This is a genomic window from Streptomyces sp. NPDC001443 (genome assembly GCF_053597355.1).
This window is the reverse complement of sequence record NZ_JBSFIA010000025.1, coordinates 1-56,680: the sequence shown is the minus strand read 5'-3', so window position 1 is coordinate 56,680 and position 56,680 is coordinate 1. Positions and strand designations below refer to the sequence as shown.

55 protein-coding genes, 1 tRNA gene and 2 pseudogenes (1 of these 58 cut by a window edge) are annotated in these 56,680 nt (G+C 68.2%); 4 read left to right on the top strand and 54 right to left on the bottom strand.

Features of this window, described 5'->3' with window-relative positions; genetic code table 11:
- The 3 genes in view from ACWC24_RS24740 to ACWC24_RS24730 are tightly spaced (at most 50 nt apart) and all read right to left on the bottom strand, a layout consistent with a single transcriptional unit that may run on beyond the window.
- Window positions 1–123 carry the beginning of a hypothetical protein gene (locus ACWC24_RS24740; RefSeq protein ID WP_450665042.1) on the bottom strand. The gene continues 291 nt to the left of window position 1, outside the view, so 123 of the gene's 414 nt are visible here — the first part of the coding sequence; it begins with the start codon at window positions 121–123; the stop codon falls past the left edge of the window.
- A gap of 50 nt (window positions 124–173) precedes the next feature.
- Entirely contained in the window at window positions 174–1,637 is a 1,464-nt protein-coding gene (locus ACWC24_RS24735; RefSeq protein ID WP_450665041.1) for an ATP-binding protein, read from the bottom strand.
- The gene (locus ACWC24_RS24730) at window positions 1,634–2,329 is read right to left on the bottom strand and encodes a response regulator transcription factor (RefSeq protein ID WP_450665040.1); all 696 of its coding nucleotides are present in this window, start codon (window positions 2,327–2,329) and stop codon (window positions 1,634–1,636) included. The genes ACWC24_RS24735 and ACWC24_RS24730 overlap by 4 nt, the downstream gene beginning before the upstream one ends.
- Before the next feature lie 239 nt (window positions 2,330–2,568).
- Between ACWC24_RS24730 and ACWC24_RS24725 the strand changes: the two genes are divergently transcribed.
- Window positions 2,569–4,395, top strand: coding sequence for a glycosyl hydrolase family 18 protein (locus ACWC24_RS24725; protein WP_450665039.1), 1,827 nt, complete (start codon window positions 2,569–2,571; stop codon window positions 4,393–4,395).
- Window positions 4,396–4,544: 149 nt separating this feature from the next.
- Here ACWC24_RS24725 and ACWC24_RS24720 read toward each other — a convergent pair whose 3' ends face one another.
- From ACWC24_RS24720 to ACWC24_RS24600, 25 genes are all read right to left on the bottom strand, one after another.
- Entirely contained in the window at window positions 4,545–4,991 is a 447-nt protein-coding gene (locus ACWC24_RS24720) for a DUF2550 domain-containing protein (protein WP_450665038.1), read from the bottom strand.
- A gap of 142 nt (window positions 4,992–5,133) precedes the next feature.
- Window positions 5,134–5,508, bottom strand: a complete 375-nt coding sequence (locus tag ACWC24_RS24715; protein ID WP_351602836.1) for a F0F1 ATP synthase subunit epsilon — start codon at window positions 5,506–5,508, stop codon at window positions 5,134–5,136.
- 111 nt (window positions 5,509–5,619) lie between these two features.
- Window positions 5,620–7,056: a F0F1 ATP synthase subunit beta gene (gene atpD, locus ACWC24_RS24710; RefSeq protein WP_450665037.1), complete on the bottom strand. Its 1,437-nt coding sequence runs from the start codon at window positions 7,054–7,056 to the stop codon at window positions 5,620–5,622.
- Complete coding sequence (locus tag ACWC24_RS24705) at window positions 7,056–7,973, bottom strand: F0F1 ATP synthase subunit gamma (RefSeq protein ID WP_450665036.1); 918 nt, start codon at window positions 7,971–7,973, stop codon at window positions 7,056–7,058. The genes atpD and ACWC24_RS24705 overlap by 1 nt, the downstream gene beginning before the upstream one ends.
- Before the next feature lie 21 nt (window positions 7,974–7,994).
- The gene (gene atpA, locus ACWC24_RS24700) at window positions 7,995–9,587 is read right to left on the bottom strand and encodes a F0F1 ATP synthase subunit alpha (protein ID WP_450665035.1); all 1,593 of its coding nucleotides are present in this window, start codon (window positions 9,585–9,587) and stop codon (window positions 7,995–7,997) included.
- A 142-nt stretch (window positions 9,588–9,729) separates the two neighbouring features.
- Window positions 9,730–10,551 carry a F0F1 ATP synthase subunit delta gene (locus ACWC24_RS24695; protein ID WP_450665034.1) on the bottom strand — a complete coding sequence of 274 codons (822 nt, stop codon included), beginning with the start codon at window positions 10,549–10,551 and terminating at the stop codon, window positions 9,730–9,732.
- Window positions 10,548–11,096, bottom strand: coding sequence for a F0F1 ATP synthase subunit B (locus ACWC24_RS24690; protein WP_351602828.1), 549 nt, complete (start codon window positions 11,094–11,096; stop codon window positions 10,548–10,550). Before ACWC24_RS24690 ends, ACWC24_RS24695 begins: the two co-directional genes overlap by 4 nt.
- 42 nt (window positions 11,097–11,138) lie before the next feature.
- Window positions 11,139–11,369: an ATP synthase F0 subunit C gene (gene atpE / locus ACWC24_RS24685; protein WP_103780068.1), complete on the bottom strand. Its 231-nt coding sequence runs from the start codon at window positions 11,367–11,369 to the stop codon at window positions 11,139–11,141.
- A 71-nt stretch (window positions 11,370–11,440) separates the two neighbouring features.
- Window positions 11,441–12,274, bottom strand: coding sequence for a F0F1 ATP synthase subunit A (gene atpB / locus ACWC24_RS24680; protein WP_450665033.1), 834 nt, complete (start codon window positions 12,272–12,274; stop codon window positions 11,441–11,443).
- 210 nt (window positions 12,275–12,484) lie between these two features.
- Window positions 12,485–12,931 (bottom strand): hypothetical protein, encoded by a 447-nt coding sequence (locus tag ACWC24_RS24675; RefSeq protein ID WP_450665032.1) that lies wholly within the window; start codon window positions 12,929–12,931, stop codon window positions 12,485–12,487.
- Window positions 12,932–13,233: 302 nt separating this feature from the next.
- Complete coding sequence (locus ACWC24_RS24670; RefSeq protein WP_450665031.1) at window positions 13,234–14,637, bottom strand: MraY family glycosyltransferase; 1,404 nt, start codon at window positions 14,635–14,637, stop codon at window positions 13,234–13,236.
- A gap of 129 nt (window positions 14,638–14,766) precedes the next feature.
- On the bottom strand, window positions 14,767–16,005 hold the full coding sequence (locus ACWC24_RS24665) for a serine hydroxymethyltransferase (RefSeq protein WP_450665030.1): 1,239 nt from the start codon (window positions 16,003–16,005) through the stop codon (window positions 14,767–14,769).
- A gap of 84 nt (window positions 16,006–16,089) precedes the next feature.
- A complete protein-coding gene (locus ACWC24_RS24660) occupies window positions 16,090–16,740 on the bottom strand; it encodes an arsenate reductase/protein-tyrosine-phosphatase family protein (RefSeq protein WP_450665029.1) in 651 nt (216 codons plus the stop codon).
- Between the two features lie 52 nt (window positions 16,741–16,792).
- Entirely contained in the window at window positions 16,793–17,440 is a 648-nt protein-coding gene (locus ACWC24_RS24655) for an L-threonylcarbamoyladenylate synthase (RefSeq protein WP_152892833.1), read from the bottom strand.
- Window positions 17,441–17,493: 53 nt separating this feature from the next.
- Window positions 17,494–18,339 (bottom strand): peptide chain release factor N(5)-glutamine methyltransferase, encoded by an 846-nt coding sequence (prmC, locus tag ACWC24_RS24650; RefSeq protein WP_450665028.1) that lies wholly within the window; start codon window positions 18,337–18,339, stop codon window positions 17,494–17,496.
- Between the two features lie 48 nt (window positions 18,340–18,387).
- A complete protein-coding gene (gene prfA, locus ACWC24_RS24645) occupies window positions 18,388–19,464 on the bottom strand; it encodes a peptide chain release factor 1 (RefSeq protein WP_450665027.1) in 1,077 nt (358 codons plus the stop codon).
- Window positions 19,465–19,573: 109 nt separating this feature from the next.
- Complete coding sequence (gene rpmE / locus ACWC24_RS24640; protein ID WP_003997877.1) at window positions 19,574–19,798, bottom strand: 50S ribosomal protein L31; 225 nt, start codon at window positions 19,796–19,798, stop codon at window positions 19,574–19,576.
- Window positions 19,799–19,946: 148 nt separating this feature from the next.
- Entirely contained in the window at window positions 19,947–21,053 is a 1,107-nt protein-coding gene (locus ACWC24_RS24635; RefSeq protein WP_450665026.1) for an LCP family protein, read from the bottom strand.
- Window positions 21,054–21,557: 504 nt separating this feature from the next.
- Window positions 21,558–23,570: a transcription termination factor Rho gene (rho, locus tag ACWC24_RS24630; RefSeq protein WP_450665025.1), complete on the bottom strand. Its 2,013-nt coding sequence runs from the start codon at window positions 23,568–23,570 to the stop codon at window positions 21,558–21,560.
- 417 nt (window positions 23,571–23,987) lie between these two features.
- Window positions 23,988–24,905: a homoserine kinase gene (thrB, locus tag ACWC24_RS24625; RefSeq protein ID WP_152889172.1), complete on the bottom strand. Its 918-nt coding sequence runs from the start codon at window positions 24,903–24,905 to the stop codon at window positions 23,988–23,990.
- 349 nt (window positions 24,906–25,254) lie between these two features.
- The gene (gene thrC / locus ACWC24_RS24620; protein ID WP_450665024.1) at window positions 25,255–26,313 is read right to left on the bottom strand and encodes a threonine synthase; all 1,059 of its coding nucleotides are present in this window, start codon (window positions 26,311–26,313) and stop codon (window positions 25,255–25,257) included.
- Window positions 26,314–26,319: 6 nt separating this feature from the next.
- A complete protein-coding gene (locus ACWC24_RS24615) occupies window positions 26,320–27,609 on the bottom strand; it encodes a homoserine dehydrogenase (protein ID WP_152889228.1) in 1,290 nt (429 codons plus the stop codon).
- Window positions 27,610–27,912: 303 nt separating this feature from the next.
- Window positions 27,913–29,304 carry a diaminopimelate decarboxylase gene (gene lysA / locus ACWC24_RS24610; protein WP_450665023.1) on the bottom strand — a complete coding sequence of 464 codons (1,392 nt, stop codon included), beginning with the start codon at window positions 29,302–29,304 and terminating at the stop codon, window positions 27,913–27,915.
- A gap of 52 nt (window positions 29,305–29,356) precedes the next feature.
- Window positions 29,357–30,355 (bottom strand): ArgS-related anticodon-binding protein NrtL, encoded by a 999-nt coding sequence (gene nrtL, locus ACWC24_RS24605; protein WP_450665022.1) that lies wholly within the window; start codon window positions 30,353–30,355, stop codon window positions 29,357–29,359.
- Window positions 30,356–30,532: 177 nt separating this feature from the next.
- Entirely contained in the window at window positions 30,533–31,045 is a 513-nt protein-coding gene (locus ACWC24_RS24600; protein ID WP_450665105.1) for a response regulator, read from the bottom strand.
- A gap of 132 nt (window positions 31,046–31,177) precedes the next feature.
- Here ACWC24_RS24600 and ACWC24_RS24595 point away from each other — a divergent pair.
- Window positions 31,178–31,249, top strand: a tRNA-Arg gene (locus ACWC24_RS24595).
- A gap of 176 nt (window positions 31,250–31,425) precedes the next feature.
- On the opposite strand, the gene ACWC24_RS24590 is transcribed toward ACWC24_RS24595, so the two are convergent.
- The 16 genes and pseudogenes from ACWC24_RS24590 to ACWC24_RS24515 all read right to left on the bottom strand — a co-directional run bounded on the left by ACWC24_RS24590 (window position 31,426) and on the right by ACWC24_RS24515 (window position 42,091).
- Complete coding sequence (locus ACWC24_RS24590) at window positions 31,426–32,115, bottom strand: SUKH-4 family immunity protein (RefSeq protein ID WP_450665021.1); 690 nt, start codon at window positions 32,113–32,115, stop codon at window positions 31,426–31,428.
- 91 nt (window positions 32,116–32,206) lie between these two features.
- On the bottom strand, window positions 32,207–33,061 hold the full coding sequence (locus ACWC24_RS24585; RefSeq protein ID WP_450665020.1) for a nuclease-related domain-containing protein: 855 nt from the start codon (window positions 33,059–33,061) through the stop codon (window positions 32,207–32,209).
- A gap of 107 nt (window positions 33,062–33,168) precedes the next feature.
- Window positions 33,169–34,542, bottom strand: a complete 1,374-nt coding sequence (locus tag ACWC24_RS24580; protein ID WP_450665019.1) for a tyrosine-type recombinase/integrase — start codon at window positions 34,540–34,542, stop codon at window positions 33,169–33,171.
- Complete coding sequence (locus ACWC24_RS24575) at window positions 34,539–34,709, bottom strand: helix-turn-helix transcriptional regulator (RefSeq protein WP_355803087.1); 171 nt, start codon at window positions 34,707–34,709, stop codon at window positions 34,539–34,541. The genes ACWC24_RS24580 and ACWC24_RS24575 overlap by 4 nt, the downstream gene beginning before the upstream one ends.
- A 20-nt stretch (window positions 34,710–34,729) precedes the next feature.
- A pseudogene (locus ACWC24_RS24570) lies at window positions 34,730–36,046 on the bottom strand (replication initiator).
- A 116-nt stretch (window positions 36,047–36,162) separates the two neighbouring features.
- Window positions 36,163–36,414 carry a SpdD protein gene (locus ACWC24_RS24565; RefSeq protein WP_450665018.1) on the bottom strand — a complete coding sequence of 84 codons (252 nt, stop codon included), beginning with the start codon at window positions 36,412–36,414 and terminating at the stop codon, window positions 36,163–36,165.
- A 13-nt stretch (window positions 36,415–36,427) separates the two neighbouring features.
- Complete coding sequence (locus tag ACWC24_RS24560) at window positions 36,428–36,622, bottom strand: hypothetical protein (RefSeq protein ID WP_390646296.1); 195 nt, start codon at window positions 36,620–36,622, stop codon at window positions 36,428–36,430.
- A gap of 10 nt (window positions 36,623–36,632) precedes the next feature.
- Complete coding sequence (locus tag ACWC24_RS24555; protein WP_450665017.1) at window positions 36,633–36,824, bottom strand: mobile element transfer protein; 192 nt, start codon at window positions 36,822–36,824, stop codon at window positions 36,633–36,635.
- Window positions 36,824–37,030, bottom strand: coding sequence for a hypothetical protein (locus ACWC24_RS24550; RefSeq protein WP_450665016.1), 207 nt, complete (start codon window positions 37,028–37,030; stop codon window positions 36,824–36,826). The genes ACWC24_RS24555 and ACWC24_RS24550 overlap by 1 nt, the downstream gene beginning before the upstream one ends.
- An 18-nt stretch (window positions 37,031–37,048) precedes the next feature.
- The gene (locus ACWC24_RS24545; protein ID WP_450665015.1) at window positions 37,049–37,666 is read right to left on the bottom strand and encodes a DUF2637 domain-containing protein; all 618 of its coding nucleotides are present in this window, start codon (window positions 37,664–37,666) and stop codon (window positions 37,049–37,051) included.
- A complete protein-coding gene (locus ACWC24_RS24540) occupies window positions 37,666–37,872 on the bottom strand; it encodes a hypothetical protein (RefSeq protein WP_450665014.1) in 207 nt (68 codons plus the stop codon). The genes ACWC24_RS24545 and ACWC24_RS24540 overlap by 1 nt, the downstream gene beginning before the upstream one ends.
- A 79-nt stretch (window positions 37,873–37,951) precedes the next feature.
- Window positions 37,952–39,334: an FtsK/SpoIIIE domain-containing protein gene (locus ACWC24_RS24535; protein ID WP_450665013.1), complete on the bottom strand. Its 1,383-nt coding sequence runs from the start codon at window positions 39,332–39,334 to the stop codon at window positions 37,952–37,954.
- Between the two features lie 4 nt (window positions 39,335–39,338).
- On the bottom strand, window positions 39,339–39,689 hold the full coding sequence (locus ACWC24_RS24530; protein WP_351602771.1) for an SCO3933 family regulatory protein: 351 nt from the start codon (window positions 39,687–39,689) through the stop codon (window positions 39,339–39,341).
- A 124-nt stretch (window positions 39,690–39,813) separates the two neighbouring features.
- A complete protein-coding gene (locus tag ACWC24_RS24525; RefSeq protein ID WP_450665012.1) occupies window positions 39,814–40,542 on the bottom strand; it encodes a GntR family transcriptional regulator in 729 nt (242 codons plus the stop codon).
- Window positions 40,543–40,631: 89 nt separating this feature from the next.
- Window positions 40,632–41,069, bottom strand: coding sequence for an ATP-binding protein (locus ACWC24_RS24520; RefSeq protein ID WP_152889193.1), 438 nt, complete (start codon window positions 41,067–41,069; stop codon window positions 40,632–40,634).
- 281 nt (window positions 41,070–41,350) lie between these two features.
- Complete coding sequence (locus ACWC24_RS24515; protein WP_450665011.1) at window positions 41,351–42,091, bottom strand: GntR family transcriptional regulator; 741 nt, start codon at window positions 42,089–42,091, stop codon at window positions 41,351–41,353.
- Window positions 42,092–42,172: 81 nt separating this feature from the next.
- Between ACWC24_RS24515 and ACWC24_RS24510 the strand changes: the two genes are divergently transcribed.
- The gene (locus ACWC24_RS24510; protein WP_450665010.1) at window positions 42,173–43,270 is read left to right on the top strand and encodes a DUF1152 domain-containing protein; all 1,098 of its coding nucleotides are present in this window, start codon (window positions 42,173–42,175) and stop codon (window positions 43,268–43,270) included.
- Between the two features lie 18 nt (window positions 43,271–43,288).
- On the opposite strand, the gene ACWC24_RS24505 is transcribed toward ACWC24_RS24510, so the two are convergent.
- Window positions 43,289–43,978, bottom strand: a complete 690-nt coding sequence (locus ACWC24_RS24505) for a hypothetical protein (RefSeq protein ID WP_450665009.1) — start codon at window positions 43,976–43,978, stop codon at window positions 43,289–43,291.
- A gap of 678 nt (window positions 43,979–44,656) precedes the next feature.
- Between ACWC24_RS24505 and ACWC24_RS24500 the strand changes: the two genes are divergently transcribed.
- Window positions 44,657–44,902: a hypothetical protein gene (locus tag ACWC24_RS24500; RefSeq protein WP_450665008.1), complete on the top strand. Its 246-nt coding sequence runs from the start codon at window positions 44,657–44,659 to the stop codon at window positions 44,900–44,902.
- Window positions 44,903–45,149: 247 nt separating this feature from the next.
- Here the strand turns inward: ACWC24_RS24500 and ACWC24_RS24495 are convergent, their stop codons facing one another.
- The 9 genes and pseudogenes from ACWC24_RS24495 to ACWC24_RS24455 form a co-directional block, all read right to left on the bottom strand.
- The gene (locus ACWC24_RS24495; protein WP_450665007.1) at window positions 45,150–47,438 is read right to left on the bottom strand and encodes a S8 family peptidase; all 2,289 of its coding nucleotides are present in this window, start codon (window positions 47,436–47,438) and stop codon (window positions 45,150–45,152) included.
- A 68-nt stretch (window positions 47,439–47,506) separates the two neighbouring features.
- Complete coding sequence (locus ACWC24_RS24490; protein WP_450665006.1) at window positions 47,507–48,709, bottom strand: AAA family ATPase; 1,203 nt, start codon at window positions 48,707–48,709, stop codon at window positions 47,507–47,509.
- 119 nt (window positions 48,710–48,828) lie between these two features.
- Window positions 48,829–49,167 (bottom strand): CU044_2847 family protein, encoded by a 339-nt coding sequence (locus ACWC24_RS24485; RefSeq protein ID WP_450665005.1) that lies wholly within the window; start codon window positions 49,165–49,167, stop codon window positions 48,829–48,831.
- Window positions 49,168–49,895: 728 nt separating this feature from the next.
- Window positions 49,896–50,697: pseudogene (locus tag ACWC24_RS24480) on the bottom strand (IS5 family transposase).
- A gap of 124 nt (window positions 50,698–50,821) precedes the next feature.
- Window positions 50,822–51,835 (bottom strand): HNH endonuclease, encoded by a 1,014-nt coding sequence (locus tag ACWC24_RS24475; protein ID WP_450665004.1) that lies wholly within the window; start codon window positions 51,833–51,835, stop codon window positions 50,822–50,824.
- On the bottom strand, window positions 51,832–52,488 hold the full coding sequence (locus tag ACWC24_RS24470; RefSeq protein ID WP_450665003.1) for a class I SAM-dependent methyltransferase: 657 nt from the start codon (window positions 52,486–52,488) through the stop codon (window positions 51,832–51,834). Before ACWC24_RS24470 ends, ACWC24_RS24475 begins: the two co-directional genes overlap by 4 nt.
- 255 nt (window positions 52,489–52,743) lie before the next feature.
- Window positions 52,744–53,949, bottom strand: a complete 1,206-nt coding sequence (locus ACWC24_RS24465; protein ID WP_450665002.1) for a DNA sulfur modification protein DndB — start codon at window positions 53,947–53,949, stop codon at window positions 52,744–52,746.
- A 977-nt stretch (window positions 53,950–54,926) separates the two neighbouring features.
- Complete coding sequence (locus ACWC24_RS24460) at window positions 54,927–55,340, bottom strand: hypothetical protein (protein WP_450665104.1); 414 nt, start codon at window positions 55,338–55,340, stop codon at window positions 54,927–54,929.
- Between the two features lie 147 nt (window positions 55,341–55,487).
- On the bottom strand, window positions 55,488–56,132 hold the full coding sequence (locus ACWC24_RS24455; RefSeq protein WP_450665001.1) for a hypothetical protein: 645 nt from the start codon (window positions 56,130–56,132) through the stop codon (window positions 55,488–55,490).
- Window positions 56,133–56,680: the final 548 nt, after the last annotated feature.

The window sequence follows — 56,680 nt, the reverse complement described above, 5'->3', positions numbered from 1 at the left end:
CCGTGCGCCGTCGTCCGTCGGGGCCGCCGCGGGCGTGCTGTCGGCGGTGGCCGCCGTCGTACCGCCCGCCAGCAGGGCGGCCGTGGCGAGCCCCACGAACAGGCGCCTTCGCCGTGCGTACATGTCCTCCTCCGTTCCCGGACGGCCGCCGCGGCCGTCCGACGCGTCGGAGGTTAGGAAGTCTCTTTGGGGAAACTCTGTGACCGGTTTGCCCCGGCTGTGCCGATCAGCCAGTCGCGGCGGCCCGGCAGGTCCCCGCCGGTCGACGGCAGCCGTACCTCGAAGCGCGCGCCCGCCCCGGTCGGGCCCCCGGTCACGCTCACGGTTCCCCGGTGCAGCGCGGTCTGCTGGGCCACCAGCGTCAGACCGAGTCCGGATCCGGAGCTGCCGGGACCGCGCCGGAAGCGCTCGAAGACCCGGGCGCGGTCCTGCGGCGGCACCCCCGGCCCGCGGTCGTCGACCGTGACCACGACCTGCTCCCCGGCGCGCCGCACCCCGACCGCCACCGTCGCCCGGCCCTGCGCGTCGCGTCCGTGGGCCAGCGCGTTGGCCAGCAGGTTGTCCAGGAGCAGTCGCAGTCCCGGCTCCCAGCCGTGGACCGTCAGCCCGGGCGCCGCGTCGAGGGTGATCCGCGCGTCGGGAGCCCGCCGCCGGACCTGGGCCACCGAGGCGTCCGCCGCCTCCGTCACGTCCACGTCGCGCAGCGCCTCCGCCTCCACCAGGTCCCCGCGGCCCAGCTCCCGCAGCATCACCAACAGGCTCAGCAGCCGGGCGTGTTCGCCGCGCAGGTCGGCGAGCACCTCCGTGCGGTCCGGCTCCGGGAGATCGGGGTGGCCGGTGAGGATGTCGAGGTTGGTGCCCATGCTCATGAGCGGGGTGCGCAGTTCGTGGGAGGCGGCCGCGGAGAAGGAGCGGGCGGTGTCGAGCGCCTCGGCGGCGCGGGCGGCCTGTTCGTCGTAGCGGGCGAGGACCGTGCGCAGGGTGGCCGCGAGTTCGTCGACCTCGGTGACCCCGGTCGGCTCGTCCGGCAGCCGGGCGGTGCTGGTCCGCGGGTCGAGTCCGGCCGTACGGCGGCCAAGGCGCCTGAGCGGACCGGCCGCGCCGGAGGCGATGCCCCAGGCCAGCAGTCCGGACAGGGGTGCGGCGAGCAGCGACGTCACGGCCACCCGGCGCCTGACCAGGCGGAGCTGGGCGCGGTCGGCGGCATCGGGCGAGAAGACCCACAGGGTGCCCGAGCCGCGCACGGTGGTGAGCGGCACGGCCAGCGCGCGCCAACTGGTGCCGCCCGCCCGCACGGTGACCGGTCCCGGGGTCCGGCGCGGCAGCGCGACCGCGGCGTCCGGCTGCGGCCCGCCGCTGAAGGTGCCGCCCGGCCCCACGACCCGTACGCCGACGTCGAGGACCGCGCTGTACAGCCGCCGCTCCCGGGTGTCGGCCGCCTTGGGCCGGTCGGCGGCGGAGACCCGCAGCAGGGCGCGGGCGTCCGGCACCACGGCGGCGGCGCGGGTCCGCAGATGGTCGTCCTCGGCCCGGTGCAGATCGCGGGCGACCAGTTGGAGCAGCAGCCAGCCGGAGGCCAGCACCAGCAGCGGCACGGTCACCCCGACCGCGAGCCCGATCCGGGTCGACAGCCTCACGACGGCTCGCCCCGCAGCACGAACCCCACCCCGCGCACGGTGTGCACCAGCCGCCGCTGTCCGTCGGTCTCCAGTTTGCGCCGCAGATAGCTGACGAAGGTGTCGACGGCGTCGGTGCGGACGTCGACGTCGTAGCCCCAGACCCGCTCCAGGAGCTGGTCGCGGGTGAGGACCAGACCGGCGTTGCGGGCGAGCACCTCAAGCAGCTCGAACTCGCGCCGGGTCAGTTCCAGGCTCCGCCCGTCCCGCTGCGCCGTACGGGCCGCCGGGTCGATGACCAGGCCCGCCACCCGCAGCACCTCCCCCGCCGGCGGTCTGCGCCGCAGCAGCGCCCGCAGCCGCAGCACCAGCTCCTGGAGGGCGAACGGCTTCACCAGGTAGTCGTCCCCGCCCGCCTGGAGCCCGGCTATCCGGTCGGCGGTCTCGTCCAGCGCCGACAGCATCAGCACGGGGAGGTCCTGGCCGTCGGCGCGCAGCCGCGCGCACACCTCGATGCCGCTCGTGCCGGGCATCGACACATCGAGGACGAGCACGTCCGGCGGCGCCTCACGGACGGCGTCCAGGGCGGCCCGCCCGCTGTCCGCCGTCCGCACGGAGAAGCCGCTCAGCCGCAGTCCGCGCTCCAGCGAGCGCCGGATGGCCGGGTCGTCGTCCACCACCAGTACCGTCCCGGGGCAGGCCCTGTCACTCATGCGGTCAGCGTACGGCTCCTGCTCGTACGGGGACGCGGCGCAGCGCGCAACGCAGGGTGCGCCTGGGGCTGTTGGGACAACGGGCTATCCTCGCACCGGAGTTGAGGACTCCACTTCTCAACTGCCATAGTGGTCCAGACCTATTGACCTATGGTCCAGACCTTTCTATTCTCACGGGCACTGTGGGCGTGAAGGCTCAGTTACGCCCCCTCCCCCAACTCCCCTTGAGGAGGCGCGGAATGCGCTTCAGACAACGCGCGACGGCGGGGCTCGCCACCCTGCTGCTCCCCCTGGCCGGCCTGGTCGGCCTGGCGAGTCCCGCCCAGGCCGCGAGCACCGCCACCGCCACCTACGCCAAGACCCAGGACTGGGGCACCGGCTTCGAGGGCAAGTGGACGGTCACGAACACCGGCACCGCGGCCATCAGCTCCTGGACGATCGAGTGGGACTTCCCCTCCGGCACGTCCGTCACCTCCGCCTGGGACGCCGACGTCACGTCCTCCGGCACCCACTGGACGGCGAAGAACAAGTCCTACAACGGCGCCCTCGCCGCCGGCGCCTCCGTCTCCTTCGGCTTCAACGGCGCCGGCACCGGCTCGCCCTCCAACTGCAAGCTCAACGGCGGCAGTTGTGACGGCGGCACCACGGTCCCCGGCGACAGCGCACCCAGCGCGCCGGGCACCCCGACCGCCTCCGGCATCACCGACACCTCGGTGCAGCTCTCCTGGAGCGCCGCCACCGACGACAAGGGCGTCAAGAACTACGACGTCCTGCGCGGCGGCACCAAGGTCGCGACGGTGACCACGACGTCGTACACCGACACCGGTCTCACCGCCGGCACCGACTACTCCTACACCGTCCAGGCCCGCGACACCGCCGACCAGACCGGTCCGGTCAGCGGCGCCGTCTCGGTGCACACCACCGGTGGCACCACCACTCCCCCGCCCACCGGCGACAAGGTCCGCCTCGGCTACTTCACCGAGTGGGGCATCTACGGCCGCAACTACAACGTCAAGAACCTGGTGACGTCGGGCTCGGCCGCCAAGATCACGCACATCAACTACGCCTTCGGCAACGTCACCAACGGCCAGTGCGCGATCGGCGACTCCTACGCCGACTACGACAAGGCCTTCACCGCCGACCAGTCGGTCAGCGGCGTCGCCGACACCTGGGACCAGCCGCTGCGCGGCAACTTCAACCAGCTCCGTGAGCTGAAGGCCAAGTACCCGAACATCAAGGTGCTGTGGTCCTTCGGCGGCTGGACCTGGTCCGGCGGCTTCGCGCAGGCGGCGGCCAACCCGGCCGCGTTCGCGCAGTCCTGCTACAACCTGGTCGAGGACCCGCGCTGGGCCGACGTCTTCGACGGCATCGACATCGACTGGGAGTACCCGAACGCCTGCGGTCTGTCCTGTGACAGCAGCGGTGCCGCGGCCTACAAGAACCTGATGCAGGCCCTGCGCGCCAAGTTCGGCTCCAACAACCTGGTCACCGCGGCCACCACGGCGGACGGCACCTCCGGCGGCAAGATCGACGCCGCCGACTACGCGGGCGCCTCGGCGTACGTCGACTGGTACAACGTGATGTCGTACGACTTCTTCGGCGCGTTCAACGCCCAGGGCCCGACCGCCCCGCACTCCCCGCTCACCTCGTACAGCGGCATCCCGACGCCCGGCTTCACCACCGCCGACGCGATCGCCAAGTTCAAGGCGAAGGGCGTGCCCGCGAGCAAGCTGCTCATCGGCATCGGCTTCTACGGCCGCGGCTGGACCGGCGTCACCCAGGCGGCGCCCGGCGGCACGGCGACCGGCCCGGCCGCCGGTACGTACGAGCAGGGCATCGAGGACTACAAGGTCCTCAAGACGTCCTGCCCCTCCACCGGCCTCGTCGCCGGCACGGCGTACGCCTTCTGCGGCAACAACTGGTGGTCCTACGACACCCCGGCCACCATCGGCACCAAGATGGCCTGGGCCAAGTCGCAGGGCCTCGGCGGCGCCTTCTTCTGGGAGTTCAGCGGCGACACCAGCAACGGTGAGCTGGTGAGCGCCCTCAACAGCGGACTGTCGTAGAACAGTTCGGAGGCTGAAAGACCGACGCTCCCCTGGACCTGGTCCAGGGGAGCGTCGTCGTATGGGGGGGAGCGTCAGGCGACGTTCACCCTCCCCCAACCGCTCCGCGGCCGGGGGGACCCCCACCCAGCGGGGCCCTGAACGCCGCTCTACGCGACGTTCACCCGCTGTCCGGGCGGGGCCGCCTCCAGCCAGGCGAGGAAACCGGTCAGCGCGTCCTCGCTCATCGCCAGTTCCAGACGGGTGCCGCGGTGCAGACACGCGAGGATCACCGAGTCGGACAGCAGCGCCAGCTCCTCCTCCCCCTCGGGCAGCCGGCGGCCGGCCACCTCGATCGACGCGCGCTCCAGGACGCGACGCGGGCGGGGGGCGTAGGAGAAGACCCGGTACCACTCGATGCGGTCGCCGTTGTAACGGGCGACGCCGTAGCTCCAGCCCTTGCCGCTGGTGTCGGACTTCTCGGGGACGTCCCAGCGCAGGCTGCAGTCGAAGGTGCCGCCCGAGCGCTGGATGAGTCTGCGCCGCAGTCCGAAGACGAACAGCCCCACCACCACCAGGGCGACGGCGATTGCGCACACAGTCAGAGCGAGGACCATCGGCACCGACCTCCTCGTCTCCTAGAGAACCGTAAATAGATAACGGAACGGAAAAAACATCCAGATCTGCCTCAGCCGCGACCGGCACCGGATCGCTCCGGTCCCAGCCGCGGCTGAGGTACGTCATCGCACAGCGCGCCTGCTAGCGCGCTGCCGCCGCGCGCAGTCGTACGTCCGCACGACGCTCGGCGTGGGCGTCGCCCTCCGCCTTCGCGCGCTCCAGCTCACGCTCCACGCGCTGGACGTCGATCTCGTCCGAAAGCTCGGCGATCTCGGCCAGCAGCGACAGCTTGTTGTCCGCGAACGAGATGAAACCGCCGTGCACCGCGGCGACGACCGTTCCCCCCTCACGCGTACGGATGGTCACCGGGCCCGACTCCAGCACACCGAGCAGCGGCTGGTGACCGGGCATGACGCCGATGTCGCCGGACGTGGTGCGCGCGACGACCAGGGTCGCCTCGCCGGTCCAGACCTCTCGGTCGGCCGCGACCAACGCGACGTGCAGCTCAGCAGCCAAGGTTGGCTCCTCGGGTCACCACCCGGCGGGTCTGCCGGGTGTTGGTTACAAGTCTAGTGGGCGTGACGAAGGGGGCGGGACGCGCCCGCCCCCTCGTCAAGAGCGCGAGGCTCAGGAGACGCCCAGCTCCTTGGCGTTGGCCTTGAGGTCCTCAATGCCACCGCAGAGGAAGAACGCCTGCTCCGGGAAGTGGTCGTAGTCGCCGTCGATGATCGCGTTGAACGCGGTGATCGACTCGTCCAGCGGCACGTCCGACCCGTCGACGCCGGTGAACTGCTTGGCGACGTGGGTGTTCTGGGACAGGAAGCGCTCCACGCGACGGGCACGGTGGACGACGAGCTTGTCCTCCTCGCCGAGCTCGTCGATACCGAGGATCGCGATGATGTCCTGGAGGTCCTTGTACTTCTGGAGGACCGTCTTCACGCGCATGGCGGTGTTGTAGTGGTCCGCCGCGATGTAGCGCGGGTCCAGGATGCGGGACGTGGAGTCCAGCGGGTCCACGGCCGGGTAGATGCCCTTCTCGGAGATCGGACGGGAGAGAACCGTCGTCGCGTCGAGGTGGGCGAACGTGGTGGCCGGGGCCGGGTCGGTCAGGTCGTCCGCGGGGACGTAGATCGCCTGCATCGAGGTGATCGAGTGACCACGGGTCGAGGTGATGCGCTCCTGGAGGAGACCCATCTCGTCGGCCAGGTTCGGCTGGTAACCCACCGCGGAGGGCATGCGGCCGAGCAGGGTCGAGACCTCGGAACCGGCCTGCGTGAAGCGGAAGATGTTGTCGATGAAGAACAGCACGTCCTGCTTCTGCACATCGCGGAAGTACTCCGCCATGGTCAGACCGGCCAGGGCCACGCGCAGACGGGTGCCCGGGGGCTCGTCCATCTGGCCGAAGACAAGGGCGGTCTTGTCGATGACGCCCGAGTCCGCCATCTCCTCGATGAGGTCGTTGCCCTCACGGGTGCGCTCACCGACACCGGCGAACACGGAGACACCGTCGTGGTTGTTGGCGACGCGGTAGATCATCTCCTGGATGAGCACCGTCTTGCCGACGCCGGCACCACCGAACAGACCGATCTTTCCACCCTTGACGTACGGGGTGAGAAGGTCGATGACCTTGACGCCGGTCTCGAACATCTCGGTCTTCGACTCGAGCTCGTCGAAGTTCGGGGCCTTGCGGTGGATGGACCAGCGCTCGCCCTCGTACTTCTCGTCGACGTTCAGCACCTCACCGAGGGTGTTGAACACCTTGCCCTTGGTGAAGTCGCCGACCGGGACGGTGATGCCCGTGCCGGTGTCGGTCACCGGGGCCTGGCGGACCAGACCGTCGGTGGGCTGCATCGAGATGGTGCGGACCAGGCCGTCACCCAGGTGCTGGGCGACCTCCAGGGTCAGCGTCTTCTTCTCGCCCTCGTTCGCCGGGTCTGCGACCTCGACGTGCAGGGCGTTGTAGATCTCCGGCATCGCGTCGACGGGGAACTCCACGTCGACGACCGGGCCGATGACCCGGGCGACGCGGCCCGTGGCAACGGCCGTCTCAGAAGTCGTCGTCATTACTTGTCACTCCCCGCGGTCGCGTCGGCAAGGGCGCTGGCGCCACCGACGATCTCGCTGATTTCCTGGGTGATTTCGGCCTGGCGGGCCGCGTTGGCAAGACGGGAGAGCGTGTTGATCAGCTCGCCCGCGTTGTCGGTCGCCGACTTCATCGCGCGGCGCGTGGCGGCGTGCTTGGAAGCAGCCGACTGGAGCAGCGCGTTGTAGATGCGGCTCTCGACGTAGCGCGGCAGCAGGGCGTCGAGGACGTCCTCCGCCGAGGGCTCGAAGTCGTAGAGCGGGAGGATCTCGCCCTGCGGCGCCGCCTCCTGCGCGACCTCTTCGAGGCTGAGCGGGAGCAGACGGTCGTCGAGCGCCGTCTGCGTCATCATCGACACGAACTCGGTGAAGACGATGTGGAGTTCATCCACGCCGCCGTCGGCCGTGTCCTTCTCGATGGCCTCGATCAGCGGAGCCGCGACCTTCTTGGCGTCCGCGTACGAGGGCTCGTCGGTGAAGCCCGACCACGACTCCGCGACCTTGCGCTCGCGGAAGTTGTAGTGGGCCAGACCGCGTCGGCCGACGATGTACGTGTCGACCTGCTTGCCCTCGGCCTCCAGGCGCGCGGTCAGCTTCTCCGCGGCCTTGATGGCGTTGGAGTTGAACGCGCCTGCGAGACCGCGGTCGCTCGTCAGGAGCAGCACCGCGGACCGCACGACCGTCTCGGCCTGCGTGGTCAGCGGGTGCTTCGTGTTCGAGCCGGTACCGACCGCCGTGACCGCGCGGGTGAGCTCGGTCGCGTACGGCGTGGAGGCCGCCACCTTGCGCTGTGCCTTGACGACACGCGAGGCGGCGATCATCTCCATCGCCTTCGTGATCTTCTTGGTCGCGGTGACGGATCGGATGCGACGCTTGTAGACCCGGAGCTGGGCTCCCATGAGTCAGGTCCCTTCCTTACGTCACTTGGCGGCAGCGGCCGGAGCGTCCTCGCCGAGCAGCTTGCCGTCGGAGGTCTCGAACTGCTTCTTGAAGGCGGCGATCGCGTCCGCGACGGCGGTGAGCGTGTCGTCCGACATCTTGCCGCCCTCCTTGATGGAGGTCATGAGGCCCTGCTCCTTGCGGTGCAGGTACTCCAGCAGCTCCTTCTCGAAGCGGCGGATGTCGGCGACCGGGACGTCGTCCATCTTGCCGGTGGTGCCGGCCCACACGGAGACGACCTGGTCCTCGGTCGGCATCGGCTGGTACTGAGCCTGCTTGAGCAGCTCGACCAGACGCTGACCGCGCTCCAGCTGCGACTTCGACGCGGCGTCCAGGTCGGAACCGAAGGCGGCGAACGCCTCCAGCTCGCGGTACTGGGCCAGGTCGAGGCGCAGACGGCCGGAGACCTGCTTCATCGCCTTGTGCTGCGCGGAACCACCGACTCGGGAGACGGAGATACCGACGTTCAGCGCGGGGCGCTGACCGGCGTTGAACAGGTCCGACTCCAGGAAGCACTGGCCGTCGGTGATGGAGATGACGTTGGTCGGGATGAACGCCGAGACGTCGTTGGCCTTCGTCTCGACGATCGGCAGACCCGTCATCGAACCGGCGCCCAGCTCGTCGGAGAGCTTCGCGCAGCGCTCCAGCAGGCGGGAGTGCAGGTAGAAGACGTCACCGGGGTAGGCCTCGCGGCCCGGCGGGCGACGCAGCAGCAGGGACACGGCGCGGTAGGCGTCGGCCTGCTTCGAGAGGTCGTCGAAGATGATGAGGACGTGCTTGCCCTCGTACATCCACTGCTGACCGATGGCCGAACCGGTGTACGGCGCCAGGTACTTGAAGCCGGCCGGGTCGGACGCCGGGGCGGCGACGATGGTCGTGTACTCCAGCGCGCCGGCCTCTTCGAGGGCGCCACGCACGGAGGCGATGGTCGAGCCCTTCTGGCCGATGGCGACGTAGACGCAGCGGACCTGCTTCTTCGGGTCGCCCGAGCGCCAGTTGTCGCGCTGGTTGATGATCGTGTCGACGGCCAGGGCGGTCTTGCCGGTCTGGCGGTCACCGATGATCAGCTGACGCTGGCCGCGGCCGACCGGGGTCATCGCGTCGACGGCCTTGTAGCCGGTCTCCATCGGCTCGTGCACCGACTTACGGGCCATGACGCCGGGAGCCTGAAGCTCCAGGGCACGGCGGCCGGACGTCTCGATCTCGCCGAGGCCGTCGATCGGGTTGCCGAGCGGGTCGACGACGCGGCCGAGGTATCCCTCGCCCACCGCGACGGAGAGGACCTCACCGGTGCGGTGCACCGGCTGACCCTCCTCGATGCCGCTGAACTCACCGAGGACGATGGCGCCGATCTCGCGCTCTTCCAGGTTCAGCGCGAGGCCGAGGGTGCCGTCCTCGAACTTCAGCAGTTCGTTGGCCATGGCCGAGGGAAGACCCTCGACCTTCGCGATGCCGTCGCCGGCAAGGGTGACCGTACCGACCTCCTCGCGCGAGGCCGCGTCCGGCTTGTACGACTGGACGAAGTTCTCCAGCGCGTCCCGGATCTCCTCCGGCCGGATCGTGAGCTCCGCCATCTGGGTTCCCTGCTCTCCTTGTTGGGCCCGAAGTTTCACTTTGGGGGGATGGGGACTCCCCCCTGAAAGAGGTGAATCCTCTGCACGGCCCAACCAGGGCCGTAATTGCTTACGTACTGCTTATTGAATTGCCGCGGGGGTGCTAGCTCGCCAGTCGGCGGCCGGCGTCCTCGATACGGTCCGCGACGGAGCCGTTGATGACCTCGTCACCGACCTGCACCCGCATCCCGCCGACGACCGTGGGGTCCACGTCGAGGTTGAGGTGCATCCTGCGGCCGTAGAGCTTCGCGAGGGCGGCGCCCAGGCGCTGCTTCTGCGTGTCGCTGAGCGGCACCGCCGAGGTCACGACGGCGACGGCGCGGTCCCGGCGCTCGGCGGCGAGCGTGGACAGGGACTCGAGTCCCGTCTCCAGGCTACGTCCGCGCGCGGCGGTCACCAGACGCGTCACCAGACGCTCGGTGGTGGCCTTCGCCCGGCCGCCGAGCAGCCGGTTCAGCAGCTCGGTCTTGGCCGCGACGGTGGCCTTGCGGTCGGTCAGCGCGGCGCGCAGCTCGGTGTTCGAGGAGACGATCCGGCCGAACCGGAACAGCTCGTCCTCGACGTCGTCGAGCGTGCCCGCCTTCTCCGCGGCGGTGAGGTCGGCGATGCTCGCCAGCTCCTCCAGCGCGTCGACCAGGTCGCGAGGCTGCGACCAGCGAGAACGCACCGTGCCTGCCACCAGGTCGGCGGTCGTGCCGCTGACCTGGCCGGCGAGCAGACGCTGGACCAGCTCGGCCTTGGCCTCACCGGCCTGCGCCGGGTCGGTGAGGACCCGACGCAGCGACACCTCGCGGTCGAGCAGCGCGGTGACGGCGGCCAGCTCGTCGGCGAGCCGGGCCGCGTCCACGGACGTGGAGTCCGTCAGCGCGTCGAGACGCTCACGGGCAGCTGCGAACGCCTCGCGGCTCGCTCCGTGTGCTGTCATCGAGCCGCCTCGGCCTTCTCCTCGAGCTCGTCGAGGAAGCGGTCGATCACACGGCTCTGGCGGGCGTGGTCCTCGAGGGACTCACCGACCAGCTTGCCGGCCAGGTCGGTGGCGAGCTTGCCGACGTCCTGCCGGAGCGCGGACGCGGCGGCCTTGCGGTCGGCCTCGATCTGCGAGTGACCGGCTGCGACGATCTCCTCGCGCTGCCGCTGGCCTTCCGCGCGCATCTCGGCGATGAGCGTGGCGCCCTGCTCCTGCGCCTCCTGGCGCAGCCGCGCGGCCTCGTGGCGGGCCTCGGCGAGCTGGGCCTTGTACTGCTCAAGGACGCTCTGGGCCTCGGTCTGTGCGGCCTCGGCCTTCTCGATACCGCCCTCGATGGCCTCGCGACGCTCTTCCAGGACCTTGTTGATGGTCGGAAGAAGCTTCTTGGCGAGGAAGCCGAAGACGATGACGAAGGCGATCAGGCCGATGACGAGCTCCGGCCACGGCGGAATGAGGGGGTTCTCCTTCTCCGCCTCGGCCGCCAGCTGAACCAGGGGGTTCACATCAGTGCCTTTCGTCGAATGGGGCTGTCGCTGTCGTTCGTCTTAGTAGACGAACGGCATGACGAGGCCGATGAGGGCCAGCGCCTCACAGAAAGCGAAGCCGAGGATCTGGTTGGCGCGGATCAGACCGGCCGCCTCGGGCTGGCGGGCGAGGGCCTGGGTGCCGTTACCGAAGATGATGCCGACGCCGACGCCCGGGCCGATCGCGGCGAGGCCGTAACCGATGGAGCCGAGGTTGCCGTCAACCGCAGCGAGGGTCTGGAGAGCGGACATGCCGGTTCTTCCTTCTCTTTCAGTGACCGGTGGGGGTTGGCCACCGGATGTCTCTTGGGTGAGGGAGCGACTCAGTGGTGCTCTGCGAGCGCGCCCTGGATGAAGGTGCAGGTCAGGAGGACGAAGACGTACGCCTGGACAGCCTGGATGAAGAGCTCGAAGGCGGTCATCACGATGACCATCACGAACGAGACGGCCGAGTACGCGATGCCGATGCCGTTCAGCATGTACCAGCTGGCGATCGTGAAGAGCAGCAGCAGGGTGTGGCCGGCGAACATGTTCGCGAACAGTCGGACGGCGTGCGTGAACGGGCGGACCAGCAGGTTCGAGAAGAACTCGATGGTCATCGACAGCGGCAGCACCGCGCCGAGCGACTTGTCGTAGCCGGTGACGTTCTTGAAGAAGCCGACGAAACCGTGGCGCTTGAACGTCAGCGAGACCCAGGTGACGTAGACGATCAGGGCGAGCACCGCCGGGTAGGCGATGATCGAGGTCACCGGGAAGGAGGCGACCGGGATGATCGACCAGAGGTTCATCATCCAGATGAAGAAGAACAGCGATACGGCGAGGGGGACGTACTTCTCGCCCTCACGCTTGCCGATCGTCTGGTAGACGATGCCGGTCCGGACGAAGTCGTAGCCGGCCTCGGCGATCATCTGGAGCTTGCCCGGGACGAGCTTCGGCTTGGCGAAGGCCGCCCAGAAGAAGCCCACCACGATGATGGAACCGAGCAGTGCCAGCAGCATCGGCTTGTTGAAGTACAGGCCGTCGGTGTCGCCCCAGAGCGGCTCGAACATGAACGAGTGCAGGCCCGGAGCCGGGAAGCCACACCCGTCGAACAGGTGACAGCTCGTGTCGAAAGCGAGCGTCTGCGTCGGGTCAGCACTCACCGCGGGCTCCTTCATCGTGGCGCATAGGTACGGCAACCTCGTTGTGTCGGCGCGGCACGGGGCCGCGGTTCGGCACGGGACTGGTGTAACGGATGTGGGGGCGGCTGAGGGGCATCTCGCCTCGCGATCGAACAGGCGTCAGCTCGGATGCCCGCGCCCGCGATGCCGCAGTTGGCACCGGACGATAGCAGGATCTCTCGTGCGGCTTTATCCCGGCCCTACCCCTCACGACTGGCGACCCGGCTTTTCGGGCCCGTCACCCTTCGAAGAGGTGGTCGAATCGGGTTCGACGTAGAGGATCTTGGACTTCATGTGAGCACGCGTCTGCGCGGCGATCCACGTGAGGGTGCCGGCGACGAGCGTGAGCGCGAAGGCCCGGGGGTTGAACAGCGTCGTGTGCTTGAAGGCCGCGACGAAGATGAACAGCAGCAGGATCTGCGCCGCGTAGAGCATCAGACCCATCGCCTGGAACAGGTGCGGAAGCGATCTGGCGGTGCGCTGCAGGACGTAGAGCCCGATTCCCATGAAGAGGATCACGATCAGCGTCGCGACGATCGCCCCGACCGCACCCTTGCCGCCCGCGACCACACCGCTGACGACGGCAGCGATCGCGCCGACGGCAGCCGTGGGCACAGCGGCCTGGGCCAGGATCCGGACGTCGTTGGACGGCATGGCGGCAACTCCGCTTTCAAGGGGGGCAGGGGTGTCGTCATGGACGAGCGTAGCCCCGGGTCGAGTGTTGGTGACCTCGCGCCAAGGGGCCGTCGCATTACGGTCCTTCGGCTCCACCCCGGGTTCTCGTGAACCGTATCACAAACTATTTGATGAGGTCTTTACCTGGTAGGTGTGCTCGCTGTCACACATGAGACTGACGCTGCGCGTCTGTGCAAAAACACGGCCAACATGTCTGGTATTGGGGTACTTTGCTCCCCCACGACTTGGCAATGCTCTAGTCAGATTCTTACCTTGTGATGTCAACGCACGCGTGCGCGAGCGCCGATGGCGGTCGCCCCGTTGACCCCTGACGCCCCGTGCATCCCGGCCGCGACCGGGGCCAACTCCTCGTCCCCGGGCACGTCCTCGGCAGGCACGTCCTCGGCCGACGCGGCCTCGGCGGACACCTTCCCGGCCGGGGCGGCCTCGGCGTCCGCCGCCCGCTCCTCCTGCGCCGCCCCGGCCGTCCCCTGCCCGTCGGCCGCGGCACGGGCCTTGCGGCGCCGGTAGCGCGGCGGCACGAACGCCTCGGCCCAGCGCGGGGCGCGCGGCGCGAACCGCGGCAGCAGGAGCAGCACCAGGCCCAGCGCGCAGAAGAAGACCACGCCGAGCACGATCCACATGGACGCCGCGTTCACGGAGTAGGCGAGCGCTCCGAAGGAGATCAGCGCGGACCAGAAGTACATGATCAGCACCGCGCGGCTGTGCGAGTGCCCGATCTCCAGCAGCCGGTGGTGCAGATGCCCGCGGTCCGCGGCGAACGGCGACTGACCGCGCCAGGTGCGCCGCACGATCGCCAGCACCAGGTCCGCGGCCGGGATCGCGATGATGGTCAGCGGCATCAGCAACGGGATGTAGACCGGCACCATCTGGTGCACGGCGCTGCGCTCGGAGCCGGAGAACAGCTTCATCACGTCCGGGTCTACCTGCCCGGTGACGGAGATCGCGCCGGCCGCCAGCACCAGGCCGATCAGCATCGAACCCGAGTCGCCCATGAAGATCCGCGCGGGATGCGCGTTGTGCGGCAGGAAGCCCAGGCACATGCCCATCAGGATCGCCGCGAACAGCGTGGCCGGAGCGGCCGCCTCGATGCCGTACGAGTACCAGATCCGGTAGGCGTACATGAAGAACGCGGCCGCCGCGATGCACACCATGCCGGCGGCCAGACCGTCGAGACCGTCCACGAAGTTGACCGCGTTGATCGTGATGACGACCAGCGCCACCGTCAGCAGGGTGCCCTGCCACTGGGTCAGCGCGACGGTGCCGACGCCCGGCACCGGCAGCCACAGGATCGTCAGACCCTGCATCACCATCACACCGGCGGCGATCATCTGACCGCCCAGCTTGATCAGGGCGTCGATCTCGAACTTGTCGTCCAGGACGCCGATCAGCCAGATCAGCGCCGCTCCGGAGAGCAGCGCCCGCGGCTCGTTCGACTTCTCGAAGACCTCGTTGAGGTTGGTGAGGTGGTCCGCGACGAGCAGTCCGGCGCACAGGCCGAAGAACATCGCGATCCCGCCGAGCCGCGGAGTGGGCTCCCGGTGCACGTCACGTGCCCGGATCTCCGGCATCGCTCCCGCCACGATCGCGAACTTGCGTACCGGCCCTGTCAGCAGATACGTCACCGCGGCCGTGATGCAGAGCGTCAGCAGGTATTCACGCACGGGCTTCCCCACAGGTCTCGCAGGCCATCTCAGCCCCACACCCTAGCGAGGGACGCATATGGTTGGGGACTTCCGGGTAGCGACGATGGTTGCACGTGAGTCTGTGCACCCGTGTGCGCCTACCCCCGTTCAGCCGGAATACGGCGGAAATTCCAGTGCCAGTTGCCGTGCCTCCTCCCGGCCCCGGACGCTGTCGACGTCGCCCCGCAGCACGCTCGCGAGCAGCACGGCGATCCGCGTCATCTCCGCCTCCCCCATGCCCTGCGTGGTCACCGCGGCGGTGCCCAGGCGCAGGCCACGGGCGTCGCCGTGGGGCAGCGCACAGCAGTCCAGGACCATCCCGGCCGCCGCGAGCCGCCCCCGCGCCGCGCGCCCGTCGACGCCGAGCGGCCCCGGATCGGCGGTGATCAGATGGGTGTCGGTCCCGCCGGTGGTGACGACGAGACCCTCCGCCGCCAGCCCGGCCGCCAGCACCTTGGCGTTGGCGACCACCTGATGGGCGTAGAGCGTGAAGGCGGGCGTCGCCGCCTCGCCGAACGCCACCGCCTTCGCGGCGATGGTGTGCATCTGGGCGCCGCCCTGCGTGAACGGGAAGACGGCCCGGTCCACCCGCTCGGCGAGGTTCCGGCCGCACAGGATCATGCCGCCGCGGGGGCCGCGCAGCACCTTGTGCGTGGTGGCGCAGACGATGTCGGCGTACGGCACCGGGCTGGGCGCCGCTCCCCCGGCGACCAGTCCGATGGGATGCGCCGCGTCCGCGACGAGGGCGGCGCCCACCTCGTCGGCCACCTCCCGGAACAGGGCGTAGTCGAGGTGCCGGGGGTAGGCGATGGAGCCGCACACGATCGCCTTGGGCCGGTGCGTACGGGCCAGGGTGCGCACCTGGTCGTAGTCGATCAGCCCGCTCTCGGCGTCGACGCCGTACCCCACGAAGTCGAACCAGCGTCCGGAGAAGTTGGCCGGCGAGCCGTGCGTGAGATGACCTCCGTACGGCAGTCCGAGGGCGAGGACCGTGTCGCCGGGCCGCAGCAGCGCGGCGTACGCGGCGAGGACGGCGGACGAGCCGGAGTGCGGCTGCACATTGGCGTGCTCGGCGCCGAACAGCGCCTTCGCCCGGTCCACCGCGATCCGCTCGGCCACGTCCACGATCTCGCACCCGCCGTGGTGCCGGGCCCCCGGATACCCCTCGGCGTACTTGTTCGCCAGCGGGGAGCCGAGCGCGGCCAGCACGGCCGGCGAGGTGAAGTTCTCGGCGGCGATCAGCTGCAACGACGCCGACTGCCGGTCCCGCTCGCCGAGCAGGACGTCGGCCAGTTCGGGGTCCTGCCGGCGCAGGACGTCGACCTCGAGGGCATGGGTGACGGCCATGGTGAACTCCGGACGCGTCGACGGTGACGTACGTCCAATGTAGGACGGGGACACCCGGCGCGCCCGGTACCGCCGGGGCGGGTCCTACATCCGCGCCGGTACTCCGGTGAGCGCCGTCACCACCGGATCCAGCGCCTCGTGTATCTCGTCCCCGATGGACCGGAAGAACGGCAGCGGCGCCCCGTACGGGTCGTAGACCTCGTCCGCCTCGGCGGTCGGGGCCAGCAGCCAGCCGCGCAGCGCCGCGGCCGCCCGCACCAGCGCGCGCGCCCGCATGACCACACCGTCCTCCAGGGGCGGCAGGGTCGCCGGGTCGATCGCGCGGACCAACCGGGTGAACTCCTTCAGCGTGAAGGTGCGCAGCCCCGCCGAGTGGCCCATCGAGATGACCTGCGCCCGGTGGTCGCGGGTGGCCGTCAGGACCAGGTCGGCCATGACGACGTGCTCGTCGAGGAGCTCCCGGCCGACGAAGCCGGAGGCGTCCGCGCCGAAGTCGGCCAGCACGGTCTCCGCGTTGGCCTCCATGGGCGCGCCCTCGTGCCCCCACGTGCCCGCGCTCTCCACGATCAGCCCGCCGCTCAGCAGACCGCCGAGCCGGTCCGTCACGAAGTGGCGGGTCAGTCGCTCGGTGATCGGCGAACGGCACACGTTTCCGGTGCTGACGTGGAGGATGCGGAAGGTGTCACGCGGGAACCCGAAGGTGCCCGTCACTTCCCCGCCGCCTATGCCACGCATGGGGGTGCCCCCTGCGCGCGGGCGGCCGGGAGCTCGGGGCCGAGGGGGGCCGTCAATTCGCCACCTCGAGGTCGGGTACGACCTTGCGCAGCTCCTCCGCGGAGATCGCGCCGGCCCGCAGCAGCAGCGGCACCTCACGGGTGACGTCGACGATCGAGGACGGCACGTTGCCGGGGGTCGGGCCGCCGTCCAGGTAGACGGAGACGGAGTCGCCCAGCATCTCCTGCGCGGCGTCGCAGGTCTCGGGGGACGGGTGTCCGGTCAGGTTCGCGGAGGACACGCCCATCGGGCCCACCTCGGTCAGCAGCTCGATCGCGACCGGGTGCAGCGGCATCCGTACGGCGACGGTGCCACGGGTGTCCCCCAGGTCCCACTGGAGCGACGGCTGGTGCTTGGCGACGAGCGTGAGCGCGCCCGGCCAGAAGGCGTCGACCAGCTCCCAGGCCAGCTCGGAGAAGTCCGTGACGAGGCCGTGCAGGGTGTTCGGGGAGCCGATGAGGACGGGCGTGGGCATGGAGCGGCCCCGGCCCTTGGCGTCGAGGAGGTCGGCGACGGCCGCCGAGGAGAACGCGTCGGCGCCGATGCCGTACACCGTGTCCGTCGGCAGCACCACGAGCTCGCCCCGGCGGACGGCGGACGCGGCCTCGCGCAGACCGGTCACTCGGTCGGTCGCGTCGTTGGTGTCGTATCGCCGTGCCATCTAGCGGGCCTCCTCGTACACGTACTGCTGGACTGAAGTCTGGGACGTGCCGGTCACGGCATCGCCTTGCGGGCGGTCGCGAACCGGGGGCGGTTGTTGAGGTCGGGGTGGTCGGCCGCGTCGGCCCAGCCCTTCTCCTCGGTGAAGATCCACGGCACCTGGCCGCCCTGGGTGTCGGCGTGCTCGACGACGACGACACCGCCGGGGCGCAGCAGCCGGTGCGCGGTGCGCTCCAGGCCGCGGATGAGGTCGAGGCCGTCCTCGCCCGAGAACAGGGCGAGCTCGGGATCGTAGTCCCGCGCCTCGGGAGCGACGTACTCCCACTCGGTCAGCGGGATGTACGGCGGGTTGGAGATCACCAGGTCGACCTGGCCGTCGAGGTCGTGGAAGGCGTCCAGGGCGTCTCCCTGACGCAGGTCGACCCTGGACCCCTCCATGTTCTTGCGGGTCCACCGCAGGGCGTCCTCGGACAGCTCCACGGCGTGCACGCGCGAGCGCGGCACCTCCTGGGCGAGCGCGAGCGCGATGGCGCCCGAACCGGTGCACAGGTCGACGATCAGCGGCTCGACCACGTCCATGGCGCGTACGGCGTCTATGGCCCAGCCGACCACGGACTCCGTCTCCGGGCGCGGCACGAAGACCCCGGGGCCGACCTGGAGCTCCAGGTAGCGGAAGAAGGCGCGGCCGGTGATGTGCTGGAGCGGCTCGCGCTGCTCACGGCGCGCGATGACCTCCCAGTAGCGGGCGTCGAAGTCCGCGTCCTTCACGGAGTGCAGCGCGCCCCGCTTCACGCCGTGCACGAACGCGGCGAGCTCCTCCGCGTCGTTGCGCGGCGAGGGCACGCCGGCGTCGGCCAGCCGCTGGGTGGCCTGGGCCACCTCTGCGAGCAGCAGGTTCACGCAAGTCCTCCGTGTCGTACTCGTCCTCGTACGTGGGTACGTCCGCCCTTACGCGGCCGCGAGCTTGGCGGCCGAGTCCGCGTCGACGCAGGCCTGGATCACCGCGTCGAGGTCGCCGTCCAGGACCTGGTCCAGGTTGTACGCCTTGAATCCGACGCGGTGGTCCGAGAGCCGGTTCTCCGGGAAGTTGTACGTACGGATCTTCTCGGAGCGGTCGACGGTGCGGACCTGGCTGCGGCGGGCGTCGGCGGCCTCCCGCTCCGCCTCCTCCTGAGCCGCCGCGAGCAGCCTGGAGCGCAGGATACGCATCGCCTGCTCCTTGTTCTGCAACTGGCTCTTCTCGTTCTGGCAGGAGGCGACGACTCCGGTGGGCAGGTGCGTGATGCGCACCGCGGAGTCGGTGGTGTTGACGGACTGGCCGCCGGGGCCGGACGAGCGGTACACGTCGATGCGCAGGTCGTTCTGGTTGATCTCCACGTCGACCTCCTCGGCCTCCGGGGTGACCAGCACGCCCGCCGCCGAGGTGTGGATGCGGCCCGCGGACTCGGTGGCCGGCACCCGCTGCACGCGGTGCACACCGCCCTCGTACTTCAGCCGGGCCCAGACTCCCTGGCCGGGCTCGGTGGCGCCCTGGCCGCCCTTGGTCTTCACGGCGACCTGGACGTCCTTGTAGCCGCCCAGCTCGGACTCGGTGGAGTCGATGATCTCGGTCTTCCAGCCGATGCGCTCGGCGTAGCGCAGGTACATGCGCAGCAGGTCGCCCGCGAACAGCGCGGACTCGTCGCCGCCCGCGCCCGCCTTGATCTCCAGGATGACGTCCTTGTCGTCGCTGGGGTCGCGCGGGACGAGGAGCAGCCTCAGCTTCTCCGTCAGCTCCTCGCGCTGCTTTTCCAGCTCCTTGACCTCGGCGGCGAAGTCCGGGTCGTCGGCGGCCAGTTCGCGCGCGGTGACGATGTCTTCGCCGGTCTGCTTCCAGGAGCGGAAGGTGCCGACGATCGGGGTGAGCTCGGCGTAGCGCTTGTTCAGCTTGCGCGCGTTCGCCTGGTCGGCGTGGACCGACGGGTCGGCGAGCTTCGTCTCCAGGTCGGCGTGCTCACCGACGAGTTCCTCGACGGCCTCGAACATCTTGGGCTCCTGTACTGCGTTGCGAAGGGGAAGACGGGCGACCAAAAACGCCGGTCCCGGGCGCGCCCCGGTGAAGGGGCGCGACCGTGGACCGGCGAAATGGGGCTCGCTACTTCTTGGAGCCGGCAGCAGCCTTGCCGAAGCGGGCCTCGAAGCGGGCCACACGGCCACCGGTGTCGAGGATCTTCTGCTTGCCCGTGTAGAACGGGTGGCACTCGGAGCAGACCTCGGCCCGGATGGCTCCGGACGTGATGGTGCTACGGGTGGTGAACGACGCGCCACAGGTGCAGCTGACCTGCGTCTCGACGTACTCGGGGTGGATGTCGCGCTTCAAGGTGTCTCCTAGTTTCGGGAGGGCGCCGGGTCGCCGCCGCGGGATGCGGGAGCGTGAACCGGAGCCGACGTACCAGTCTGCCAGGACTGGCCGCATCCCCCAAAACCGAGAGGTGGGCGCATCTATTCCCCGCGCCCCCGCGAGCGGCTCAGGACGAGGTCACGACGCCCTTGGCGCCACCGCTCGCGGTGCCGTCGGTGGCGGCCTTCGGCACCGGCCGGTCGGCCTTCAGGGCGTCCCAGACCAGTTTCGCCTTCGCGTCGGCGACGACGACGCGGTTGGGGTTCGCGGGGTCGTACCGGACCGGAAGGGTGACCATGGTCATATGGGACGGGCTGATCCGCTTCAGCCCGTTCGTGAAGTCGAGCAGGGAGTTCACCGAGCCCAGCTCGGAGTCGGTGGTGACGGCCTTGGTGGCGGTGTCGGCGAGGTCGACCAGCTGTGTGGGGCTGGTGAAGAGGCCGACGTTCTTGACCTGGGCGACCAGGGCCTTGATGAACGCCTGCTGGAGCTGGATCCGGCCGAGGTCGGAGCCGTCGCCGACGCCGTGCCGGGTGCGGACCAGGGCGAGCGCCTGCTCGCCGTCGAGCCGGTGGGTGCCGGCCTTCAGGTCCAGGTGGCTCTGGTGGTCGCTGATGTTGCGGGTGGTGGTGACCTCGACGCCGCCGAGTTCGTCGACGAGCTGCTGGAAGCCGCTGAAGTCGACCTCCAGGTAGTGGTCCATGCGCATCCCGCTGAGGGACTCGACCGTCTTCACCGCGCAGACGGCGCCGCCGGTGGTGTACGCGGAGTTGAACATCACCCCGGACGCGGCCCGGTGCGTGGCGCCGTGGGCGTCCGTGCACGCGGGGCGGTCGACGAGGGTGTCGCGCGGGATGGAGACCACGCTGGCCTTCTTGTGGCCCTTGTAGACGTGCACGACCATCGCCGTGTCGGAGCGGGCGCTGCCGTCGTCGGTGCCGCCGCCGAGCTTCTTGTTGGCGCCGGAACGGGAGTCCGAGCCCAGGACCAGGATGTTCTCGGAGCCGTTGTCGGCCTTGGCGGGCCGGTCGGTGCCCAGCAGCTGGTTGATGTCGATCGACCTGAGGTTGTCGTTGAGTCTGAGGAACAGATAGCCGCCGCCCGCGCCGCCGAGCGCGACGATGCCGGCCGCCGTCCAGGCCGTGATCAGCAGGCTCCTGCGACGGCTCCGGCGGGGGCCGCTGGTACCGGGCTCGCCGGGTATCGCGGGCTCCGGCGTCTTGTCGGCAGACATGTGCTCCTCGACTCTCCGCGTCGCTCGACCGGGGGAAACCCCTGTCGTCCAATCGTCACTCCATCCGCTCAGACGGGTGAACTCGAGCGGGAGGTTGCATGACGCACCGTGTTCCCCCGACGCCCGCACGTACACCACGCGCGGCCGTCGAACCGGGCCGTACGACGCTCACCTGCGGCTTCCGCCTCCGGGCCGTCCAGGCTCCACCACGCCCCCGCGGGCACCCCCCTGTGGCGAAGGTCTCGCCGCACGACCCGGCACCGGCGGCAACACGGCGGGCGAGGCGCGGAGGGGCCTCCGCGGGGGCCTTACGGGGCGCGACGGTACCGGCCCGCTGGAGGGGGCCGGACCGGGCGGGCGCGACGGTACCGGCCCGCTGGAGGGGCCGTACGAGCCCGACGGGACCTGCCCCGCGCGGCGGCACCGCAGGGCCCCGGACAGCCCGAAGGGCCGCTCCCCGGTCGGGGAGCGGCCCTTCGTGTGTCACTGCCTGTCGGTACGACCTCAGTCGCCGTTGCCGGGCATCGGGGTCGTCTTCTGGATCTGGAGCAGGAACTCGGCGTTCGACTTCGTCTGCCGCATCTTGTCCAGGAGCAGTTCGATCGCCTGCTGCTGGTCGAGCGCGTGCAGCACCCGGCGCAGCTTCCAGACGATGGCCAGCTCGTCGCTGCCGAGCAGGATCTCTTCCTTACGGGTACCGGACGCGTCGACGTCCACCGCCGGGAAGATGCGCTTGTCGGCGAGCTTGCGGTCGAGCTTGAGCTCGGCGTTGCCGGTGCCCTTGAACTCCTCGAAGATGACCTCGTCCATGCGCGAGCCGGTGTCGACCAGCGCGGTGGCCAGGATCGTCAGCGAGCCGCCGTCCTCGATGTTGCGCGCGGCACCGAAGAAGCGCTTCGGCGGGTAGAGCGCGGTCGAGTCGACACCACCGGACAGGATGCGGCCGGAGGCCGGGGCGGCGAGGTTGTACGCACGGCCCAGACGCGTGATCGAGTCGAGCAGGACGACGACGTCGTGACCCAGCTCCACCAGACGCTTGGCGCGCTCGATGGCGAGCTCGGCGACCGTGGTGTGGTCCTCGGCCGGACGGTCGAAGGTCGAGGAGATGACCTCGCCCTTGACCGACCGCTGCATGTCGGTGACCTCTTCCGGACGCTCGTCGACCAGGACGACCATCAGGTGGCACTCGGGGTTGTTGTGCGTGATCGCGTTGGCGATCGCCTGCATGATCATGGTCTTGCCGGTCTTCGGCGGGGCCACGATCAGACCGCGCTGGCCCTTACCGATCGGCGCGACGAGGTCGATGATACGAGTCGTCAGCACGCCGGGGTCGGTCTCCAGACGGAGCCGGTCCTGCGGGTACAGCGGCGTCAGCTTGTTGAACTCCGGCCGCCCGCGCCCGGAGTCGGGGGCCATGCCGTTGGTGGAGTCCAGACGCACCAGCGCGTTGAACTTCTCGCGGCGCTCGCCGTCCTTGGGCTGACGCACCGCGCCGGTGACGTGGTCGCCCTTGCGCAGGCCGTTCTTGCGGACCTGGGCGAGGGAGACGTACACGTCGTTGGGACCCGGCAGGTAGCCCGACGTACGGATGAAGGCGTAGTTGTCGAGGATGTCCAGGATGCCGGCGACCGGGATCAGGACGTCGTCGTCGGCGAGTTGCGGCTCGGCGGTACCGATCTCGTCGCGGCCGCGACGGCCACGGCGGTCGCGGTAACGGCCGCGACGGCCACGGCGTCCGCCGTCGAAGTCGTCGTCGTCCTGGGGGCCGTTGTCGCGCTGCGGGCCGTTGTCGCGCTGCTGACGGTCCTGACGGTCCTGGCGCTCCTGACGGTCCTGGCGACCGCCGCCCTGCTGCTGGCCCTGCTGACGCTGCGGCTGGCCGCCCTGCTGGTCGTCCTTGCCCCGGCGGTCGCGGTCGCGGCCGCGCTCACGGCGGTCGCGGCGGCGGCCCTCGGCGCCGTCACCGGCATCGCCCTGCGCCTGCGCGGAGGTCTCGGACCTGGGCTCGCCCTTGGCCTCGGCGGCGATCGTCTCGGTGCCGCCCGTCGCGGGGCTGCCCGCGTCGGCGGTGGCACGCCGACGGCGGCGCTCCGCGGTGGTGTCGTCGGCCGCGGGCTGGCCGGGGATCTCGATCTGCTGCTGGGCCACGGCCTGGTCGGCGGGCGCCTCGGCCTTCTTCTCGGCGGGGGCGTCGCCCGTACGCGCCTTCGAGGTGGTCCGGCGCTTCGGCTTGGTCTCGGCGGCGGTCTCGGCGGTCTTCGCCGGAGCGGCCTGAGAGGTACCCCCTGCCTGCGCCTCCTTGATGACCTCGATCAGCTGGCTCTTGCGCATACGCGCGGTGCCCCTGATGCCGAGGCCGGATGCGACCTGCTGCAGCTCTGCCAGCACCATGCCCTCGAGGCCGGTACCGCGGCGCCGCCGGGAGCCGGCACCGCTGGCAGGCGCGGAGGCGTCCGTGGCGGGCGCGGCAGCGGTCTCCTCGACACGTGCGCCCATCAGATCGGTGGTGTCGCTCACGAAGGGTCCTTCCCTGGAGCGGACGTCGGCCTGTCTGGCTCGGCGACCGGTTGTGCTGTCCGGCAGTGGTCCCGTCTGTGTGGACCGTGCCGGGGCGGTGGTCCGCCAAAGCGGCGGAAGAGGAATTTCTGGTGATGGCGCTTCCAGGAAGCCGTGGCACGGACTGTCTGTGTCTGTGTCACGCGGCGTGGTCGCGCCGATTCCGGAGCGTGCCCTGTGATCCGCTCAGCACCCGTGTACGGCGTACTGCCCAGATACGACGTACGGAACGCAGTGCGGCTTGGGGAGCTCCCGGAAGAATGTTGGTCCCGGACGGGGACACGAAGCACCTCGCCATGGTGGGGTCGGGTGCAGACTTGAGGTTAACACTACCGGATCCAACAAACATTCCCCCTCTCGAAATCCGGCAACCGTGTCTCAAGGCGCAAGCGGCAGAACGCTCGCTCCTTGGAGATCAAGGCTCAGCCGGTTCGCAGCCCAGCCGGTTCCGGCCAGCTGCTCGACCTTGTCGGCGGTCCCCGCGTCGGCCAGCGCCATGACGGTGGGTCCCGCGCCGGAGATGACGGCCGGAATGCCGTCTGCACGCAGTCGTTCCACCAGTGCGGCGCTCTCCGGCATGGCGGGTGCGCGGTACTCCTGGTGGAGGCGGTCCTCGGTGGCGGGCAGCAGCAGCTCGGGGCGCCGGGTGAGGGCCTCGACGAGCAGGGCGGCACGGCCCGCGTTGGTGGCGGCGTCGACGTGCGGGACGGTGCGCGGGAGCAGACCGCGCGCGGTGGCCGTGAGCACCGGCTTTCCGGGGACGAAAACCACCGGAACGACTGAATCGGCGGGCTTCATGCGGATCGCCCGCGCGGATCCCGACTCCATCCAGGAAAGCGTGAACCCGCCCAGCAGACAGGCCGCGACGTTGTCGGGGTGCCCCTCGATCTCGGTGGCGAGTTCGAGCAGCGCGGCGTCGTCCAACTTCGCCTCGCCGCCTATGGTCACGGCCCGCGCGGCGACGATGCCGGCGCAGATGGCGGCCGAGGAGGAGCCCAGGCCGCGGCCGTGCGGGATGCGGTTGGCGCACACGATCTCCAGACCGCGCGGCTGGCCGCCCAACAGGTCGAACGCGGTGCGCAGGGACCGTACGAGGAGGTGGCTCTCGTCGCGCGGGAGGGTCTCGCTGCCCTCACCCGCGATGTCGATGTGCAGCCCGGAGTCGGCCACCCGGACGACGACGTCGTCGTAAAGCCCCAGCGCGAGGCCGAGGGCGTCGAAGCCCGGCCCGAGATTGGCGCTGGTGGCGGGGACGCGCACCCGGACGGCGGCGGCGCGGAACGCTGGACCGGCCATCGCTCGATGAACTCCTTGAGCTGCGGGATTGTCGAATGACATTCGATGCGAACAATGCGATACGTACGTGAGGACCCTCGGGCCGAGTGGGCGGCGCGACGCCGTGCCGAATGCGGAGGCATATGCGGCGGGCGGGTTCACTACAGCCTATCGAAGGAAGGTTCTGCCGCGACATAGGGCGCACAGGAGGCGCACGATGCGTGTCGCAAGCCCCCCGTGCACCCCCGATGGGGTTGTCCCTCGTCGAGCCGCCCCGAGGCGGTCGAAGTGGCGCTGCCCCGTCATCGGGCGCCCCGGTTGCGCCGGGGCCGGCCCGGGCCGGTGGAACCGGGCCGGGCCGGGGCGTCCGTCAGGCCAGTCCGAGGCGCTCGGCCGCCGTCGCCGCGTCGACCGGGACGGTGACCGGCTGCGGGGCACCCGCGACGGCCCAGTCCGGGTCCTTGAGGCCGTTGCCGGTGACCGTGCACACGATGGTCTGGCCCGGGTCGACCTTGCCCTGCTCGGCGGCCTTCAGCAGACCGGCCACCGACGCGGCGGACGCGGGCTCCACGAAGACACCCTCCTGAGCGGCCAACAGCCGGTAGGCGCGCAGGATCTCACGGTCCGTCACCTCGTCGATGGCGCCGCCGGACTCGTCCCGCGCGGCCAGCGCGAACTGCCAGGACGCGGGGTTGCCGATGCGGATCGCGGTCGCGATGGTCGAGGGGTCCTTGACGACCTCGCCGCGCACGATCGGCGCGGAGCCGGAGGCCTGGAACCCCCACATGCGCGGAGTCCGCCCGGCGATCCCGTCGGCCGCGTACTCGGTGTACCCCTTCCAGTACGCGGTGATGTTGCCCGCGTTGCCCACCGGCAGGACGTGGATGTCGGGGGCGTCGCCCAGCATGTCCACGATCTCGAAGGCGGCGGTCTTCTGGCCCTCGATGCGCACCGGGTTCACCGAATTGACCAGCGCCACAGGGTAGTTGTCGCTCAGCGAGCGGGCCAGGGTGAGGCAGTCGTCGAAGTTGCCGTCGACCTGGAGGATCTTCGCGCCGTGGACGAGGGCCTGGCCCATCTTGCCGAGCGCGATCTTCCCCTGCGGGACGAGGACGGCCGAGACCATCCCGGCCCGTACGGCGTAAGCGGCCGCCGAAGCGGACGTGTTGCCGGTGGAGGCGCAGATGACGGCCTTCGCGCCCTCCTCCTTGGCCTTGCTGATGGCCATGGTCATACCGCGGTCCTTGAAGGACCCGGTGGGGTTCGCGCCCTCCACCTTGAGGTGGACCTCGCAGCCCGTGCGCTCGGAGAGCACCTGCGCGGGCACGAGCGGCGTGCCGCCCTCGCGGAGCGTCACGACCGGCGTGGTGTCGGAAACCGGCAGCCGGTCCCGGTACTCCTCGATGATTCCGCGCCACTGGTGGGTCATTGCTCGTTACTCTCCTTCAACCCGCATGATGCTGGCGACACCCCGCACGGTGTCGAGCTTGCGCAGCGCCTCGACGGTCCCGCTCAGGGACGCGTCGGACGCGCGGTGGGTGACGACGACGAGGGAGGCCTCGCCGTCCTTTCCCTGCTGCCGGACGGTGTCGATCGACACCCCGTGCTCGGCGAACACGGTCGCCACCTGGGCGAGAACACCCGGCTTGTCGGCCACATCGAGGCTGATGTGGTAGCGCGTGACGACATCGCCCATGGGCGACACGGGCAGCGCGGCGTACGCCGACTCGCCGGGACCGGTGGCACCGTTGAGCCGGTTGCGGCAGACGGCGACGAGGTCGCCGAGCACGGCGGAGGCGGTGGGCGAACCGCCGGCGCCGGGGCCGTAGAACATGAGCTGCCCCGCGGCGTCGGACTCGACGAACACGGCGTTGTAGGCGCCGCGCACGGAGGCCAGCGGGTGGCTCAGCGGAATCATCGCCGGATGCACGCGCGCGGTGACGGACCCGCCGTCGGCCGCGCGCTCGCAGATGGCGAGCAGCTTGATGGTGCAGCCGATGCGCTTGGCGGCGGCGAAGTCGGCGGCGGTGACCTCGGTCATGCCCTCGCGGTAGACGTCGTCGAGGCGCACGCGCGTGTGGAAGGAGATCCCGGCGAGGATGGCGGCCTTGGCGGCGGCGTCGAAGCCCTCCACGTCGGCGGTCGGGTCGGCCTCGGCGTAACCGAGGGCGGTGGCCTCGTCGAGGGCCTCCTGGTAGCCCGCCCCCGTGGAGTCCATCTTGTCGAGGATGAAGTTGGTGGTGCCGTTGACGATGCCGAGCACGCGGTTGACCTTGTCGCCGGCGAGGGACTCGCGCAGCGGCCGGATCAGCGGGATGGCGCCGGCGACGGCCGCCTCGTAGTAGAGGTCCGTGCCGTTGGCCTCCGCGGCCGCGTGCAGCGCGGCCCCGTCCTGGGCGAGCAGGGCCTTGTTGGCGGAGACCACGGACGCGCCGTGCTCGAAGGCGGTGACGATGAGGCCCCGGGCGGGCTCGATCCCCCCGATGACCTCGACCACCACGTCGATGTCGCCGCGTTTGACGAGGGCGGTGGCGTCGGTGGTGACCAGGGCGGGGTCGATCCCCTCGCGGACCCTGGACGGGCGCCGTACGGCCACACCGGCGAGCTCCACGGGCGCACCGATGCGCGCGGCGAGGTCGTCGGCGTGCGTCGTCATGATGCGCGCCACCTCTGAGCCGACCACTCCACAGCCCAGCAGCGCCACCTTCAGCGGACGCGTACGCATCATCCGACCTCGTTTCCTCTTACCTCTGCGGTCCGACCAGTCTCACTCACCGAACGGGACTTTCTGCCTGCGGTCCGGATCGTGAGACATCTATTTCATTTCTGTGGGGGCGGAAGACCGGAGATCTTCCGCCGTCCCGCTGTCCGGCTGTCCGGCTGTCCGGGAGTGGGCCCACCCGAATTCTCCCGGAGGCGGGCCCGACCGGCTTCCGGTTTACGGTTTCCCGGTCCCCCGTGTCCCGGCGTGTGCGGGGGACCCGGCCTCCGGGGCCGGGCGTCCGGGCCGCCCGGGTGCTCGGCCGACTCAGCCGACGTCGAGCCGCAGCAGGTCCTCCTCCGTCTCACGGCGCACGATGAGCCGGGCCTCGCCGTCGCGCACGGCGACGACCGGCGGGCGGGTCACGTGGTTGTAGTTGCTGGCCATGGACCGGCAGTACGCGCCGGTGGCGGGTACGGCGATGAGGTCGCCCGGCGCCAGGTCGGCGGGCAGGAACGCGTCCTTGACCACGATGTCCCCGCTCTCGCAGTGCTTGCCCACGACCCGGGCGAGCATCGGCTCGGCGTCACTGGTCCGGGAGACCAGAGCGACGCTGTACTCGGCGTCGTACAACGCGGTGCGGATGTTGTCGGACATGCCTCCGTCGACCGAGACATACGTACGCAGCCCGTCCAGCGGCTTGATGGTGCCGACCTCGTACAGCGTGAAGGCGGTCGGACCGACGACGGCGCGGCCGGGCTCGACCGAGATGCGCGGGGTGCGCAGCTTCGCGGCCTCGCACTCACGGGTGACGATCTCCGTCAGCGCCTTGGCGATCTCGTGCGGCTCACGCGGATCGTCGTCACTGGTGTAGGCGATACCGAGCCCGCCACCGAGGTCGATCTCGGGCAGCTCGACACCGTGCTCGTCACGCACACTCCGCAGCAGCGACACGACCCGGTGCGCGGCGACCTCGAACCCGGACATGTCGAAGATCTGGGAGCCGATGTGGCTGTGGATGCCGATGAGCTCGAGACCGTCGAGCTGGAGGGCCCGGCGCACGGCCTCCGCGGCCTGCCCGCCGGCCAGCGGGATGCCGAACTTCTGGTCCTCGTGCGCGGTGGCGATGAACTCGTGGGTGTGCGCCTCCACGCCGACGGTGATACGGATCTGCACCCGCTGCCGCTTCCCGAGCGACTGGGCGATGTGGGCGACCCAGACGATCTCCTGGAAGGAGTCGAGCACGATCCGTCCGACCCCGGCGGTCACGGCCCGCTCGATCTCCTCGGCCGACTTGTTGTTCCCGTGGAAGGCGATCCGCTCGGCGGGCATGCCGGCGGACAGCGCGGTCGTGAGCTCGCCGCCGGAGCACACGTCGAGGTTGAGCCCCTCCTCGTGCAGCCAGCGCACGACGGCACGGGACAGGAAGGCCTTGCCGGCGTAGAAGACGTCGGCGTCCGGGCCGAACGCGGTCCGCCAGGCGCGGGCACGGGCGCGGAAGTCGGCCTCGTCCATGATGTAGGCCGGGGTGCCGAACTCCTCGGCGAGCCGCTTGACGTCGACACCGCCGACGGTGGCGACGCCGTGCTCGTCACGGGTGACGGACTGCGCCCACACCTTGGGGTCGAGGGCGTTGAGGTCGGCGGGCGGGGCGGAGTAGTGCCCCTCGGTGAGGACGTCGGCGTGGCGGGGCCCGGCGGGGTGTGCGGAACGGCTCATGGCTGGCGGACTCTCTCTGTCTCTCTGGCTCTCCGGGGCGCCTCGGGCGCCCTCAGAGGTGGTCGGGTGCGTCGATGCCGAGCAGGGACAGGCCACCGGCCAGCACCGTCCCGGCGGCTTCGGCGAGAGCGAGCCGGGCACGGTGGGCGGCCGAGGGTTTCTCGTCGCCGACGGGCAGGACGGCGGACAGGGCGGGAAGCGTGGCGTCGGCGAGCCCGAGGAGATGCCGGGCGACCCGCGAGGGACCACCGCCGTGCTCCGCTGTCGTTGCCGTGGCCGTTGCCGCGAGGACACGGGGATGGTCGGCCAGCACGGCGAGGACCGCGAGGTGGGCCTCGGTGTCGCCGACCGGGCCGGGCTCGGGGCAGAAGCCCAGATCGGCGGCGTTGCGCACCAGGGCCCGGGTGCGGGCGTGGGCGTACCGGATCCGGAAGAGCGGGTTGCCCTCCCGCTGGACCAGATGGTCCGCGGAGATCCGGGGCCGGTCGTGCGGCGCGGGATGCAGCAGGGCCCAGCGGGCGGCGTCGCGGCCGAGCGGGGCGGGGTCCTCCGGGGCGGGCACGGGCCGCAGGTCGGCGGGCTCGCCGTGCTCGACCTCGACCTGCCCGCCCTGGGAGCCGACGATCCGCACGAGCGCGTCGGCGACGGCTTCGGCACGGACCTCGTGAGGAACGCGAAGACGGACGACCTGGCCGGCGAGCACGTCGGAGTGCCCGTACCGCGTTCCTTCCCGCAGGATCCGCCGTACGAGCGCGACGGAGGCCGCGTCCCGGTCGAGAGTGATGTTGAGGAACCCCGGCCCGGTGATGTCGACGCCGGTGACACCGGCCGAACGGGCGAGGTAGGGCTGGAGCAGCTCGGCGACCCGCCGGGGCGGACATCCCGCCGGGCGGGCCAGCTGGAGGGCGATGTTGGTGGCGTAGTCACCGCAACCGCCGGGCCCTGGCACGCTCACCAGGGCCTTCTCGGGCACGGCCACGCTCAGCCGCCCGTCGTCGACAGCGCTGCACACCGCGCGCAGCACGGTACGGGAGAGCTCGACGGGGGTCACGGGACAAGCCTAGGGGAGGAGGGGGGTGGAAATGCGAGCCGATTAGGACGACCGTCCGGGATGTGGACGCCGAGCCGAAAACGGGCCGATCAGCCCTGGCGAGGGAATCGATCGGTCCCGGCGAGGGGATCGATCGATCCTGGCGAGGGGTTCGATCGGTCCCGGTGAGGGGATCGATCAACCGCCACCGGCCCGCTCGGCCGCCTCCCCGACACTGAGAACACCCCGAAGAGAGCCCTGTCCCCCACCCTCGGCGACCTTGCTGCCCCCGTCCTCGATCAGCTCCCGCACGAGCCGGACCAGTTCGGCGGGCTCGAAGGGCTTGGCGAGGAAGGCGTCCACGCCGACATCGAGCCCGGCCTCGACCTCGAACTGCGTACAGGCGCTGACGATGGCAAGCGGAAGACCACGCGTCCGCGGATCGGCCCGCAACCGGGCGGCGGTCCTGAGCCCGTCGAGCCGCGGCATCACGACATCGAGGGTGACCACGTCGGGCCGCACCTGATGAACGACTTCCAGACACTCGGCACCATCGGCCGCGGTCACGACCTCGAGACCCTCCAGCTCGAGATTGACCCTGATCAGCTGCCGGATGACCTTGTTGTCGTCCACAACAAGCACCCGGCCCGAAGCGCCTGGCACAACTCGAGAGTAGGTCCGGACCGGCCACCGCGTCCGGCTTTTCCCCACTTCCACCCCACCCGGGTCACCACCCCTCCGACCCGGCCTCCGACACCCCCCCGACAAAACCCGTTCCTGACCACCCAGGCCGAGCTGGTAGTGTTCTACCCGTCGCCGCGAGCAACACCTCACGACGAACACGCCCCCGTAGCTCAGGGGATAGAGCAACGGCCTCCGGAGCCGTGTGCGCAGGTTCGAATCCTGCCGGGGGCACTTCGCATGAAGTGCCCAAAGACCCCGTCACCAGCGGAAACGCTGAGGATGGGGTCTTCGTGTTTGTGCAGGCGTACGCCGCTCGAAGCGGGCGTATGTCGGGGTCTGTGGACGAGGCGTGGACGGGATCTTGGTCTATCGCCGCAGGTCAGCAGTTGCGTGATCCGCCTCCCAGCTCACACTGAGTTCTCGCGGATCAGCTCGGTCCAAACCGAGGATTGGCTCTCGGCATCGGCGGCAAGGTCGACTCTCCTCACGACGTTGACCACGAGGTCCAAGCACGCGTAGAGGCGGTCGGAGTGTTGCACGAGTTCCGCTTCCGCAGCTGTGGGCGCAGGCTCCTCGATCTGCCGAAGGATCTGCAGGGCCGCATGCCACCGCCAGGCCGTCTCAACGTACCGGGCAAGTGAGGTGTTGAAGAAGGAGACCGCGGGCTTGTACAGCCCCGAGTGACAGGGCCGGAGGATCTCCGGCAGGCCTTCCACCGTGATCGGCTCCGGGAGCAGGCAGAGCACACGCCCCTCGCCCGGCACCACGCCGACCACGCAGCTAGTCGGGTCGGTCCCCCAATAGCCCAGGTCGTAGAGCCGCTGCCCCTCTCGGACCAAGCGCCGCTCATACTCGCCAGCTCGGTTGGGCACGAGGACGGGGTCCGGTCCGGACTGAGGTCGGCTCGTGAAGAGCGGGTGCCGAGGCAACCCCCACTTACGCAACGCCTCACGATCACTCTCGGGGATGCCCCACTGCTCCACCTCCTCAATAACAAGGGCCGACTCCACGGAAACCAAGCCGGAAAGAGGCTGGGCCAGTACGCGGCAAAGGGCCTCCCGCACAGGAATCCACTGCTCTGAATTGTGGCGCTTCACCGGCGTCAGCCTTCCTGGTGCGGCGAACGGCTGCAAGACTGCGCACGGGTTCAACCCACCCCGGACTGGCGCCTTACTGAGGCACAGCGAATCAAGCCGTGCTCCAGGCCAGCCGATGGCGAGCCACGCTGTATACCTGCTCCACCTGGTCGCCTGTGAGCACCCCTGAGAGCGGAGCGAGTGCCGCTACTTGGCGCTCCTGGTAGATCCGGACACTGAGTTGCGTAGCGACCACCTTCAACTCGCTGACACCGACGAAAACGAGCACCGGCTCCACCGGTACGGGAAATCCGCAATAGTGCTCAAGCACTCGGGCTACCCGCTTAGCCTCCGCCCGGCTCTTGCGAGCGTAGGGTGCCGGCTTACCGTGATCGACCTTCACGGAGTCATCGCCGACCCATACAGCCCTTTTGTTGTGGTACTTCGTATTGATGCTGAACACGCCACCGGGCCCGATCAGCAAGTGATCGACATCCACCTTGTCGCCCAAGGGAATGGAGTGCAGGACCCGCCAGCCGTGACGCGCCAAGCGGTTCAGCTCGGCTCCCACCCTCTGCTCCCCCGCCAGTCCCTTCCGCCAGGAGTCCCACTCTGTGGGGCGCCGCAGGAGCTGTGAGACGACTCGCTTGATCACGCCTGGCCCGGATTTGTCGCGGAGAGACTCGCCGGGACGGTTGGCGGACAGGTCGTCGGCCGCCGTCAGAGGCGGCAGTAGCGGGGGTGGCTCAGCGTCAGACGTCCTGGACGTCGTCTGTGGCGAGACCGGTTCTGGGTTGTTCCGTAAGTGGTCTGTCAGTACGGCGATCACGTCGGCGCGATACTCGGCGACCAAGACCGTGATGTCCCCCGTCCTCACATCCGCCCAGCCGACCGCGGTGCCGTCAGGCAGGTTGGCGTACAGGCGATCATGTCCGTACCGCTTCCAGCGCGTGACCTTCAGCTCCACGAGTCCCCCCTCGTCCGCTCTCGACTCGAAGCGTCGCAGCAGGTGGGGCTCAAAACGAGAGAGGCCCCGGACAAGTTGCCCGGGGCCTCGGTGGGGTGCAGCGTGTCTCACTCGTACTCGCGAAGCAGATCCTCGATACGCCGGTTGGCGACGTCCTGCCGTCCGTCGAGGCACTTCGCGTAGCGAGTCAGCAGGACCTCGACGCTGTTGCCGGCACGCTCGGCCACCTCGGTCGGGTCAACACCCGCGTTGAGCCACGTCGACAGCGCCGAGTGCCGAAGGTCGTACGGCCGACTCGCGAGCGGCGAGGCCGCCACGACCGGAGGGAGCGCGAGGAGCCGGGCTTCCTGCCACACGCGGTAGTACGTCGACGAGGGGACGACCGAGCCCTTCTCGCTGAAAAAGAGCCGTCCGTCGTCCGCCGTGCCGAAGGTCGCCAGGTGCTCGCGTAGTGCAGCGACCAGGTGGGGCGGGATCGGCACTCGCCGGACGTCCTCGACAGGCCGGTTCTTCAGACCGCGGTCGTCGTGGGTCTCCCCCGAATCGGTCCACTGCTTGCCGACCGACGGACGCGTCCGGTGGAGCAGCGCCGACCCCCAGCCCTGTCCAGGGAGGTTCAGGTCCGTCTCGACCAGGCCGACCGCTTCAGCCGGCCGGAGACCCCCGAAGTACATGGCGGCGAAGAGACCCACCAAGCGCCGACCGCGGGCCCGCCGGTAGCCGCCCACGTAGGAGACGGCAGCCAGGAGATTGCGAGCCTGCTCGGGGTTCGCGACAACGCGAGGGTCGACCTGGTTGGAGACCTTCGGTTTCTGCCAGCGGACGGCCATGATCGGGTTTTCGCGCAGCTCCCCCAGGTCGACCGCGTAGTTGGCAGCGTTGACGAGAGTCCGCCGCTTACGCCGCACGGTCTCGGCGGCCGCGGCCGTACCGTCGAGCTTGAGCTTCAGCGAGTCCAGCACCGCACGGGCCGTAGCCGGTTCAGCGAGATCGGCCAGCGGTCGCGATGCCTTCGACACCCAGTGAAGGACGTTCCGCACGTCGTCCGGGACGTCTCGGTCATCAGGCCCCGGCAGGACGAAGGCCCAGTTGCGGAGCGCCTGGCGGATGGCTTGATCGGACGGCCGTCCAGCCCGCTCGTCGAGGAGCTCCACGGTCACGCTGGTGAGCGATTCGTTGATGCCGTCACGCGTATTGGGGGCGGCGTGTGGCCACTTCATGGCGAGGTACCTGAGGGCGAAGTCGTACCAGGACACAGCCGACTTCTTCTCTTCCATCGACTCCGGAAGCCCGGACGCCTGGTCGAACTCCTCGCCGTCGCGCATCGCCCGCATCAACTTCGCGCGGTAGTGATCGGCCAGTGCCTTCGTGCGGAAGGAGTCGGAGAAAACGTTGCCCGCCACGGACCACCGGACGCCGTACGAGGGCGTTTTCGTATCGCGCTTCCGTACGGCCCAGACCTTCACATCGAGAGACTTCACGCGGCAGCCTCCAGCTGTCGCAGCCACGTGGTGAAGTCACTCCGCCACACCCGGAGCTCCCCGTTGGGCAGCTTGAATGCCGCCGGCCCATACCCCAACTCGCGCCAGCGATAGAACGTCCGGCGAGAGACCCCACCCAGCTCATCCAAGATCTGGGGAACGGTCATCAGCTCATCGCGTCGGTGGTTCACGTCGGTTCTCCTTCCGTTCCGAGGGCGGGTTCGAGGGACGCAGACAGCCAGGCTTCGGCGGCCGAGAGGCCGGTTCCGGCGAAGAACCAGTGCGCCAGGACGTACGTCGTCTCGGGCTCCCGTTCGGGCAGCGCGGCGGCCGCTTGAGCTCGGCGCCAGTCGGCGCGGGCGGCGCGGAGGGCGCCGAGGGTGGTGGAGTAGCGGCGGGACTTGGTGGAGAAGTGGCCGCGGAAGCCGAGCATGTGCGCCCAGGCGCGTAAGCGGAGGTGCTCCAGGTCCTTACGGGCGCCGAGGGCCCACGCGGTACGGATCAGCCGGCGGGCGTGTTCGCTCAGCCTGGCTCGGGCCAGCTCGGCGAGAAACCGGAGCGGGCGGTCGAGGGTGCCGGTCGTGGTCTCGGCTCCCTTGGTGGCCTACTTCGCGATGTACGAGGCGACGGCCCGCTCGGTGAGCTCCTGGCCGTTGTCGAAGTCGGCGGAGCGGATCGGCCGGACGTCGAGCTGTCGGCCGAAGACGAAGGAGTGCCGACGGCCGTCGACCTCCGGACCGTCGACGCGCACGGCCGTCGCGGCGGCGCGTATGGCGTCGGCCAGCAGCTCGGCGGTTGCCCAGGCCGGGGGTGGAGTGTCACCGCCCTCGGGGCCGTCCAAGCGGATGACCGCGTGGAAGTGGACCGCGCCGCGCTTCTGGTACTCGGCCACCTTCGCGAAGGAGAGACGGGCGTGATGGCGGAAGGCGCGTTGGGTGAGGCCGGCGCGCTTGGCGACCTCCCGGCGGAGATAGATCGAGAAGCGGCGCCAGAGGGCTCCGGCGTGGGCGTTCCAGAGGACGGCGGCTTCGTAGTCGTACGAGTCGGGTGTGAGCGGTGTTCCCAGGGCCGGGTCCTGGTCGTCGTGGTGGGTGCCGCAGCGGCAGGCACGACCGCCTGCGGGGCGGTTGTGGACCGGGCCGAAGCCGGGAGCGGTGAAGGTGGCGAAGACCCGCGGGTGGGTGGCGACCTGGTCCGAGGTGCCTTTGCCTCCGCGGAGTCCGGCAGTGATCAGGTGGAAAGTGTCTCGGCGGTAGGTCTCGGCGCAGGCCGGGCAGCGGGTCGCGCGTCGGTTGTTGCAGCGAACAAGGAGGTTGCCGGCCGGAAGGGCGGCGGAGTCGAGGTGGTGCAGGGCGCGGCCGATCTCGCCGGTCGCGGTATCGACCGCATACTCCGTGCGGTGACCGTCGAGGCGGACGGGGCGGGTGCAACCGCCCAGGGTGGAGAGTTGGCGGGCCAGCTCAGGCAAGGTGCCTATGGACGCCAGCGTTGAGAGTTCCGCCAGCGGGGGCGGAGTCTGCCGGGTAATGATGAGGATTCCCTTCGGCTGTTTCGGCGGTGGGGAGGGACGGCCCCGGGGCGGCGGGATGCTTGGCGGCTTGTTGTCGCCCCGGCGGCCGGTCAGCGCTTGTTGGCGCCGGTGACGAGGGAGCGCAGGACTACGGCAGCGATGGCCACGGAGATGGCCGTGACGGCGACGGCCGCGAGGAGCGCGGTCAGGACGACTCCAACGACGACCACCGCGGCGACCGCGCCCACGTAAGGGCTGAGGGAGTGGTGGCCGGCGGAGGGCGCCGGGGTGTGGGTGTGGTGAGTGCTCAGGGCGTTCGAGCCGGGCAGCGTCGGGACGTCGGGCAGCTTGGGGCGGAACACGGAGTGCCTCCTTTCAGTCATGGGTGCCGTTGACGACGTCGACGCCGGAGCGGGTGCCGGAGTCGATGGCCGGGGCAAGAAAGGTCCGGGAGAGCAGGAAGCCGAAGAGCGCGATCACGACGACGAGCCAGACGCGGACGCCGAGGAACTTGATCGCGGCCCAGGCGATGAGGCCCAGGACGAGGACGAGTGGCAGCGAGACGGTCACGGGAGCTCCTTCAGCGGGCGGCGCAGCGGTGGGTGCGGGCGGCGAGTTCGGCGGCGGCGCGGCTGTCGTAGTCGGTAGAGAAGCCGCAGCGCGGAGCCAGGCAGGCGGCGGTGTGCTTTTCGCGGCCCCGACCGTCGTAGTACGTGGCGACCTGGACGGGGCCGATACGGACGACTCGACGGAAGCGCGGGTTGGCGGGCATCAGTCGGTTCCCTTATCGGTCTCTGCGGTCTCGTTCTCTCCGGTGAAGTCGGCGACGTGGTCGGCGAGCCAGCGCACGATCTCGTCACCCTCGTAGCTGTCGGCGGTGAGGATGACCGGCTCGGCGATCAACATGGCTTCGGTGAGGCGGTTCTGTCGGGTCAGCTCGGCAGCGCGGTTCAGCGCGCGGAGCGTGGACGGGCGCAAGGTGGGATGTCCTCCGGGTCAAGCGAGTTGGGCGGCGATGGCTTCGGCGAGCGGCAGTGGGACGCCGAGGCGGGCGCGAAGGGTCGTGGTGTCGATGGCCGTCCCGGTCCGGGTGCGGTGTTCGTCGGCGACCTTGCGGGCCAGGGCGACGAGGGCGGGCGGCACGGTGGAAGGGAGGGATGTGGCGGCGGGTAGCTCAGGGACCGGTGCGACCGGCTCTTCCGGGTCGACCGTGGCCAGCGTCGTATCCGGTTCCGGGCCCGGTGTCGTCGTAGGGGCGCGGTGGGCGAGCAGGGTTCCGCCGAGGAAGGCGACCGCGGGCCATCCGGCAACGAGGATCCGCAGCCAGGCAGGTACCTCTCCCAGGTCGAGGAGGCCGGCGGTCGCGACGTTGGCCCCGAGCGAGGCCGTCAGGGCGACGAGGAACCAGCACCAAGCGGCGGCTTTCGATCCGCCGGTACGGAGCCGGTGCCAGGCGGCGACGAGAAGCAGGTCGACCGAGACCGGATAGGCCCAGGCCTTCCAGCCGCTCTGCCCGGCAGCGGCGGCGAGGTCGTGCAGGTGGGCGAAGGACAGAGCCCCGGCAATGACGGCCTGGACCAGGACCGCGTCCGCGCGCAAGACGGGGCGGGACATCAGTACGGCTCGCCCAGGTAGTCCGGGCCGTCATCGGGGTCGTAGCCGGGCGGGAAGATGCCGGGCGGCGGCTCCGGGAGGGAGGCGGCCAGAGACACGCCCACGGCGTCGACGAAGGTCTCGTCGGCATCTGACGTGCCTGCGTACAGGGCGAGTTGTCCCAGCAGGACGACGGTTCGGGCGAAGTCCTCGCAGTCGGGGCACATGGTGGGTGCTCTCCTCCTTTCGGGCATGACGGGGTAGGGACTTGACGCGATGGCGCGTCGAGTCAGGGGGTGGGTGGGGTTACTCGGCGACCGGCCGAGGGTGGCTCACGGGCCCGGCAGGCTTCACGGTCGGCGCGGGCAGGACGTAGGGCCGGAAAGGAGAGAGCGCCGGTACGTCGGGGGCGAGGTGAGCCGTGTCGCGGCAGGTGGCCGCGGCGGCGGCGAGCGAGATGTACGGGGTGCGGATGCGGGACCAGCCGCCGGAGGTGTCACCGGCGACGGCGAGACCCGGGCGATCCGCGGGGATGGAACAGGCGGCGTACACGGCTTCCGGCGCGATGTCGCCGAGAGCCATCTTCGCGGAGGCTTCGTCGTTGACGCGGTGGGAGACGCGGCCGGTGAGCTGCGCGCGAAGCATGGTGGCGCCCTTGCCCAGCTCGGCGCCGAAGCGCTGCCCGCAGACCTCCAGGTAGATGCCGGCCGCGCGGCCGAGCTGAGCGAGCCGGATGAGCTGGGTGACCATCTCGTCCCGTCGTTCCTCCTCCTTGCGCGTCGCGACGAGGAAGAGTTCCGCCACCTCGTCGACGAACAGCACGATGGGCGAAGGCCGTTCGTTCTCCGGCAGACCCCAGATGTCGGAGGTGATCAGTTCGTCGGGGGTGCCAGGGGCGATGCCTTGTCGGGCCTTGATCAGGTCGTATCGGTCCTCCATTTCCTTCACGAGCACCGGCAGCAGTTCGGCCGCCTGCTCGGGGTCGGTCGCCAGGGCTGAGAGCCGGGCGGCGAACGGCGAGAGTTCGACGCCACGCTTGCAGTCGATGCCGACCAGGACGACGTGCTGAGCCGCCAGGCCAGCGATCAGGTTGCGCAGGTACATGGACTTGCCCGACAGCGTTGCGCCGAGGACGAGTTCGTGCGGCACGGCCCGGTAGTCACGGACGAACGCGGTCGCGTCCTCCCGCAGCGCCACCGGCACCCGTAAGAGATCGCCCTCGGTCCCGGTCCGGCGCGGCATCCGCACTTTGCGCAGGACGTCGAAGCCGACGAGCCGCAGTTCGACGACTCCGGGCCTGATGTCCCGTACGTACACGGCGTGGACGCCCCAGGCGTGCCGGAGGCGTTCGGCCGAGGCCGCCACGTCCGCCGGCTCCTGGCCCGGGGCGAGCCGGAGCCGCATACGCAGACCGGTCGAGGTGGGCCGGATGATGCCCCGGCGGGGCGGTACCGGCCGGACCTCCCGTCGGGTGGTCGCCCGGATGGCCAGGGCCCGCCAGCGGGGAGGCGCGACGGTCAGCCCGCAGGCGTCCATGGTCGAGGAGTACGAGCCCAGCAGCCGGGCCACCGAGACGGGCAGCCCGACCGTGGACCAGTACGCAGCGGGGTGAGCGTGCCGGAGGTAGGCCGCGCCGCCTATCGCAGCGAGCGACCCGCCGAGCTCGGCCACCGTCACCAGGTCCGTCACGCGATCAGCCCGCCTCAGCCATCGAGAAGGCCCCCGGCATAACGGCCGTGGCCCGGTAGGCGATGCCGTGGCGCTGCTGGCCGTTGAACACGCTCTGCCAGGGGCGGGCCACAAGGCCCGGCAGCGCGATCGGAGCGCCGACGGTCAGCCCGTCCGCCACCCCGCTTTCGGGAATGGTGACCTGGATCAGGGCCGATTCGCCCTCGTCGATGTAGACGACGCCCACGGTCATCAGGGCCTCGCCGCTCACGGTGTCCTTGGCGATCTCACCGGTCTGCCGGTCACGCACCTTCGGTGCCGGCGCCTCGGTGAGCAGGATCGTGGCGGACGAGGTGTCGATACGGATCACACGCACAGAGAGTTCTCCTTCTGAGATCGATCAACCCATTGCCTGACAGGTTGACTTAGCAAGTTCGAAGTTAGAGTTGCCAGGTTGACTTGTCAAGTACGATCAAGCATCAACAGCCCTTGTTCTGGGCTCAGTTCAAGCGGTACGTGTCTTCAAGCTCCTGCCCATCGGCAGGAAGCAGCACGTCGGAAACCTGTAGCGCCTGGCCCGATGCATCGAAGGCGATGACCAGGACACTGAGCACAGGAACCCCGTCGGCAAGGCCCAGAAGCTCAGCTTCGCCGACATCGGGCAACCGGGCAGAGACCCGCTCCGTCACATGGTCGAAGCGGACCTTCTTCCGCCCCTCCAAGTACTCCCGGACCCCGGCACTCAACGGCTCGGAGCTCCCGAGCTCGGTGCCGTCGACCAGGCCGGCAGGGAAGTACGACGAAACGAGCTCGACCGCCTCCCCCTCCTCCTCGACCAGGAACCGGCGCATCAGGACTTCGGCTCGCTTCGGCAGCCCGAGCACTGAGGCGACACGCGCCGGAACGGGCACGCGATCCACCGCGGCCAGCCGCCCCGGGGTCCGCGACTCATCGCGCTCCAGCGCTTCCCGCCCACGCCGGTTCTTCTGCTCGACGACGGCCGGCCGACCACGCACGATCGTGCCGAAACCCTGCCGGGACTCCAGCCAGCCGTCCCGCTTCAGCAGCTCCAGAGCGCGGACCACGGTAGGCCGGGACATCCCGAACGCCTGGACCAACTGATTCTCGCTGGGCACCCGAGTGCCTGGCGCGTACGTGCCATCCTCGATGCGGCGTTGGATCGTCTGGGCGAGGCGGACGTACTTAGGTGCCTCCACTTCATACGCCATGAATGCCGCCCGTCGAGATTGGCCAAGTCAACTGGTCAACCAGACTAGCGATAAATCCAATTACGCAATACCACGGCACCAAGTCCGCTTCAGTCGGGCCAGGCATCGGCCATCACGAAGGAGACGACCGTGCCGCCGAAACGGCTGGGCCCGCACCGCCAGGACTCCGCGACGGAGTCGACGAGCAGCAACCCACGCCCGTGTGCGTCATTCGCCTCGGGACGCCGCAGTCGCACGTTCGCCGGATACCCCGGATTGTGCACGTCGACGCGGAGCGAGGCCCCTTCACGGAACCACTCGACCCGGACGATCCACGGGTCGTCCGATCGGCCGTAGACGACGGCGTTGGTCACCAGCTCGGAGAGCATCAGCACGCAGTCGTCGACCGAGCAGGCCGGGTTGTACGGGGCGATGAACTTCCGGAACCAGCGCCGGGCCCGGGGTACGGACTCCGCGACGGGGTGCAAGGTCATCGCACCGAGCCGCGGTGAGTCCGCAGAGGGATAGCGGTCGATCGTGTAGCCCATCCGCGTTCACTCCCTGCCGCTGCCGTCGCAGTCGAGGCAGCGCCGTTTCGATGTGGGACGGACACGGCCATTGACTGTGGAGAGTGCCAGGTCCGTACGGGAGCCGACTCGCTTCCAGCCGCGCCCACGACATCCCCGGCAAGGTAAGTGCGCGCCCTGATCCGGCCGCCGACTCGTCACGCCGTGCCCCCTTCATGAAGTGGCCTTAGCCACTTACTGGATAGTGGCATTAGCCACCTGTGGGATGCAAGCGGTTCGCCGAAATGGCGAACCGGCAGCCGTCAGGTGAGGGGATAGCCCTGCTCGAACGCCCAGCGGTGCGGCGGGTAGGTGGCCTCGGCGAACTCCAACGGCCGGTCCTGGAGGTCGAACACCACATGGTGCACGATCAAGACGGCCGACCCTGACTCCAGTTGAAGGTCTTGCACCTCCTCGTCCGTCGCCTGCCGAGCACACATGCGGTCCTCGGCGTAACTCCCCTGCCGTCCCGTCATGTTCTCGACGTACATCAAGGTGCCTTCTTGGATCCGCTCAGGCTCCAGGAGCTTGGGCGCCCGCTGCCCGACGTCCGGCGCGAACCACGAAGTGGACAGAGTGATGGGCCCGTCCTGGTTGTTGGTCACGCGCCGGCGGTGCACGGCCCGACGATCCTTCACCAGGCCCAGCGCCTCAGCGACGTGATCCGGGGCCTCCAGCCAGCCCGCTGAGGTGATCACCGCATACTCGCCAGAGGTGTAGATCTTCCCGGTCTGCCGCGCCCGCCCGTACAACTCTCGCGCCCGCCGGTTGACTTCGAGGCTGCGCACGTACGTGCCCGACCCCTGCCGCTTCTCGACGAGCCCCTGATGGCTCAGCGCCTCCAGAGACCGCGCGGCCGTCGGCCGGGACACCTTCCAGGTGGCCGCGAGTTGCCGTTCCGAGGGGACTTCGTCCCCCGGCCGCAGGTCACCCCGAAGGATCTGATCGCGGATGAAGTGAGCGATCTGGAGATACTTCGGCTGCGCCTCCTCGATCTGAGGCATGTCCCCTCCTCGTTCAAGTGGCTATGGCCTCTAGCCACTATAGGGTGAGTGGCCAGGGGTCGAACCCGTAATGTGGGGCGCATGACGCGGTTGATCGTCGCAGCAGGAGGAGGGGGCGACGCAGTCGCCGCCGCAATGCTTGACGCCGCTCTGTACGGCGACGAGCCCGACCATGCAGTGATCCTCACGTACGCGTGGGACCGCTTGCTGATCGATCCAGTACCGGGTCCACGAGGCCCCGACAACTTCACGGGCCTCGAACCCGTGACCCACGCAGTCTGGTCGGTACCGGCCAGCGCCCGCCCGATCGCTCCAGCGGGATCCACCCTCCCCCGCCTCGCGGCAGAGCTCCCGCACACCTTCGCTCTGATCGACCCCCGCCATGGCGCCGAGGGCATCACTCGCCAACTGGAAGGACTGATCGGCCACTTCAAGCCGACCACGATCGACCTGCTGGACGTGGGCGGCGACATCCTCGCGCGAGGCGACGAGCCGACGCTCAAGAGCCCTCTTGCCGACGCTCTGACGCTGGCAGCGTGCTGCCAGGTAGACGCTCCCATCCGGCTACTGGTCGCCGGCCCCGGCCTGGACGGCGAAGTCCCCGTCGACGACATACGCAGCCTGTTCGGTCCACTCGTCCACAGGTTCACCGCGGAAAACACGGAGCCGGTTAGCTCGGTCCTGGAATGGCACCCCTCCGAGGCAACCGGGATGCTCGCCGCAACTTCACGAGGAGTCCGAGGCATCTGCGAAGTCCGAGACGCCGGCCTCCCCATCCCCCTCACGGACGAGGGCCCCACGGTCCACGAAATCGATCTGGACGACGCCCTGAGCCGCAATGAATTGGCCCGCGCGGTCATGGCAACCAACACCCTGGACCAGGTGGAGGAACTGAGCCGCGAGATCTGCGGCTCCTCGGAGATCGACTACGAGCGCAACAAGGCCCTTTGGCTCAAGGAGCAACAGCCGACGAGGCTCGACCCCGAATCGGTCTTCCGCCAACTCTCCCAATTCGAGGCAGAGGCCCGAAGCCACGGAGTCACTCACACGACGTTCCGCCACCTCACCGAGGTCTTGAACCTCGACGGCTCACAACGCGATGACCTGCGCCAACTGCTCATCAACAGCCGACCGGAGCGATACACAGCCCCACTGTGGCACATCGCCGCCGCCACCTAAGCCGCTGAGACGGCACGCTCACTCGGCTGGTTGCGGATGAGGCGTGTCTGCATTGGGATCGCCAGCCTTGCGCATCAGTTCGCGCATCCTTTGGTTGAACAACGCGCTTAGCGGCTCCTTGTCTACGTCCACACCGTCATCCGGGACAAAGTCCCAGTCATAACCGACGCTGCCAGGTCTGCCGCGTTGCTGGAGCACCCTAACGCCACGCCCGTCTCCGAACTCGATCCGGTGCTCCGCCACGGTTCGGTCCGGCACACGTGCTTTAAGCGCAGGCCCGAACAGCGCCACCGCGTTTCGCCCCACCGGCATAAGGGCAACTGTCGTACCGTCCCAGAGACGGATCTTGACCAGCCGCGCCAGTCGGTCAGCGGCATACACCGCGCTGGCGACGAGATCAGCAGGGTCAGGACGATCCTTGAAGTCCACGTCAGATATCTCTCTGACCGGGAGCCGATCAGTGCCGCCACCGCGCTGGATGAGGTACAGCGCCCTGTCAGAGAGAGCGACATGAACTCGCGGGCCACGGCCGCTCAGGATCTGGAATAGATCGGAGCCGCCTTGGCAGATGTCGACCTCCAGAACGATCTCGCCGGGCTCCATGAACGGTGCGAGTCTACGTTGCGCGCGAGCCACAGCCCGCTCCTTGAACCTGAGAAGCACCAGGTGAATGTAGCTCTGAAGCGTTGGTACGGCGAGCAGATGCACAAATCTCGTGGTCCAGTCGTAACGACGGCAAGTCCTCTGCAGCAGTGCCTACTTGCTTTGGAGCCGCCTACACGCGCCAGAGGCCACCTGAGTAACAACCTTCTTCACGGGTTCAAGGCGGCTCGCTCCGCTCCCCGCGCGCGGCCCGGCCCCCGGCCGAGCCTGCGCTCCTGTCTCCGCCCCGCTCCAGCCCGGCCAGCGCCCGTGCCGCGCCCAAAGCATGCAGCCACCTGATGCCAGAGAAGGGGGTATGTCGTGGCTGGGGCGGTCGGCTCCACGGCTTTACGGAGCCACTTTGGCGCGAGCCTCGAAGATCATGGCCCCAACGTCGTGCTTTACCGGGCAGGTCCACAGACTGCCCGACGCGCCGGAAGCTTACGGGGCCATGATCACTCGCGCCAAAGCAGCGCCACCCCAAAGCCGCTCCACCGGCCGCGTGGTCACCCGACCGGCTACCCCCACTGCGCCAACACCTTACGCTGCACGTTGATCGTCACAACGACTGCAAGGAGCACGTGTATGGAGCCGGACCAGTGGGAGGCAGGCACCACACCCTGGGTGCGTCACGCTCAACCCAGGATCTCTAGGGGCGCGAGGGCAACGCGCTTCCAGTGCTACTTCTGTGGAGGGCACTCGGTCACGCGTTCCGCGCATGACAACGACCACGACAACGGACGCGTGGAGCTCTACTGCGACAACGAGCACTGCGATGCAAAAGAGATAGCGGTGATCGTCTGTCGCGACGGAAACGCTGCTGGGGAACGGGCGGATCTCCGCGCCCTCGCCGCTATCGACGACGGACGTCTCGACATGGCGAGCGTCCCGGGCGGGAACGAGCCTGTGTCGTCCCCAACCTTCAAGCGGCTAGACGAAGCGCAGAAGGAGATCGTCGCCGCCAGGCGTGACCAGCGGGAATGGGAATGAGCTGCGTTCCTCGTCTTGTCAAGGGCGCCGTGGACTACTGACATGAAAGGGCCCGTACATGAGCGGTCAGCACCGTACCTTATCTGGCGAGCGGCGGAAGCCCCAGGTGAGTTGATCGACGTCCACAGCTCCCTATGATCGACCTGATAAGGATGAGGCCAGACTTCAAGCCTTGGCCTACACGGGCGCCGGCCACACCATCGGCCGGCGCCCGTCACCTTGACTCGGTCATTGAGACTCCACCGACCTACGTCCGAAGTCGCAGCGGAACGGGAACCGGCAACTCTGAAAGTACAGGGAAATCCACTTTTGCCAGATCGTATACCGGGAGCCCAGAAAGCGACTCCACGGTTACAACTAGCGAAAAGTCCACTGGAGGAGAATCCCTCGTCAACATTCCCCCTTCACGCGTAAGGAACTCAATATCAAGTCTCGGCAGGTGGAGACTCTTTGCCATTAGGCAATCCTGCCCCTGCATTACCGTCTCCCACTTTCCTCCTCGACGACGACTAGATTCCGATGCCTTTGGGCCTACCTTCTGCGAACGAGTACTTGGCTGCTGGCTCATTTTCCAGCCCTCTTCGAGAAGGGCAGCCACGCGATCCGTATCCTCTTGAATGTTGACTTTAACTGTACGGCTCGGATTTTCAGGGTCCCGAAAGCTGTAGACCTGCGAGTGAGGACGAAGCGTAAATTCCAAGCCTGACTCGGTGTACTCCACAGCCTCTGTGGGATCGGTAGGGGAAGCGTAGGAGAGCGTCCATTTCACCATCACCTTCCCCCTGTCAATCCCTCCAGGAACTGGCAGCGTAAACCCAAGTATCTGTTCTCGCTCAATTGAAGCCTGGTAAAGAACAGTTACCTGCTGGTTGGAACAAAGGAGCGCGTTTGAAAAATCCAGCGGCATTCTCCCATGCCCCGATTCCAACAGATGGTCTGAATCGGCATGAGGCTCCGCAAAGTGAACCGCGAAAGCCCGCAGGGCTGAGGCACTAGACCGGTCGCCCAGTTGGGTACTGAGCTTAGCCAGACCGTGCGCCGCAAGTGGCGCGGCATAACTAGTACCCCAGTCGTATGAAAGCCGCCCGTCGCCCATCAAGCGCGCAAAGGGGCGGTCAGCGTCACCACCGTAGGCCAGTACTGCCGGCTGGACCGTCGCACCCGGGCGGCCAGGTCCAATCGCGCTATACGACGACCTTGACCACATCATTTCCGGGTGCGGTCGGTCACAGGCGCCGACGCTGAGACCGTTGGCCATATCGGCGGGCACCTGGACTCGGTTTGCACCCTCTCCAGCCTCCTCCCCATTGTTCCCGGCAGCGGCGATAAAGAGAATGTCCCTTTCATAGGCCAGCGCATCCAGCACAGCAGTCCAACGATGCGGCTCACCATCGTCAACTGGAACCTCAGGCCCAAGGCTGAGGTTAACGATCATTGCATCGCTGTCCGCAACTTGCTTTTGGATTTGATCCAGAAGCCAGTACAGCTCGACCCCGTCAGTGTCGTGTCCAGGAATGCAGCGGAAGTGAGTGGCACGCACCTGTGGAGACTGCAGGCGACTTCCCGCTTCAACATTCCCGTACAGAATAGCGCCCGTTACAGCGCTGCCGTGCTCTATGCACCCAGGGAAGGCCGGCTTTGCAGTGAGATCTATTTGGTTAACAGAGCCTGCAAAGAAGTCGCCGTTAACGTCAATGCCAGCATCAAAAATGAGTACCTCGGGAGCATCAGCCTCGGCAGGCGGCGGCGCAGGCTTCGAAACGCCGGGCGCTGATCGAAGAGGAATGGCTGGGACGGGACGGATGCGCGGCATCTTGCGTATTGAGCGCAACGGGTTGAAAGCTGCAGCTTCTTTCGCTTTTTCTGAAGGCAGAAGAACTGGCACGAACGTCAGTCCGCCTACTACGTCCCGCCTGTCACTGACGACTTCGCCCCCGAGGCTTCGAATGTACCTTTCAAATTTTCCAAACACTTCGCCCGACAGAGGTCGCCGCGAAATCCCAGGAAGATCGGGGTCAGGGTGGAGAACAGCTTCAAATGCTTCCCGTTCATCCGCGGGTTCCGCAACGGCACCTGCCGACCCTTTTACAATCTCAGTCACCCGCGGTAGGTGAATATCAGAAAATCTCCTTAGATCTTCCGCCGCCCCCTTTTCGCGGCGATTCAGGGCACCTCCCGAGAGGATACGAGTCAGCCGCTCAAGACTCTCGTTATCACCGGCAACGATTAAAGTTTTAGTTGGAACATCGAATTCCGTTTTGCTGCGCAGTATCAAATCGCCAGTAGCAGGGCGAGACCCTAGGGCGGTGAGCCCAAGCAGCTTAACTAGCCTTTCAGGGAAATAGCTATTCGCCAGATAATTCGGAAGTAGCTTTACCTCGAAAACGACGTGATCGCTGCGCAATTTTTCGTCCAGCGTGCGCGCAGCGTTACGCAGCACCAGGGCCTGTGGTCCGAGGATCCTTTGTGAATCTGCCAATGTGTACGGATGGAACTTGCTCCCCCCACCACCTGTCCTGTCAATCATCTCCGACATGTGCTCTCCTCCTACGAGGATACGCCCGCCAGTCCCCTTACTCATTTCCCCGCCCCCAAAAGATAAAATTACTGCTGTTCGCGCTCCTGGAACGCTGAAATTGCCCTACTGATGGTTGGATGACTTACGCCGAGTAGGTTGGCGATTTTCCTATTCGAAAGCCCTAGATGTACGCTGGCTGCCACTGCCACTTTCTCTCGAACCTTTGGATCCTCACCAGCCAGCGCGCGTAGTTTCGGTACAGCCAGGCTCACAAGGCCTTCCTCAAGCGAGGATAGATTACCGTCTCGTACAATCGATTCCCGAGCGATACCGTTACACAACCGCACGATGTCTGAATGCGAAAGGCCGTCCGTGGCTAGGGCCATCAGGCCACAGGTATCGTCAGACACTGCAGTGGAAACAACCGCAGGAAGAGACGAGATGAGAAGCTTTCTTTCGTCGATTTCCGGGAGGGGGAGCTCAATCAGAACATCAAATCGTCGAGAGATTGCCGAATCCAATAGCTCTTTATGATTCGTCGCAGCAATCAGGAAACTACCAGGTGGCCAACGGTCAAGTTCCAGCAGTAGAACATTGACCAACCTCTTGAGTTCACCAACATCCGAATCATCCTCTCGACGCTTCGCCAAAGCATCAAATTCATCAATGAACAGGACGCATTCATTCTGCGATGCGTAATCAAGGATGGACCGAAGGTTGCGCCCTGTGCGTCCTAGATAACTGGACATCACTGAAGCCAAGTCGACGACCAGCAGTGTCTGCTTCATCTGGCTGGCGATGTGGGATGCGGTGAGAGTCTTGCCAACGCCAGGCGGTCCGCTAAGAAGCACGCTACGCGAAGGCTGAAGCCCGGCATCCACCAACGCCTCACGCAGCGGACGTTCCGCGATTAGCGCATCTACACGTTGTCGAGTGACGTCATCCAAAATGGGGCCATGACTCGCGGCAGCTTCCGCTACTCGCAGCAGAACTTGGTTGGTCTCAGGATCCCGCGGAAGGTTCATCGTCTCTGGAGTCACCGCTGCGGCACTTTGTGCTACGTCGACTCCGCGGAGCGGGTTCTGCCCCTGCGAAGCTGTGAGCAAAGCCCGCAACTCCGCACGCAGGGTTACAGCATGATGCGCGTCCTCTGGTGGACGCCGCATGAGTCGCCGGCACTGCTCACGAACAGCCTGCGTATCCGCCCTGAGACCAGCATCCATCACCTCGAGCAGTGCCCTCTCAGTCGGACTGAGGCCTGCCTTACCCTGCCACGCTGACGCACCCATGCCGGGAAGGTTACCAAGAGGGCACAGCGCCAACCAGGGGGGATCCCCCTAGTGGTTCACGAAGGTCACTCTATGGGGCTAGATTTACCACCTCAGGCGTGGATTGGTTGACTCATCGCCTACGTTGACGGCGTCCATCTAGCTCGGACCTCGAAGGTCGAGTCAGCCTTGACCTTCCCTACCAGTGGCACTCCGGCCTCTCCAGAGAGAGATACCCCGAAGCGGACTTCCAACTCGCTCGGTGGTGAGTCTCCGAACCGACCACGGATAGCTGCGGATACGTCTTCGCAGGTCTGCGCGATTGCGTCGCCCACGTCCCGAAGCCCATGGAGCGCCTGCTGAGCCGACCGGCCAGCACCTCGAAGCAGCTTCGACTGATCAAAGTTCTCGACTGCCAGGGGTACGACTTCGACCAGGAAAAATGACTTTCCATCGGCAGACTCGACCTCTTTGTACACAAAGCCCCCACTCAAGGTTGATGACTACAAGCCTCATGATCCCGTAAGTCCCGCCCAGACGGGAGTGTTTGGCGTTTTGCGTGATCCACGGGTGCGAGCCAGAGCCTCGGGTGCCACATCTGAGCGGAGGTCAGCCTCCGCGGACTCCATTCGGACGGCGCTCGCCCGACCGAGTGCCCGTGGAGGTCTGACCGGCAACTCACCAAGCGCCCTGAGTCGCGCCCATCCTGCGCACCGGAAGTGGCGTCGCCGGGTGAGTGTCTAACTGCGTGACAACACCGGCGAACGACCGCGAACGTCTACTCAGTTGGTGTGCGCACCATGACCAACGGCGCCACGACCTGTCCCGAGTGCCGCCAACCTATGGAGTCTGGCGGTCCGGTGCTCTCCACGCGAAAGGACGACGGCCGGCGGACCTGTCGGTCGCTGTGGAGGTGTGTCGATGGGCATGTCTGGTGGAGCTGGGCAGACCGGCCGGACAAACCGGTGGAGGTCTGCCCGGTACCAGGGCTGTTCCGCTGACATCCAACGTTGACATCAACGATCACGGACGGCGGCGACAACCGGCGACCACGTATGGCATCAGTGCACTAGGGTCTGTTGCGAAAGTGCTGGTCACAGCCACTCGTTGATGGCTGCGACCAGCACGGTCGCCTCGTAACGGACGGCGAGTTTTTCGTATCGGGTCGCCACGGCCCGGTGACGCTTGAGCCGGTTAAGAAGTCATCTCATTTGGTGAGTCGGCGGTAGCAGATGAGGGTGCAGGCGATGGCGGCGAAGGCGAGGAAGTGTTCGGCTTTACGTTCGTAGCGGCGGTGCAGGCGGCGGCAGCCGGCGAGCCAGGCCACGGACCGCTCCACGACCCAGCGGTGGCGGCCCAGGTGAGCAGAGGACTCGATGCCTCACCGGGCCAGGCGGTGCGTGATACCCCGGCTTCGAAGCCATTGCCGCAGGTGGCGGTAGTCGTAGCCCTTGTCGCCGTGCAGCTTGCCGATCCGCTCGCGGCGCGGACCGCGCCGCGAGCGGATCGGCGGGATACCCCGCACGAGCGGCTCCAGGCCCTGACCGTCGTGCGTGTTCGCCCCCGAGATGCCCACCGACAGGAGCAGACCGGTCCGCTCGGTGATCAAGTGGATCCTCGACCCGTACTTGCCGCGATCCACCGGATTCGGACCTGTCAGATCCCCCTTCTTTCAGGGCCCGCATGTTCACCGAGTCGATCGCGCAGCGGGACCAGTCCAGTTCCCCGCGGGAGCCGAGCTCGTCCAGGACCAGGCGATGGAGCTTCGCCCACACCCGGGCCTTCGACCACTCGGTGAAACGCCGGTGAGCCGTGGGTCCCGAAGGCCCGAACGAGGCGGACGGCAACTGCTGCCACGTGCAGCCCGACGTGGCCACGAACACGATCGCAGCCAGCACCTCCCGGTCACCGTGCCGACGCCGACCGCCGCCCTGAGGACGGGTCGGCGCCTCCGGCACCACCCGCTGGAACAACTCCCACAACTCATCCGGCACCAGCCGCTCAACGATCCCCACCCAGGAAGCCTACCGAACCATCCAAATGAGATGACCTCTAAAGCGGTGCTCATCCGTCGCGATCACTCCTGAGCCATGCACGCCGTCCGTAATTGGCCCAGGACTCCTGGGGTCGGACTCAGACTGCTGTCTGAACCGCTCCCAGGAACTCGATCCACGAGGGCGCCTTCTGGCCGGGCAGGGCGTGTTTCAGGCTGAGTTGCAGTGTGCGGCGCAGGGGATGGGGGGACTGCATGATTGCGTCATTCCGGGCCGCGAGGCGGGCGAGTTCGGCCGGGGTGGGCAGTCGGTCGCTCTTGGCTCCGTTGCAGGTTGCGTGTGCGGGGGCAAGGTTCCACAGGGCGTCCAGGTCTGGACCGTGCCAGGAGCCGACGCTGTCGAAGCGATGCATCAGGGAGAACGGGAACACGTGGTCGATGGCTATGGCGTCCCCTGGGGCCAGAACATCGCCGCAGATCAGGCAGCGGCCGTGTTGAAAACCGACCGTGGCGTCAACGATGCCGGTCACCGAGCGGCGTCGGCGTTTGTCGGTGATCCTCAGGGTGTCCCAGTCGACCGTGACACCCTCCTCTACGAGGCTGCGCCCGACGCCGGCAGCGAAGGAGCTCTCCACAATGCTCCAGCGCGCACCCAACTCCGCAGCCAAGCTCGGTGCTTGCTCCGACTGTGCCAGTCGCAGCAAGTCCGGGGTCAGGCGTACGACACGCTGCCGTCCCGTCCCTGCCAGCTCATAGAAGGTGTGGGGCACCGCAGTGTCACCGCGGAGATTGTGGAACTTCTGCATCACCATCATCGGCATGGACCGCGCTGCGGCTGCAAGCAGACGCTCGGTGGGCCGACCGGCCTCCAGCGTCGCGGCTCTCTCCTGCTCAGCGACAGTGAGGAAGTCCTTGTCACCCAGCTCCACCGTCTGCGGCGCCTGCAGATTTTGGGCCAAATGCTGTACTAGGCCCAGGCTGTAGGCAGCGGCGAGCTCGGCAAGGGGTATCTCTTCTCGCCCGGTCCGCCCGAACTCCAGCAGAGCCTGGCCGAGAGCAAACTTGTAGGTGCGCGAGTTGGCTCCCATTAGCACTGCCAACCGCCACGACGCGCGCGCCGAGGAATCCTGGGCGTAGAACTCGCGCCCGCTCACTCGCCCCCCTTGCGCAGGACAACCGTCTGCCACCACACCTCGGCACGGCCGAGCTGGTCCGCGCCCTCCTCCACCAGTCGCACCAACCGCAGCTCCGCTCGCTCCCCGTCCCGCACGACCTCCTCCGCAGGCACATCGAACATCACCCGGTCTGTCGGCGGGACTCCGCGCCGAAGCGAGACGATCAGCAGCCCCGCCGAAGCCAGCAGCGTGGCCAGCCGCTCCATCGCCTGCCCACGCTCGGCCGGCACCAGGTGCATCCACACAGCCGACAGCAGCACCAGCTCAAAAGGCCCTTGCAGGTGGGTCAGTGCGGGCAGTGAGTCCTCGACCCAACAGACGTCCTCACACGGGTTGAGGCTCCGCGCGACCTCCCGAAGCTCACGGACCGGCTCCGCCGCCACCACCTGGTAACCACGCCGTGCGAGTGCCACTGCGTCCCGCCCAGTGCCAGCACCTACGTCCAGCACCTTCGCCGACGTCGGCGGAAGCAGATCCAGTACCCCGCCATGCACTCCCTCGAAGGTGACACTCCCGTACCTCTGCCCCAGCGCTGCGGCGCGCTGCGCGTAGTAAGGCTGGACGCCCGCAGCGGACTGGCCCACCGCCGACGACTCGACGAGGTGAGGGAAGTTCTCGCCTATACCAACCATGGCCTCAGGCTACGGGGCCGCACCGACAACGGCCGACGCATGAAGACGAGGGGTAAGTGTGGAGTCATTCCGCACCCCGGGCAGACGTGCCAGAACCATGCCAGGTCGTGCGGGAAGCCACGGGGAACACCGAGGAAGACGCGTGATCAAGGTGTCACTACGAGAGGGTCCAAGAGGAAACGCGGCCACGAGCTGCAGGCCCAAAACAAAATCGGCTCCTGCCCAAACTTGCTGGTCAGGAGCCGATACCTACAGCTAGAACCGTCCGCGGATCTGCTTACCCGTGTCGCTCTCCGGGTGGTTCAGCGCGTCGTAGACCTTGTGTCCGGAGTCACGGGCACCGCCCGCCCAGGAGACGGCCCCCCGGTCGGTCACCTTGGCCGCGATGCCGCTCCAGTACTTCGCCTCACGCTCCCACTGGATACCTTCCAGCATTCGCTCCAGGGTGATCCCCTCGGGCATGGGGTCGGCGCTCCAAGACATGGTGCGGTTCATGGTCGCGCCGAGGCCGGCCACGACGGCGGGGGCGGTGACGGCAGTCTTGGCGTGAAAGAGCGCGGCGTTCTCCTGGAGGAACGCACCCACCGTCTCCATGACCTCGCGCTGGACGACCGCCTTGTCCGGTCGGTCGCCGCTCTCGTTGGCGGGGATGTCCTCATGCTCGATGCCGGTCGACGCGGCGTGGATACCAGCCTTACCGAGCATGGCCGTTGCGACGAGGGTCCGCAGGACCGACATCGTCATCCACTCCGGGGCCTTGTCCGACACCTGGCGCTTGCCGGTGAGGATCAGGCTGGACAGCGGAACCGTGGTCTCCCCGGCCGGCACCTTCAGCGACTCCATCAGCTTGCGCGTGACGGTGGTGCCGAAGTCGCGGCCGTCCATGGACATAGCCAGGGACTTGTCGACCGGAACGCCCTTCAGGTTACGGTCGTGGAAGATCTGGCGGGCGGCCATGACGCTGATGCCGTGGAAGATCTCGAACGACAGCGGGATCGCGCCGAAGTCGCAGTCCTCCAAGCCGTACGCGCCCGGGTGCTTCTTGATCCGGTGCCAGGCGGTGACCTGGGTCTCGCTGTCGAGAGCGTAGAGGCCGTCCTTGATCGGCAGGGCCGACGAGCCGTCCTCAGAGATGATCAGCGGGCGCGGCGACCACAGGGTGATCTGCGGCAGCGACCAAGCGTCGTCGAAGTCCCCTCGCAGGCCGGCCGCAATGTAGTCGGCGTACTCGCCGACGTTCTTGGCCTTCTTGCTGCCCGCAGTACCCAAGAGCCGCTGGATCTCAGCGCGCGTGCGGGCATACTCGCTGATCGGCTGTCCGGCCTTCTGTGCGCGCTTGGTGGCGTCCTCGACCTCCTGGGGATCGTTGACGATCGCCAGGAGGTTTTCACAGTCAATGACGCCGTTCGCCATGACCCCCTTGCGGATCTCTCGAAGATCGACGGGCAGGCCGGTGGTCACCGGCTTCAAAGACGTAGGCATGCTCAAACTCCCCACCCCACGGGCGCCACTTTGACGCACCGTCACGTGCGATGACGCTAGCGGACACACCGTCAGGGCGTCAACTGAGGTGACCGATTCTCCCCTATCTCTGTACCGCAGTTAGGGGATTTCGGGCTGCGGTGGAGCTATCTACTCTGCAAATGCGACCGCGGCGGGTAATTCTCGGCACTCGAGCCATCCGCGGACACGGCGGCGGTCTCAGCAGGAGCGCACCTTGATCAGCTCAGGTGATGACGGTCACGCTTGCGTATCTGACTCCACCGCAACCGCTCCGGACGACGTCTGACCACCAGGGACTGTTCCGGTCGATTCGCCTAGTCCAGACCAAGGGGAGATGGAGCGTACGAAGATGCGGATCAGAAACATCGCTTGCCCTCCCAGTTTCGGGCAGTGCCCCATGCGTGCCCGCTCAGGCAGGGAAAGGCCCGTGGGCCGGCCGCGGCCTCTGCGAGGTACTCACCGACATGCCGTGGACCGGCGAGCTTGAGCAGGTTGCCAAGGACTACGGGTTTGCCACGACGTTCCCGCAGTGGCAGGGGCCCGGCGACCTTCACGCACAGTGATATACGTGGTCAGCGTGGACTATCCGTGGACGAACCTCGGGCCGTCATGGGTTCATAAGGGTCTGACCGGTGCTTTCCTCCAGGACTCAAGGGCCCTCCGGAGCCGTGTGCGCAGGTTCGAATCCTGCCGGGGGCACTTCGCATGAAGTGCCTAAAGACCCCGTCACCAGCGGAAACGCTGGGTGCGGGGTCTTCGTGTTTGTGCAGGCGTACGCCGCTCGAAGCGGGCGTATGTCGGGGTCTGTGGACGAGGCGTAGACGGGATCTTGAGGCATCACGCCAGGTGAGCCCCGCAAAGTCGCGGCGACAGAGGTGACCGGCCAACTGGTCTCGACAGCGTGATCTACCACCGCCGCAACGAAGTGAACGGACTCAGAGGTCCGTCGCATCTGGGTAGTGACGACGAAGCTCGCTGAGCACGCGCTCGTCGACGGCCCTGACGTCCCACCACGAGCTGTCTGCTTCGGTCAGGACGACCACCAACTCGTCCCCGGCGAACCCACGCGCCTCGGCGTTGATCAGTTGAAGGAACGGGGTCGTCAGCGACAACAGCGTCAACGTGTCCATGCCAGCGCCGGCGGACCGTCTCTCAATCTCGACACTGCCAGGGACGACCTCCTCGCACTCGACGCGCCACATCAGGTCCAGGCCGAAACTGCCGAGGCGGACCAGCATCTCCGCCAGAGTCACGTAGTGCTTTCCGTACCAAGCAGGGAAGGTGATCCCCTTCATTCCCGCCTCTGCTTCGGCCGTATCGCGCGACAAGCGGCCCCCTTCGTTGAGCACCAAGCACTACGAGGATGCCACCTCCCCCTGGTCGACCGGCCCCTTGATCGGTGAGGCCAGTGAATCCGGGCGATGGCCACCTCAGCTGCACCGGATGCACCGGGGCGGTCTCGAGTGCCGCTCAGCCCAACGCCGGCGGCTCACGGCTCAGCAGTCGTAGCGGTGGGTTGTGGGCCAGGTGGGGCAGCCGCGGCAGACGAAGACATAAACGCCTCCACAGTCCCCCATGATCATTTCGTGGCTGCCGCGCTGCAGTTCCGGGTCGTCGGAAGTTTCCCAGCCGCAGCCGGAACGGGTGCGCTCCTCGACCGGGAGCCAGCGGCCACACGATTCACTCGCCGAGATGGTCAGCAAGTGTTCCATCGGGGAACCGCACGAACAGTGCGGCCAGTTCGGCGGCTGTGTCCAGCCGGGGTATCCGCCGACCTTGCTCTGCCGGGTGGTGAAGGCGTCGTAGTAGGAGATGCCACAGGACTCCTCCATCTCCTCGCTCCACTCGCCCACGCGCTCGGACAACTCCGCGGGCATGTCCCAGTTGGGGTACTCCACGGTCTCGGTGGGGTGTAGCACGCAGGGCCGTGGGACGTACTCGTCATCGAACTCATAAGGCCGCGGCGCCTCATCCAGCAGTGGCCGATCCGCCAGGTCGGCAACGGATCGCCAACGCAGTACCGGCACCGGCGAGTGCTGGTCGTGTTCGGAATGGATCAGCGGGCACCAGAGCACTTGGAGCACATCGGCGCCAGCCGGAAACGTCAATGCCGGAACGTCGCGAGCGATGAGCTGCAGCACGGGCACCAGGGAGACAGGGGCCGGCCCGACCACCGCGCAACCGCGGGCAGGGTTGTAGTGGTCGGGAGCCGTACACGTCGGCCAGGGCTCATCGGCGGGCCACAGGAGCGGCCCACCCAGCGAGCTCTCATTCCGTTCGGGGCTACCGGCGCGCGGATACAGCAGCGTGGTTGCCCGCGCATACGGCACGAGTTCTGGCAATACTTCCGCGATGTCGTACGGAGCTGGCGGAACGGTAAGACTCATGATCACCCCCGGGGCGCGCAGCGTAACGCGACTGGAGTCAGCCGACACCGCTCGTGCCACCTCGATGCGAACTATGGGCGCCACGGCCGCTGGGGTCTGCTCAGATGGTCAGATGGTCATGCGGGACTGTTGGCGGTTGGGTCCGGTCGCGATGGTCGCTGTACCTCGCTGCTGTACAGCCAGATCACCGGCTTACGATCCCCGCTTTAAGAAGTCATCTCATTTGGCGAGTCGGCGGTAGCAGATGAGGGTGCAGGCGATGGCGGCGAAGGCGAGAAAGTGTTCGGCTTTGCGTTCGTAGC

What these genes read in the sequence shown, in the direction of transcription:
- ACWC24_RS24730 (WP_450665040.1), bottom strand. Translation starts at nt 2,329, where the DNA reads ATGAGTGACAGGGCCTGCCCCGGGACGGTACTGGTGGTGGACGACGAC.
- ACWC24_RS24725 (WP_450665039.1), top strand. Translation starts at nt 2,569, where the DNA reads ATGCGCTTCAGACAACGCGCGACGGCGGGGCTCGCCACCCTGCTGCTC.
- ACWC24_RS24720 (WP_450665038.1), bottom strand. Translation starts at nt 4,991, where the DNA reads ATGGTCCTCGCTCTGACTGTGTGCGCAATCGCCGTCGCCCTGGTGGTG.
- atpD (WP_450665037.1), bottom strand. Translation starts at nt 7,056, where the DNA reads ATGACGACGACTTCTGAGACGGCCGTTGCCACGGGCCGCGTCGCCCGG.
- ACWC24_RS24705 (WP_450665036.1), bottom strand. Translation starts at nt 7,973, where the DNA reads ATGGGAGCCCAGCTCCGGGTCTACAAGCGTCGCATCCGATCCGTCACC.
- atpA (WP_450665035.1), bottom strand. Translation starts at nt 9,587, where the DNA reads ATGGCGGAGCTCACGATCCGGCCGGAGGAGATCCGGGACGCGCTGGAG.
- ACWC24_RS24695 (WP_450665034.1), bottom strand. Translation starts at nt 10,551, where the DNA reads ATGACAGCACACGGAGCGAGCCGCGAGGCGTTCGCAGCTGCCCGTGAG.
- atpE (WP_103780068.1), bottom strand. Translation starts at nt 11,369, where the DNA reads ATGTCCGCTCTCCAGACCCTCGCTGCGGTTGACGGCAACCTCGGCTCC.
- atpB (WP_450665033.1), bottom strand. Translation starts at nt 12,274, where the DNA reads ATGAAGGAGCCCGCGGTGAGTGCTGACCCGACGCAGACGCTCGCTTTC.
- ACWC24_RS24675 (WP_450665032.1), bottom strand. Translation starts at nt 12,931, where the DNA reads ATGCCGTCCAACGACGTCCGGATCCTGGCCCAGGCCGCTGTGCCCACG.
- ACWC24_RS24665 (WP_450665030.1), bottom strand. Translation starts at nt 16,005, where the DNA reads ATGGCCGTCACCCATGCCCTCGAGGTCGACGTCCTGCGCCGGCAGGAC.
- ACWC24_RS24660 (WP_450665029.1), bottom strand. Translation starts at nt 16,740, where the DNA reads ATGCGTGGCATAGGCGGCGGGGAAGTGACGGGCACCTTCGGGTTCCCG.
- ACWC24_RS24655 (WP_152892833.1), bottom strand. Translation starts at nt 17,440, where the DNA reads ATGGCACGGCGATACGACACCAACGACGCGACCGACCGAGTGACCGGT.
- prfA (WP_450665027.1), bottom strand. Translation starts at nt 19,464, where the DNA reads ATGTTCGAGGCCGTCGAGGAACTCGTCGGTGAGCACGCCGACCTGGAG.
- ACWC24_RS24635 (WP_450665026.1), bottom strand. Translation starts at nt 21,053, where the DNA reads ATGTCTGCCGACAAGACGCCGGAGCCCGCGATACCCGGCGAGCCCGGT.
- thrB (WP_152889172.1), bottom strand. Translation starts at nt 24,905, where the DNA reads ATGGCCGGTCCAGCGTTCCGCGCCGCCGCCGTCCGGGTGCGCGTCCCC.
- thrC (WP_450665024.1), bottom strand. Translation starts at nt 26,313, where the DNA reads ATGACCCACCAGTGGCGCGGAATCATCGAGGAGTACCGGGACCGGCTG.
- ACWC24_RS24615 (WP_152889228.1), bottom strand. Translation starts at nt 27,609, where the DNA reads ATGCGTACGCGTCCGCTGAAGGTGGCGCTGCTGGGCTGTGGAGTGGTC.
- lysA (WP_450665023.1), bottom strand. Translation starts at nt 29,304, where the DNA reads ATGAGCCGTTCCGCACACCCCGCCGGGCCCCGCCACGCCGACGTCCTC.
- ACWC24_RS24575 (WP_355803087.1), bottom strand. Translation starts at nt 34,709, where the DNA reads ATGACCGTTCCCCAGATCTTGGATGAGCTGGGTGGGGTCTCTCGCCGG.
- ACWC24_RS24555 (WP_450665017.1), bottom strand. Translation starts at nt 36,824, where the DNA reads ATGCCCGCCAACCCGCGCTTCCGTCGAGTCGTCCGTATCGGCCCCGTC.
- ACWC24_RS24545 (WP_450665015.1), bottom strand. Translation starts at nt 37,666, where the DNA reads ATGTCCCGCCCCGTCTTGCGCGCGGACGCGGTCCTGGTCCAGGCCGTC.
- ACWC24_RS24540 (WP_450665014.1), bottom strand. Translation starts at nt 37,872, where the DNA reads ATGTGCCCCGACTGCGAGGACTTCGCCCGAACCGTCGTCCTGCTGGGA.
- ACWC24_RS24525 (WP_450665012.1), bottom strand. Translation starts at nt 40,542, where the DNA reads ATGGCGTATGAAGTGGAGGCACCTAAGTACGTCCGCCTCGCCCAGACG.
- ACWC24_RS24520 (WP_152889193.1), bottom strand. Translation starts at nt 41,069, where the DNA reads ATGGGCTACACGATCGACCGCTATCCCTCTGCGGACTCACCGCGGCTC.
- ACWC24_RS24515 (WP_450665011.1), bottom strand. Translation starts at nt 42,091, where the DNA reads ATGCCTCAGATCGAGGAGGCGCAGCCGAAGTATCTCCAGATCGCTCAC.
- ACWC24_RS24510 (WP_450665010.1), top strand. Translation starts at nt 42,173, where the DNA reads ATGACGCGGTTGATCGTCGCAGCAGGAGGAGGGGGCGACGCAGTCGCC.
- ACWC24_RS24495 (WP_450665007.1), bottom strand. Translation starts at nt 47,438, where the DNA reads ATGTCGGAGATGATTGACAGGACAGGTGGTGGGGGGAGCAAGTTCCAT.
- ACWC24_RS24490 (WP_450665006.1), bottom strand. Translation starts at nt 48,709, where the DNA reads ATGGGTGCGTCAGCGTGGCAGGGTAAGGCAGGCCTCAGTCCGACTGAG.
- ACWC24_RS24470 (WP_450665003.1), bottom strand. Translation starts at nt 52,488, where the DNA reads ATGGTTGGTATAGGCGAGAACTTCCCTCACCTCGTCGAGTCGTCGGCG.